Genomic DNA, 57,671 nt, shown 5'->3' on the forward strand with positions numbered 1-57,671 from the left:
CGGACGGACTCGACCTCGACCCGGCCGAACTCCGTACCGCACTGCTGCGCCTGTTGCGCACCTTCACCGACTGACCTCCGCACTGCCGTCCATGGGGCGGAATCTGCCGCAAGACGGCTCCAGAACCTGGCAAGAACCCAATAAAGAAGGCACTTCATGGACCCCGTACTCATCGCCGGAGCAGGCATCGGCGGACTCACCCTCGCCGCCGGACTCGCCGGCCGCGGCATCCCGGCCGTCGTCCTGGAACAGGCCGAACAGCTCGCCCCTGTCGGAGCCGGCCTGACCGTGCAGCCCAACGCGCTCATGGCACTACGCCGTCTGGGCCTGGCCGCGCCCTTCGAAGCCGTCGGCGCGCGGCTGTCCACGGCCGCCGTCTACGACGCTCGCGGCCGCGTGTTGCTGCAGCCGAGCCCCGCTCAGGCCGACGCCCTGCTGGCGGAGATCGGCGCACCCACCCTGGGCCTGCACCGCGCCACCATCCACCAGGTGCTGGTCGGCCAGCTCGGCACCAGCGAGCTGCGGCTCGCCTCGGCCGTCACCGCCGCCGACCCCGATCAGGCCACCGTCACCCTCGCCAATGGGCAAGAAGTACGCGGCTCCGTGCTGGTCGGTGCGGACGGCCTGCGCTCCACCGTCCGAACCGCGCTGCTGGGCGCCCAGGCACCCACCTACAGCGGCTACTACTGCTGGCGCGGCGTCACCGACGCCAACCCCCTGCCCAGCGACTGGATCGGAGAGATATGGGGAGCGGGCCGCCGCTTCGGCGGATGCGTGATCGACGGTGACCGTTTGTACTGGTTCCTGTGCGCCAACGGCCCCGCCGGTGGCAAGGACAGCGATGTCCGTGCCGCGCTCACCCGGGCCACGGCCGAGTTCCCCGACTATGTCCGCCAAGCCGTCAGGGACACCCCCGTCAGCGCCGTCCGACGCGACGACATCCGGGACCGCCCGCCGGTCACGCAGTGGGGCCGGGGCCGCACCACCCTGCTCGGCGACGCCGCCCACCCCATGACCCCCAATCTGGGCCAGGGCGCGTGCCAGGCCATCGAGGACGCTCTCGCCCTCACCGACCTGATCACCGAGCACGGCCCCACCCCCGACGCCCTGCGCCGCTACGAACGCTTCCGCCGGCCCAGGGCCAACGCCGTCGTCAAGGCCGCCCACCAGCTCGGACGCATCGCTCACTGGAGCACCCCCACACGCACCCGGGTACGCAACACCCTCGTCCGCCTGATCCCCGCCTCCGTCCTGGTGCGCCAACTGCGGGCCTCCTGGCGGCTGCCCGAGACCACGAGCTGACTCCCAGAGGCACCCCTCCACCCGCGCCGATTCACCGGAAGCGAGCACAAGATGCACGACCTCGACGCCGACACCGGCCGTGTCCCCCTCTCGGTCCTCGGCCTGGGCCTGATGGGCCAGGCCCTCGCCGCGGCCTTCCTGGGCCGAGGCCACCCCACCACCGTATGGAACCGCACCCGCGCCAAGGCCGAACCCCTTGCCGCGCAGGGCGCGCAGCTCGCCTGGACCGTCCGTGACGCCGTCACGGCCGGCCCGCTCGTGGTCATTTGTGTCTCCGACTACGACACCGTGCGTGACATCCTCGAACCCGTGAGCCGGGACCTGTCCGGCCGCACCCTGGTCAACCTGACCTCGGGCACCTCACAAGAGGCCCGTGAGACGGCCCAGTGGGTGATCCACCAAGGCGCCGTCTACCTCGACGGCGCGATCATGGCCGTACCCCCGGCCATCGGCACCGCGAATGCCACCGTCCTCTACAGCGGTCCGACCACCGCATTCGACCGGCACCAACAGGCACTCAGCAGTCTCGGCAGCCCCGTGTACGTCGGCGCGGACCATGGCCTGCCGTCCCTGTTCGACGCGGCCGCACTCAGTTTGGTGTGGAGTACTCTCAACGGCTTCCTGCACGGCGCTGCCCTGCTCGGCAAGGCGGGAATCCCCGCGACCGCATTCGCCCGCCTCGCCAAGACGGGCATCGAAACCGTAGCCGACTGGGTGCCCGGCTATGCCCAGCAGATCGACGACGGCACCTACCCCGCCACCGAATCCACCGTCAACACGAACCTGACCGGAATGAAACACCTCCTCCACGAAAGCCACGCCGCCGACATCAACACCGAACTACCCGAACTCCTCGCGACCCTGGCCGAACGGGCAGTAGCCAAGGGACACGGCAACAACAGCTACGCAGCGATCACCGAACAGCTCCGTCACCCCTCGCCGTAACTGAACAGCCACCAGCGGCTTCTGACCGGTAGTGATGCGCTGATTGCTTGAGTGCGTCTTCGTTCGCCGGCCGGGTTGTGGACCTCCTCCAAGCATGGCCGAAGCCCGTGCGAGCGCGGCGGGCACGAAGGGCTTTCCCGGCGGCGAGGAAGCCGGGGCATTGTCAGTGGGGCCGTCTACTGTGCCGGCTATGTCTGACCATCTACGGAGCGGTGGCCTGCGGGCTGAACCCACGACTGCGGATGAGCGGTCGTCGGATGCAGGGCCGCCGAAAGCGCAGTTGGAGCCCGGCGGGGGGAGAGGGGCAGCCATGTACGGGGCCACCGGCTGGGAACCTCTGCCGGAGGAGTTCGACCGTCGGTCACGGGCCGGGGAGCCGGAGTTCGCGGACCTGGCACAGGCGGTGCGCTGGAGGACCGCGCGCCGGGCGGCGATCGATCACGTGCTCGCTCTGATCGCCGGATCCTGGTGGAGCGACAGTCTGGTGCTGCGGGGCAGCCTGCCACTGCAGGCATGGGCCGGTGAGCGGGCCCGGGAGCCGGCTGATCTCGACTGGGTGGTCGTTCGCGACATGGTCAACGAGGGCTGGCCGTACGGAAACCTCATCGATCTGACTCGCACCTGGCCCGCCGTGGCGGACGCGATGGAGCCCGCAGACGATGCGCACGGCATTCATGGGACCTGGGATGTGAGGAGTCCTTCGCCGGACCTGGACCGGCTGCTGGAGGCCGCCTCGGCGGACGAGGACGCCGAATCGCCATACATGGACCTGCTCGACCGGATCAGGGAACGGCCCGAGGCACCGGGCGGCGTGATGCTCGACGCCGATCAGGCGTATGCGGAGTCGAGCGACGGGGGATGGTCCTACCACGGGCCGGGGGTGCGGCTGGAAGTGCCCTGGCGGGCATCCGGGTTGCCGTCCGGCCGGATACGCGTGGACTTCGCCACCGACGACATGTTCTCCGACCCGCCGGAGCCGGCGGTGTTGCCGGTCGGCTCCGGCCGGCCGCCTGCGGTCGTCCTGACGGCCGGCCGGGAACTCTCGCTCTCCTGGAAGATCCTCTGGTTGCAGGTCGAGTCCGAGGAGGACGGCGGTGCCCAGGGCAAGGACCTCTACGACGCCGTCCTCCTGGCCGAGGACCGCCGTACCAGCCTGTCCACAGATCTCCTGGAAGACGTGCTGTCCGGCGGCGACGCGCAAGGCTTCCACCCCGACCAGGTACACCAATGGTCAGTGGCATGGGAAAAGTTCCAGGCCGAGTACCCCTGGGTGCAGGGGAGCGTGAAGGAGTGGTTGTCCCGATTGTCCGGGGCACTCACTTCGATGTTCGCGGCGGTGGTCCCCGCCATGGCCGATATCGAGGTCGGCGACTCGGTGACCATCAGCGGTGGCCCCTTCGCCACTCTCCAGGCGACTGTCAACGAGGTCTGTCCCCAGTCGAGAAGGGTCAAGGCTCTGGTCCATTTCTTCGGCCGGGAGACCCTGGTCGACCTCTCCTTCGACCAAGTGCGGAACAACTGAGGAGCAGTTGGGTGAGCGGGGCCGAGCATGCCCGCGCCGGAGCCGCTGAAGCCGCGTGAGGAGGCCGGTACCGTCGCGGCGGCCCGAACCGACTGCGTGTCGATGAGTCCTGCCGTGGGCCCGGCCTCACGGCCTTGGCGTCCATGGATCGTTTCCCGCAGCCGATCGTGGAACTCTGCGATCAGCCCGTGCCCGTGCCCGCGCCAGCGGCGGAAGACACGAACGTCGTGGAGGCCCCCTCGACCAAGTCGCTACAGGGGCGCCGACGTGGCCGCGCAGGCCGTCGCCGAACCCGAATTCGCCGGACAGGCGCGGTCCCCTGATCGATGAGTCGGGGTAATGAATGGATGAGATCATCGATCTTGTTCGGCCCCACAAGGGGGTGGTGATCTGGCCATATGAAAAGTACGGAAGCTCTCACACCCTCCACAGCCGACAGCGGCGTACCTCGCTGGTCACCCGTCATCGCCGTGGCACTCAGCACTTTCACCGTGGTGTCCTCCGAAATGATGCCGGTGGGCCTGCTGACGCCCATGTCCAAGGCGCTTTCCGTCTCCGACGGTGTCACCGGCCTGTCCCTGACGATCACCGGGGTCGTCGCTGCGGCCGTCTCCCCGTTTGTTCCAGCGCTCATCGGGCTTCGCGACCGCAAGGAAGTGCTCGTCACCTTCATGGTTCTGCTGTCAGTGGCGAATGCGCTGACCGCGATCGCGCCCAATTTTCTGGTTCTGGCTTCCAGCCGAATCCTTCTCGGTATTGCGATGGGCGTCGTGTGGGGACTCGCTGCAGGACTTGGCCCGCGACTCGTCGGCGGACCACGAGTCGCGCTTGCCACCACGCTGATCTTCTCGGGCGTCTCCATCGCCTCGGTTCTCGGGGTGCCGCTGGGTACCCTCCTTGCGGCGCTCATCGGCTGGCGTGCCACGTTCTGGGCACTCGCACTCGTCGGTGCGGTGGCCGCGGGCGTCCTGGTCCTCACGCTTCCGGCCCTTCCGGTTCACCGGCGGAGCCGCCTCGACGGAACCATCGGCGTGTTGAGGAACCGCGGTGTCGCGGCCGGGCTGGCCATCACGGCGCTGATCGTGCTCGGTCACTTCACCGGCTATACGTACGTGCGCCCGGTCCTCGAGTCGGACGCGGGCATGAGCGCCGGCTTGATCGCGAGCTGTCTGCTGGTCTACGGCCTGGCCGGCGTCGCCGGCAACTTCACCCTCGGCCCTCTGGCGGGCCGGTACACGAAGGAGGCTGTGACTATCGCTGTGGCGGGCGTCACCATGGCCGTAGCGTTGTTGCCGTTCGCCACCGCGGGCACTGTCACTGTGCTGATCGTGCTCGTCGTCTGGGGCGCCTCGTACGGCGGGGTATCGGTCTCGACGCAGACCTGGGTCCGCACGGCCGACCCCGCGCGTACTGAGGCATCGGCCGCACTGTGGGCCGGCGTGTTCAACGCAAGCATCGCTCTCGGCGCGCTTGCGGGCGGGTTCGTCATCGACCGTGCGGGAAACCGCGCCGTCCTTTTCTCGGCGGCGCTGATCACGGCGGCCGGGCTGGTCATCGCCGCCGTCTCGCGGCCTCGACCGACCGCTCCTCGTACGGGGTGACCGGAGATGGATGCCGCCGGTCATTGATCGGTCCGTCCGCTGCCCTGGGCCGACAGCCACCAATCCGGACGACGTTCGTCCGACGGGCGGATCTGCTCCGCTCACAGCCGGGACAGCAACGTCGTCTCAGCCCACGTTCTCCAGCAAGAGCTCGACGAATCTGTTGGCGAGGCCGTGCTGCTTCCGTTCGCTCTGCAGGACGAGCAGCGTGGTCGGCTCCAGATCGGGAACCGGCAGGTAGCGGATGTCCGGCCGCGGGGCGTACCGGGTGCTCGCTTCGCACAGCAGCAGACCGAGGCGGGTGCTGGCCACGGTCGAGAGCCCCTCCTGAATCGTGCCGGCGGTCGCCGAGTAGGTCAGCTCGATCCCGCTACGTGTCCGCCTCGGCGCATTCACCTGTCGCCAGTAGTCGGGGGCGGCACCGCGTGGCTCGATCAGTGCCATTTCCGACAGTTCGCCGGCAGAGACACTCGACTCACCGGCCAGGCGGTGCGCGGTGGAGACGGCGAGATACATCGGCTGCCGCGAGAACTCCAGCATGGGCTGCAGGCCTTTCTCGCGGCAGGGCGAGAGCACGATGGCCACGTCGATCTCCGCCCCGCTCAGGTCGGAGAACGGGTCCCCCCAGGAAAGTTCGACGAGTTGGGCGGAGCCTTCGGCAAGGCTCGCGATCGCCTTGGCAACCGGCTCGTACACGGCGCACTGGAATCCCACGCGCATGGGCCGGTCCGTTGCCGCGGCCCGGGCGGCGTCGAAGCCCTCGCGAAGCTGGCGGAAGGCAGGCACCACCTGTTCGGCCAGCGCTCGCCCCAGATCGGTCAGCTCGACCCGGCGGCTGGTTCGTACGAACACCGGAGCGCTCAGCCGGTTCTCCAGGCGCTTGATCAGCTGGGAGACGCGTCCCTGGGTGACACCCAGGATTTCGGCCGTGCGGCCGAAATGGAGTTGGTGAACCAGCACGGAGAAACACTCGAGTTCCTGGAGCGGAAGCTCCGGGATTACGGGCCATGGCGGTGTGCGATCCACCTCCGCATTCTATGCCGGTGTCGCGCGGCGCCCGCTCCGGCCAGTGGTGATCCACCCCCACGAGGTGCCGAGGTGAGATCACTGTCGCGGGAAGTCCGGCCCCAGCCGGTCGGGGTGGACGACCTGGTCCAGCTGTCGAGGCAGGTAACGAGCTGGGCGCCGGTGAGCGTGATCCGGACCATGTCGTGCCGTCCCCGCGCTCACCGTCGAGGGGTGGCACTGGTTCGGCGAAGATCGCAGCTCGCGCTGGTATGCCCACGACGAGACCTTCATCCGCGAGCTCGTCGTATCGGCGGTAACGATCCACGCGTGGACCCGGACGCCGCGCCGCAGTGATCAGCCCTCCGGAAAGAACCTTGCGACGGCCGGTCGCAGCCGGGTTGTTTCGAAGTCGTCGATGGGCAGCGCGAGTTGCTCCAGAAGCAGACCATTGATGATGGTCAGCAGATCCGCGGCGTCGGCCTCGGGGTCCGCGGATCCGGCCCCGCGCAGTTCGCCGGCGAAGGCCGCCCGCTGGGCGACTCCCCATGCGTCGAGGCTGGCCTGCAGCTGGTGGCGGCGAGCGACTTCCAGGAAGAACTCGTACCGGGCGATGCCGGAGTCCCGGTCATGGGCCAGGGATCCGGTCACGTACTGCACGATGCGGGTGATCCGCTGCGGGACATCGACGTCCGGCAACCGGTGGAACAGTACGCGCACCTCCTCGATCTGCCGGGTGGCCAGCCGTCGCAGGGCTTCGTCGAGCAATTGGTCGAGGGTGCCGAAGTAGTAGCGGGCGATGCCGTGGGTGGTGCCGGCCTCCGCCGCGATAGCCCGGTGTGTCAGGGCGCGCGCGCCTTCCCGCGCCAGCAATCGGGTCGCGGCGTCCAGGAGAGCTTCGCGGCGGGCGGCCCCTCGGGCCATCTGCGGCTCGCGCATGGGCGTTGTCACGGGGTTCATCGTACTGGCGTGGATGGCGAAAGTTGTTCTCCGTATGGAGAAAAACTGCGCTACGGTATGCCCATCGGACACCGCCGTCAGCCGCGGAGGGAAGCTATGACCAGCACGATCATCACAGGTGGGCGGGTACGCACACTCGATCCGAACGCACCCGAGGCCGAGGCGTTGGTGCTGTCCGGCGGGCGCGTGCTCGCTGTGGGGGACCGGGACGCCATGGCGGAAGCGGCGGGTCCCGATGCCCGCCGGATCGATGTCGAAGGCGGCACAGTGATGCCCGGCCTGATCGACACCCATCCGCATGTCCTGCACTTCGGAACCTTGGCGGGCGGGCTCGTCGACCTCACCGACGCCGTCGATCACGCGGACATCGTGGCGCGCATCCGGGCCGAGGCCGCGAACACGCCACCGGGGGAGTGGATCATGTGCACCCCGGTCGGTGAGCCGCACTACTTCGTGCGCCGTTCGGAGCGGGATCTGCCCGAACGGCGTCTGCCCGATCGATGGACCCTCGACTCGGCGACCGACGCCCATCCGGTGCTGATCCAGGCGTGGGCGCCCCGCATGCCGAACGTGGTCGCGTTCAACAGCGCGGGCCTGCGCGCGGTCGGACTCACCTCCTTCATCCCCGGCCGGGTCTGCGACGTCGAGATCGACAAGAACGAAGCCGGTGACCTGACCGGAATCCTGCGCGGACCTGTCACCAACTACTACACCTACGACCCCTTCTGGGGGCAGATCCTGACCAAGCTGCCGAAACCGAGCATGGAGAACGCCGTCGCCGGTACGACCGCGGAGTTGGCGCGCTACGCGGCGCAGGGCGTGACCACCGTGTACGAGGGGCACGCGATGGAACCGGAACACATCGCGCTCTACCGACAGCTGCGCGCGACCGATTCCCTGCCCCTTCGCGTGATGGCGACGCTGGACGCCGAGTCGGTCATCTTCTATCCGTTCGACCCGCTCCCGCACGGCGAATTCGCCGCTCGCCTCGAGCAGCTCGCCGACCAGATCTCGGACGACGGCGACGACATGCTGCGGGTCGGCGGGCTCACATTCAGCCCGGGCGGCCCTTGCTTCTCGGGATACTTCGCGACCTACGAGCCCTACGCGGACCCCTTCGGCAAACCCACCCGTGGCGTGCGATTCCTGTCCCTGGACAAGGAGGAGACCTTCATCAGGTTCTGTGCCGCCAACGGCATCCGTGCGAACCTGTGCCTCGGTGCGTATCGCGAGCACGACGAGTTCCTCGACATCGCGGAACGCGTTGTGCGGGAACACGATTTCCGTGACCGGCGCTGGATTCTCCAGCATGCCATGACGATCACGCCGAAGCAGGCCCGCCGATACGCGGAACTCGGTTTCCAGGTCACCACCAGCGCGGGATTCGCCTGGGGCAAAGGTGCGATGTACGGCGAGCGCATGGGGACTCACCTCTGGCGCGACCTCGAGCCGCTGCACCGTCTCAGCGATATCGGGCTTGATCTGGCGGGCGGTTCGGACTGGGGGCCGAAGAATCCGTGGGAGCAGATCGAACTGGCGCAGACCCACCGCTTCGCGGGCAGCGATCACCGCAATGACGGGCCTGACCAGAAGCTTTCGCGCATAGAGGCGCTGCGCATGTGGACGACGGGGGCGGCGAAGGTGCTCGGCCGGCCCGAGATCGGCTCGCTCGCGCAGGGAAGCCACGCGGACCTGGTGATCGTGGATCGTGATCCGGTGACCTGCCCGGTGGAGGACCTTCGAGGTACCAGGGTGCTGCGGACGCTGCTGGGCGGGAGGACCGTCCATGACAGCGGCGAGCTCTCCTGCCCGGCCGAGGAGACGCAGGCGGTGGCGTCATGACCGCCGACCGGTCGAACCGGGTGCTCGCCCGCATCGACAGCATGCGCGAGGAGATGGTGGCCACGCTGGCCGAGGCCGTCTCCATCCGAAGCGTGAACCCGACCTGTCCGGATCAGGACTATGACGATCTGGTCGGTGGTGAAACGGAGGTCTCCCGGCTGCTGGCGACACTGTACCGGCAGGCCGGCGCGGAGACCGAGCTGTTCGGCGAGGTGCCGGGCCGGGACAACGTGGTCGGCGTGGTGCACGGTAGTGGCGGCGGGCGCTCGCTGATCTTCAACGGCCATGTCGACGTCGTACCGGCGGACGACTCCGTGCAGTGGACCCACGACCCCTTCACGGCGTTCATCGACGAGACCCATGTCTGGGGCCGGGGATCGGCGGACATGAAGAGCGGACTCGTTGCGCAGGCCTTCGCCGCCAGAGCACTGACCGAGACCGGGACACGGCTGCGAGGCGACCTGATCCTGCAGGGCTGGTCGGCGAGGAGAACCTCGAACACCACCTGGGGACCTCCGCCGTCCTGGGTCGCGGCTTCACCGCCGACGGGGCGATCATCGCCGAGCCCACCGGCGCCGACCGGCCGTTGACCGTCATGCCGGCCACTCCCGGCGTGCTGGTCATGCGCATCGCGGTGACAGGGCGCAGCGCGCACGCGTCGATGCGCTCGCGCATGCGCGCCCAGGCGGGGGTTGACGAATACGCCGCCGACCCCGTCGCCGCCAGCGCGATCGACGCCGCTGTGCTGATCCACGACGGGCTGCGCCGGCTCGAGGCCGAATGGGTCGAGAGCCGGACGGACCCACTGTTCGAAAAAGGCCAGTTCACCATCGGTCTGAACGTGGTCGATGGCGCCGCGCACGGCAGCCGCAACGTCGCGTTCATTCCCGACAGTACGACCCTCGAATACGCGATCTTCTACCCGCCCGCGACGGACGTGTACGAGATCCGGTCGGAGATCGCGCGCACGGTGCTGGACATCGTGCGGCAAGACCCCTGGCTGCGCGTCAACCCTCCGCGCATCGACTGGCCGATGCACTATCCGGGCGGTCGGACCGACCGGGATCATCCGCTCTGCCGGACAGTGCGCGCCGCTCGCGAGCAAGCGGCCCTCGGTACCCCGTACGCCGGCCCGGGCGATGTGCTGCCGTTCCCCTCGGCCACCGATCTCACCTGGTTCACCGCCGTCGGCATCCCCGCCGTCGGGCTGGGGCCGGGCGCCCAGGTCATGGCACACGCTGTCGATGAGCGGTGTGCGATTGACGAGATGGTCGATGCCGCGAAGGCATACGCGGTGGCGGCGATCGAATGGTGCGGTGCAGCATGAACAACGACACCGCCGAACTCTCGGCGATCGCACCGTACACGGCGATCGGATTGTCGATCGCACTTCCCCGGGAAACGGCGACCCGGACATCGTCGCGGCCCTTGGGCAGCAGCCGAGCTCTCACCGTCTTCGTCCATGAGCGTGGTCGAAAGGAGGCGCGATGACTTCTGCGCACGGCAAGCCCTGCCCGGCCGCCGGCATTTCGGGGTCGAGCGCGTCGTAGCTCGGTATCGTGACGCTCCGGGCGGCGGCCGAAGCAGGGGCTGTGGAGATTCACTTGGTCATCTCGCACGGCGCTCGACGGTGCATACAGCTGGAGACCGATCTGAGCGTCGCACCACCACGAAGCCACAGGCATGCACGGCGTCACCGGCAGGACCTGGCCGCACCCGGCCAGGTCCTGCCGGCGACGCCGACTCGGTTGTACGGGACTCTGAGGGCGGCGGCAGCGCTGGATCCATCGGACGCGGCCATGGTGAACGGGCGCTGTCTGTCTGTCGGTCCGGGCCGCCACACGGACGGCCGGAGTGATTCCGGGCCCTGGGATTGACCTGCCTGACGGGGTGGCGACCGCGTACCCCGTATCGCGGATTCAGCAGATCGTGTTGTTCGTCGGCATCTTGGCCGTTTTACCGATCTCGTCCGCTCACTATCGGGGGACGCCCGGTTTCCGTTCTGGAGGAACGTGCCCGTGATCTCCGGCATGCCTGGCCGCATGTACTGCCCGACCAAGAGAAATGGCTCATCGTGCATTTGACTCCGCATGAGCAAGAGCGTCTGCTGATCCATGTCGCAGCCGACGTTGCGCAGAAGCGCCGCGACCGCGGGCTGCTCCTCAACCACCCGGAAGTCGTGGCCCTGTTGACGGTGCACGTCTTCGAAGCGGCGCGCGACGGCAAGACGGTCAGCGACATCATGGACTCGGGTCGGCGCCTGATCAGCCGGGCGGAGGTGATGCACGGCGTCCCGGAGATGATCAAGAGCGTCCAGGTGGAGGCCACCTTCCCGGACGGGACCAAGCTGGTCACCATTCACGATCCCATTCCGGAGGCCGCAGAGGAGCTCGAGATCCATCCGGGCAAGGTCGAGCATCCCCAGCCGCCCCGCACGCCGGGCTCGCCGGTCGACTGCGACGACAGCGGCAACTCATCCGTGGGCTGCGACGAGTACGACGACACAGCCTCCCGGTACGACGCGATCTACTTCAACGTGCACCTCGACGGGGACACGCAAGGCGACAGCCTGCAGAAGAACGCCACCACCTTGCCGGGCCCGGGCAAGACGAAGATCAAGGTGAAGAACGAATCGGACCGTCCCATTCAGGTCGGTTCCCACTATCACTTCGCCGAGGTCAATCCAGGACTCAAAGTCGTCGGCATCGAGATCCCTGCCGGTCAGACAGTCCCGAGCGACGGCAGTCTCTGGGACTGCGATGCGGCGAAAGGCCGACGGCTCAACATCGCCGCAGGCACGGCCGTGCGCTTCGAACCAGGTGACGAGTGCTGCGTGGAGCTGGTGCAGATCCAGGGGGATGTCACGGCCGACAGCGGCAACACCAGCGACCTCACCAAGATCCAGGGACTGCGCGAAGGAATCGTCCGATGAGCAACCCACGGGGACAGGGCCACAGCCAGGCGTCGAAGCCCGTGAAGGGCCGGCCGAAGCCGAGCAACGAGCTGACACGACCGGACTACACCGCGCTGTACGGACCGACCACCCGGGACCGGGTCCGGCTCGCCGACACCGACCTCACGCTGGAGATCGAGGCCGACTGGAGCGGCGGCCCTTCGTACAGCGGCAACGAGATGATCTTCGGCGGCGGCAAGGTGATCCGCGAGTCGATGGGAATGTCGCACCTCGCCAGGGACGGGAGGAACAGCGAGGGCCATGCCACGGACCACAGGCCCGTGGACACCGTCATCACGGGCGCGCTGATCCTCGACTGGTGGGGCGTGGTCAAGGCCGACATCGGCATCCGCGACGGCGAGATCGCGGCCATGGGCAAGGCGTACAACCCCGAGACGATGAACCCCGTCCCGAGCGACAGGTTCGAGATGCCGAACCGCGCGACGAAAGGCAATACGGAGCCGGTTCCGGTGACGCCGGTGAGCTTTGCGGTCGGGCCGAGCACCGAGGTCATCTCCGGCAACGGGCGGATCCTCACCGCGGGTGGCGTGGACACCCATGTCCACTTCATCTGCCCCGGGGAGATCCACGAGGCCCTGGCCTCGGGTGTGACCACGCTGATCGGCGGCGGCACAGGACCGGCCGAGGGCAGTACGGCCACCACCGTGACCCCGGGCGCCTGGCACATCACGCGGCTCTTCGAGGCACTGGACGAGTTCCCGGTCAACATCGGCCTGCTCGGCAAGGGCAGCACGATGAACGAGCACGAGCTCAACGCGCAGGTGGACGCCGGCGTCTGTGGCTTCAAGATTCACGAGGACTGGGGCGCCACACCCGCGGTGATCGACCGGGCGCTGGACGTCTGTGAAGAGCGCGGTGTCCAGCTCGCTCTGCACGCCGACTCGCTGAACGAGTCGGGGTTCCTGGAGAGCACACGAGAGGCCTTCACGGGCGACGGAAAGGACACAGCGGGAAAGCGCACGAAGGAGAAGGCACGCCCCATCCATATCTTCCACGTCGAGGGTGCCGGTGGCGGTCACGCACCGGACATGATCGAGCTGGTCAAGGAACCGAACGTTCTACCGGCCTCGACCAACCCGACGCGTCCCCTGACGGTCAACACCGTCAAGGAGCACGTCGACATGATGATCGTGTGCCATCACCTCAACCCCGAGATTCCGGCGGACATGGCCTTCGCCGACTCCCGGATCCGGCCATCCACCATGGCCGCGGAGGACCTCCTCCACGACATGGGCGCCATTTCCATGATGTCCTCCGACGCCCAGGCGATGGGCCGCATCGGAGAGATGATCATGCGTACCTGGCAGACCGCGCATGTCATGAAGTGCCGCTACGGAGCGCTGGCGGAAGACCGCGAAGCCGCACACATCCGCGGAACCACCGAGGACACGACACACTCCTTCAACGAACAGCAGCGGCTGCCGAACGACAACTTCCGGGCGCGCCGCTACGTCGCCAAGTACACCATCAACCCGGCGATCACGCACGGCATCGACAGCCACGTCGGCTCCGTGCAGACCGGGAAACTCGCCGACCTGGTGCTGTGGGAGCCGCAGTTCTTCGGCGTCCGGCCTCACATGCTCCTCAAGAGGGGCCAGCTCGCGTACGCGCAGGTCGGTGACGCCAACGCGTCGATCACAACGCCCCAGCCCTATCTGCCGCGCCCGGTATGGGGCTCCACCGGCCGCTCACCGGGACGCAACTCGATGAACTTCGTGGCTCCGGGCGTGGCCGGCAAACTGAACGGAGACGGCACCAGCGACAATCCGGGCCTCGGTCTCGACAAGGAATTCGTCGACATCACGAGTACCCGGCACATCACGAAGGCCGACATGAAACTGAACGACGGCACCGCGCTGACGAGCCTCGAAGTCGACCACAACAGCTTCGAAGTCACCATCGGCGGTGCGACCACGACCGACGTCCGCACCGAACTCAACGGTGCGACCGTGCCGCGCTCCTACGTCAACGAAGTACCTCTGGCACAGCGGTACTTCCTCTTCTGAACCGCCACCTGCCCGGCCGTCGGAGCAACAGCATCGCGGCCGGGCCCCCGGGGCCGGTACACCATGACCCGCCCGCGCCCGGCACGACTTCCGACCCTGCGAAAGGCAGCCGCTCAACCATGAGCCGTGCAGCCCTGCTCCTCCTGGCCGACGGCCGCTTCCCCGCCGGAGGGCATGCCCACTCGGGTGGCGTCGAAGCCGCCGTCGCCCACGGAGCCGTTCACGACACCGAAAGCCTGGAGGCATTCTGCCTCGGCCGTCTGCACACCACCGGCCTGACCATGGCCGGTCTGGCCGCCGCGGCCGCCGCCGGGCATGACCCGCTGCTGCTGGACGACGCCGCCGACGCACGCACCCCCGTCCCCGCGCTCCGCGCCGTCGCCCGTCGGCTCGGCCGTCAGATGATGCGCGCGGCCCGAGCGACCTTCCCGTCCGAAGACCTGGAACTGCTGGCCGCCGAGCGCCCCCGGGGCGCCCACCAGCCGCTCGTGCTGGGCCTCGCCGCCCGGGCCGCCGGACTCACCGCTCTGGACGCCGCCTACGCCACCGCGTACGAGAACGTCAGCGGCCCGGCCACCGCGGCAGTGCGCCTGCTGAGCCTCGACCCTCTCGACGCCTCGGGGCTACTGGCCCGCCTCAGCCCCGATATGGACGCCGTCGCCACAGCTGCCGCCCGGGCCGCGGATCGGGTCACGACCGAGGGGGTCGACGCCCTCCCGTCCGCGTCCTCTCCGTTGCTGGACATCATCGGCGAGCAGCACGCCGCCTGGACCGTCCGGCTCTTCGCCTCCTGAAACCCTCCCTTCCCACCTGGAGTTCTCCGTGCACCTCGACCCCCCTGCGACCATGCCGCAGCGCCACACCCACAGCGCCGGACCGCTTCGCGCCGACGGCAGCCGCCGGGCGCTCCGTGTCGGCCTGGGCGGGCCCGTCGGCTCCGGCAAAACAGCAAGCGTCGCCGCGCTCTGCCGCACCCTGCGCGACCGCTGGTCCATCGCCGTCGTCACCAACGACATCTACACCCGCGAGGACGCCGAGTACCTGCTGCGCGAGGCCGTGCTGCCGCCCGAGCGCATCACCGCGGTGGAGACCGGCGCGTGCCCACACACCGCGATCCGCGACGACATCTCGGCCAACCTGGAGGCCGTCGAACACCTGGAGGAGACCCTCCACCCCCTCGACCTCGTGCTCATCGAGTCCGGTGGCGACAACCTCACCGCCACCTTCTCCAAGGGCCTCGTCGACGTGCAGATCTTTGTCATCGACGTCTCCAGCGGCGACGACATCCCCCGCAAGGGCGGCCCCGGCATCACCACCGCCGACCTCCTCGTCGTCAACAAGACCGACCTCGCCCCGCACGTAGGCGCCGACCTCGCCGCCATGGCCGTCGACGCCGAACGGCAACGCGGTGACCTTCCCGTCGTCTTCACCAGCCTCACTTCCGACGACGGCATCCGCGAGGTCGCCGACTGGGTCACCGCCCACCTCTCCGAGTGGCGTGTCAAGGCGGCCGTATGAGCCACGCCGCACAAATCGTCGATGACCGAGCGGCGTCGACCGGATCCCTCTCCGGCGCCGAGGAGCCCGCCGGGCACCCGCACGGAGTACGGGCCACGGCCCGCATCCGCGCCACGTACAACGGACGTGCCACCACGCTTCCACAGCTACGCAGTGACGGCCCGTTCCACCTCCGACGCATGCGCACCGACGGGAACTCCGCCAAGGTGGGGATCATCGGTGCCATGAGCGCCCCACTCGGCGGCGACCGACTCACCATCGACGTCACCGTGGAGGACCGGGCCCTGTTGGAGGTCACGACAGCCGCCGCCACACTCGCCCTGCGCGGCCCCACCGCCGCGCCGGCCACGTACGACGTACGGCTCACCGCCGGGGAGCACGCCGGCCTGCGCTGGCTGCCCCGGCCGCTGATCAGCGCTGCCGACAGCAACCTCAGGCAGACTTGCCATGTCGAACTTGCCTCCACCGCCCGGTTGTTACTGAGGGAGGAGCAAATCCTGGGCCGGGCCAACGAGGACCCGGGCCACCTCGTGAGCAGACTCCTGGTCCACCGTGCCGGGAGACCGCTGCTCGACCAGCAGACGGCATACGGGAATCCGGAGCCTGGCTGGGACGGTCCGGCCAGGCTGCACGGACACCGCGCCGTCGGCCAACTCCTGCTCGTGGACCCGAAGATGGGCACTCGTCACGACCCTGTCCTTCTCCGCACGGGATCCCGGGACGGGTGCGCTGTTCTCACACCGCTGGCCGACGGCCGGGCACTGCTCGCGACCGCCGTCGCACCGACCTCCTCAGTTCTGCGGGAACTGCTCGACGAGGCCCTCGCACACGCGCTGCGAGGGTAGCGCGGGCCACCTGCAGGCCCCGGCCGTCACAGGCCGGACGGACCTCGGTGCGACGAAGGGGGAGAACCGCTCGGCGGGGGTTCCGCATGGCGGATCCGTGCCGGGGTCAGGATGTGGGAACGGGCCAGGGGATGTCGGTGGCCACCGCGGCGGTGTAGTCGACGCCCGGCACGGAGAATCCGTACAGGCGTTGGACCTCGGCGTGGAACCAGTCGAGGTCGGCGAGACCGGCGATGGTATCGGTCGTGGCGGCCGCCCAGCGTTCGGTGACGGCCGTCTGGACGTCTTCAGCGAGTTCCCAGGTGTCCAGGCGGATCCGGCCTTCGTCATCCAGGGCGAGCGGGGCGGCACCGGTGAGTTGGTCCCACAGGGCGGCAAGTTGATGTACTGGCGGGACCAGGTCCTCTCCAAGGACGCCGCGCAGCAGGCCGGTGTACAGGGCGATGCCGGGGATGGCGGTGGAGGACTGGGTGACGGCGGCGCCGTTGACAGAGGTCACGGCCCGCCCGCCCACCGTTTTGTCGAGCCGCTCGCTCAGGGTGCGGGCGGTGGCCTCCAGGTGGGCCTTGGCCGCGCCGATGGTGCCCTGCCGGTAGATCGCCGCTGTCAGCGGCGATCCGATGTACGACAGCGCGACGGTAGCGAAGCCCTCGGCGAGCAGTCCCCGACCGGCCAGGTGCTCGATCCAGCGTTCCCAGTCCGCACCGCCCATCACGGCCACGGTTTGCTCGACATCATCGCCCTCAGCCGGCCCGGTCTCGACCTCGCGCACCTCGGGAACGCCCTGGTCGTCGAAAACAAGGGTCTTGGTGCGGTTCGCCCGGCCGATCGGCTTGAGGACGGAGGCGTACGTGGTGCCGGTGGCCGGGTCGGTGCGTCGTGGCGCGGCCACCGAGTAGATCAGGTAGTCCAGCCTGCCGCCGAAACGCTGTTCGATGAGATCGGCGACCTGATTCTTCATCGTGTCGGAGAACGCGTCGCCGTTGAGGAAGACCAGATCCCGCCCGGCGGTACGGGCGATGTCGGCGGTGGCGGCGGTGCGGTACCAGCCGGCCGTAGCGGTACGCCGTTCGGTGGGGGCCTTCTCGAAGGAGACCATGATGCCGCGGATACCGGCGCGCTTGAGTCCGGCGACAGTGGCCGCCAGGCCATATCCGGCCGAGGAGCCGATGATCAGAGCCACCGGTCCGGCACCCTCCGGCACGTCGGCAGAGTCGGGGCATGCCTGCCACATGTCGGCCACCAGCCGCTCGCAGCCCGCCGGGTGGGAGTCGAGGAAGAGGAAGCCCCGGTTGCGGGGGATGAGAACGCGCTCGCTCACGATTGCAGTCCTTGGGTCGACTGAGCCAAAAACGCGGCAACCAGCCGGGCCGCCACGTTCTGCAAGTCTGCGACAGGACGAACACTGACAGTGGACCCACCAGGGACAAGGATCAGGAGCCGATCTTGGAGTGTTCCCCCACTTCCAGCAGGGCAAGAAGCAGCTGCGACCAGGCTCAGCACCGTCCGGCACTTCGCCCGCCCCCTGATCCGCTGCCGGCCGGACGAACCGCCCGGGCCGCCCTCAGCGCCGGGCGTCCCCGGACAGGCCCGAGCGGGCCTGTCCGGGCGACAGCTTGCCCCGATCGGGAAACAGCGGACGCGGGGCACCCGATCGCGGGATCGGGCCGATGCTGCGCGCGGAGGATCCGCTATGGCCGTACCGCGACCGCGTCCACCTCGAACAGCATCCCCGGCAGCGCGAGCGAGGCCACGCCGCTCAGTGTCTGGGCCGGCAGCCTGTCTCCAAAACGGGCGTGCAGCGCCTTGCCGAGGATCTCCAGCTTGTCGAGGTCGTGGTCGACGATGAAGGTGCCGAGTCGGACCACGTGCTCGTAGCCAAGGCCGACCCCCTCCAGCGCCGACCGCAGCCGGTCGAACGCCAGGTCCACCTGGGTCGCGAAATCACCGGGGAGAGGAGCACCGGTGGCGTCGGAGGCGTACTGGCCGCCGATGAAGACGGGTACGCCGGGCGCCGAGACGGCATGGCTGTAGCCGAATGGTGCCGGGTCATGGAGGGCGGCTGGGTTGGTGATCGTGCGCTGATCGGTCGTCATGCCTGATTCAACATTGCGCACCGACCTGGCATTCCAACGGCAGCCGTCACGGCCACCCCGCCCACGACCTTCCGCGACGACGCGCGCCCACACACCGAACCTTGCGTCGCCACCGCCGCGCGCTCACCGTCTCCCACCCCGCGTCCCATGAGCCACCGCCGAACCTCGTACTGGGCGGCCTCCGGTTCAGTCCAGGCGGTCGTATGCGCCCGGCTCCCGCACGGCGACCAACGTCAGCTCTTCCGCGTCCCGGTACGCTCCGGCGCCGCAGAGGTGGCCGGCCACCCGTTCTCCACCTGATGCGCGTCAGCCACGGCTGCGCGGGCACCAGCTGCTCCCATCCGTGCCGCTGCGCGGATGATCCAGCGTCCGAGATCTTCGCGCCCAGAACGCCCCGCAGGTCCCGGCTGAGTCAGCCGTGAACGAGGGCGGCTTCCTTCTCCACCACCGGCTGGTGGCAAACGCGGGCCACTCTCGATGGGGTCCGGGCGAACCGCTACCTTACGGGGCCAAGGAGTTTGATCGTTCTACCTAGTGTGGGGTGTCTATGGTGGTCATCGGTGATGGCGAGCCGGCGGCCGACGCGGTGCGGGCAGCCGCGGGCCGGCTGCGCGGCGGCGACATCGGTCCACGGCGGGACGCCGTGGCCGAACTGGCCCGGCTCGGCGACGAGCATCCGGACCTGCGGCCGAACGTCGCGGAGGCGGTCTGCGCGTTCGTCCGAGAGCATCTGGCCCGGGACGAACACCCGGCGGACGGCGGCAACGATCCGGCCGGGCCGGAGGTACGGCGGGCGGCGCTCGGCATGCTCGCCGACCGGCTGCGTCCCGTACCGGACACGGCCGGGCCGGACACCGCCCGCTGGGACGGCATCAAGGTGGACCTGACCGGCGCGGTCGTGGACAGCATCGACTTCACCGGCTGCCGGTTCGCCCGGGCGACCTTCGCCGACTGCCTGTTCCGTGGCGATACCACATTCGAGGGAACGCGTTGGGAGCGCGAAGCGGTGTTCGCGCGCGCGGTGTTCGCCTGCGACGCCCGGTTCGCCGGTGCCCGGTTCGGCATGGAGGCCGTCTTCGGCCGGGCCCGGTTCCACGGCCGGGCCCGGTTCGACGATGCCCAATTCGACGGGCTCGCCTGGTTCGGATTCGGCGAGGAGGGTGTCTGGGAGGAGGAGAGCTGGGAGGATCTCGACGACGACGCCTTCACGGAGATGCTCGGGCCGGCGACCGCGATCCCCTGGTGCGAACCGAACGAGACCGACCCCCACTGGCCCGATGCGTACCTGATGGGTGAGTACCAGACCTGGGAGGAGGGCGGGGACGGGGCGCTGTTCCGCGATGCCGCGTCGTTCCGCGGCGCGCACTTCCGGGACGCCGCGTGGTTCTGGAAGGTGCGGTTCGGCGCGGCGGCGATGTTCCGCGGTGCGCGCTTCGACTCGCAGGTGTACCTGGACCAACCCGCCGCCGACCTCACCGAAGCCCGCGCTGCGGCCACCGACCTCGAACAGCGGTGGCCGTTCGGCTGGGCGACGGTACCCGCGGACGACGGCCCGGCACGCCTGGCAACCGACGCCGCCGTCGCCCCGTACGCACACCAGTTGGCCGCGGCCGAGGCGTCAGGGCGGCTGGCCGGGCTGCGGATTCTGGATGCGCTCGGCGACGTCCGACCCGAGTTGCGCGCCGAGATCGTCACCGCGGCCTGTGCGTACCTGCGGATGCCGCTGCCGTTCCCGGTCGGCGCCGCGGACCTCGACGACGAGCAGCGGGCCGAACTGGCCGTGCGGCAGGCGGCGCAGAACCTGCTCACAACGCACCTGCGACCGGCGGAGGCCGACCGGTTCTGGCCGGACGCGGAGCTGCCGCTGTCCGGTGCCACGCTGGTCGACCTCGACCTGAGCGGCTGCCGGCTGGCGTACGCGGACTTCACGGGCACCCAGTTCCACGGCGTCACGCGGCTCGACGGCGGTCTGTTCACCCGCGCCGCGCTGTTCCGCCTGCCCGACGGCAGCGGCTTCGCGACATTCCACGGGCCGGTGAGCCATGACGGAGCCGACCTCGGCGAGGAGCACCTCGCCCTGTCCGGACTGCCCCGTCAGCACACCGCCCGCGCCACGCTCGAATCACTGCTCGCGGCCAGCCCCGCGCCGTGACCACGCTGCCGGTCCGGCGTCGTACCAGCGGACCGACGCCCTGCCCGCACGGCGTGGCGGTCCCAGGGCCGCTTGTACGGGCCCGGGCTCTCAGCCGGCGTCATGCTTGCCAGGCTGATGCCGCCCGGGCACTGCACGATCCGACCGTTGGCGACCTCCTCGAAGCGCTGCCCGGACCGACCGGGCAGCGCTCCGCACACATCGAAGTGTGCTTCGCAGTCTGCTCCGGTGACCGGGCCGAGGGGTCAGGCGTGATCCACGAGCTGGGACTCGGACAGGCCCTTCGCACGTGCGCAGTGTGCGCAGCAGAAGAACTGTCCGTCGGCTTGCATGCCGTGACCGAGGATGCGGCACTGGCAGTTGACACAGATCGGGGCGATCTTCTGGGCGGCGCACTCGATGCTGTCGAAGACGTGGACCGCCCCGTCCGCGACACGTACCTCGAACGCCAGCTCGTATTCGTTGTGGCAGACCTCGCACACGGCCATGGACGATCATTCCTTGCTGCCGGAATCGATGAGCTGGGGCACCTGCACGTTCACTCGCCGGTGAAAGCGCGGTGCCCTGGACACTAGCGGAAGGGCGCACCGATCCTCCGGCAGCGCGTGCACTGCTGCCCGACCGTGCTGGCGGAATCACTCACACAGCGTCCTCGCGCCCAGCGCGGCAATCACGGAACCGTCCACCGGGTGGTGGTGGCACACCATGACCCGCGACTCAGGTCCGCAAACGGAGAAGACTGCCCCCACTCGCCCCCTCCCGGCACCCCCGGCCAAAACTGCTCGTCCCCTGCGCGCAGGACTGGACGCCCGAGCCCGCGGCCTCCTCACTGGCCGGGGCGGCAACAGCGCAAGCCGGTCACCCTCCCCTTGTGCGGCATACGGCACGGCATACGTCGAACGCCGACATCCTCAAGGACCGACCGCCAGGCCCGGCCGGGAAATGCCCGAGGTCATCAAGGGCGCGTTGTTCCTGCTGCGGTGAAGTACGAGGCGCTTGAAAGACGTTGTTGCGGCTCCCACCGGCTGCCCGGCTGTGTGTCAGGTTGTCGTGCTGACTTCGTTGCTGGTTCCTTGCTCCGCGGTGAAGCCGTGGAGGTGGAGGTCGCGAAGGACGCCGATTTCGGCGCCGTGGTGAGCGGCTTCGTCCAGGGCGTGGAGAGCCAGGAGCAGGTAGCTCTCGTGACCGTAGGAGCCGGCGCGGGGGCCCATGGGCTGGAGAAGACGGTCATCGCCAAGGAGTTCGACGCGGGTTCGGAATCGGGACCAGTCGGTGACCAGCATCTGGACGCCTTCGGCCGCCGTGCCCGGCCACAGGTGCTGGTCACCGCTCGGGGTTTCGTCGTCAAAGAAGCGGCCGTAGCCGCGCAGACAGTCTGCCCCGATGTGCCAGATACGCCACGCGATCGTCGTGAACGGTGCCGGACGGACATCGCCGGCGGGCCGTGGATCGGCACGGAACACACCGTTCTCATCCGCCCGGAGCGTCATGCACGAGGCGACGGGCTCCCAGAGGTACTCGGCGTCGGTGAGGCCGTCAAGGCGGGCGAGGGTTCTGGAACGTACGTCGTCAAAGGTCTCGAGCAGATCTCGGGTGACAGGGCCGGGCGAGGTCATTGGCTGCTCCGGGTTCGCCGACAGGTGAGGCCACCGTTGATCACCGGTGTGCGAAGACGGAAGATCACGCAGTGGCTGCGGGGCAAGCGTAATCTGCAATCCGCAGAGGACTTCGGTTTGCGCACGGTTGGGGACCGACTGCCGAGGGGGGCGTGTGCCGCGTCGCGCGCGGTGGGGGATTTGTCATGGGCCGGGCTCATCGTCTGGCTGATCGCCTGCTACTGACCCTGCTGCGCCCATCGGGCCCGTCACCGGAAGAGTGACGGGCCCGACTCAGTGTCTCGCGGCCTCTGGGTGCTGCGGAGGAGGCTCATCCCGTACGAGGCTCAGCTGCGATGATCTTCGCGTCGCGGTCGCACCATACCGTTGAAGTGCTGCCAGAGGCAGCCCAGTTGCCGTAGTGCCAGTACCTGTACTTCCTGGCATCCAGCGTCTCGCACCTGATGGCGAGGAAGAACGATCCGCCGGTGCAGGAGATCCTCGCCCCCTTGTGACCGCCGCTGCCGTCGATGATCTGCGGATAGCTCGGACAGATGAGCCCTGTGGCCCCGGCCGAGGCCGGCGACGCGAGGCCGAGCATGCCTGCGCCGGCCAGTGCGATGGATGTAGCGACGGCTGCGACCCGAGAACGAATGGACATGCTGTCCTTTCCTGGTGGTCCTTCGGCGTACGGAGGGAAGGAGGCTAGCGGCCCCGGTCACGATTCGGTAGGGTCCGCGCGGGGTGGAGGGGTCACTGACCGCTGAGGGCGCACGGCACGCGCGACGCCTGGCCGGTCGGGAAGCACCCGGCCACAGCCGACTCCATCACCGTGGCGAACACTCGCCGGGCCTACGACACGGCGCTCGGCAAGGTCGTCCCGAGCTCGGCGAGGGCCGGTACCTGTCGGCTGTCGCCAACGACGAGAACCAGGTTCTCGAACAGCTCTGGGGCACCGCCGTCAGTGCCTGGACGCCCGTCCCTGATCCGGCCGGCCCGGTTACGGAAAGCGCGACGTGCCGGCTTGGCCCGGGTGAACAGCGAGCGCAGGGCGACAAGTTGGTCGTGACGTCGGTCGCCGTGCAGTGCCTTGCCGGGGCTCAGCGCGAGCGCTCGACGCGTCGACGGAGCGCGAGGGGTTCCGGGCGGCGGCGGGCAGAGGGCGGAAGGTGGAGTCAGGGCGGGCGGTTCACCCTTGTCGACAGCGCTCGGGGTGGGCGGTTCACACCGTCGGCAGCACGATCGTGAACGTCGTCCCCGTCCCCACCGTGCTCTCCACGTCGATCGTCCCCTTGTGGTCCGAGACGATCTGCCGGGCGATCGACAGGCCCAGCCCACTGCCGCCCGTCTCCCGTCCCCGGGCCGCGTCGGCGCGCCAGAAGCGGTCGAAGACGTGCGGAAGGTCATCCGCAGGGATGCCCGTGCCCGTGTCGCGGACCTGGACGATCGCCCGGTCGCCGTGGTGCACCAGGCACAGCGTCACGGTGCCGCCCGCCCAGCCGGCCGACGAGTTCCGCGGACCGTGCCCTGTATCGCGCCACCGATGCCATCTTGATCTCCTCGTAGCCGCGCACGGTGTCGGGCAGTGAGGCGATCTCGACGGCCAAGCCGTGGCAGCCCTCGTCGAGATTCCGGCAGACCTCGCTGATCGTGGCCTCGTACTCGACGACCAGGGCCCGTTCCGTGCGCCGCACGCGTGCCGCTCCGAAGGGGTCCAGGCGGGTGCCACGGAGCCTGCGCATCGCGGCGAGTGCCTGGAAGGCGGGCTTGAACCAGGGGCCGAGTTCGATCTTGCGAGTCATTCCGAGTGCCCGCAGTACGGGCGGATGGAGACGGTAGGAGATCCGCGCGCCGTCCCCGAAGCGGGCCTTCACCTCCCGCTCGACCTCGGGGTCGAGGGAGAGCCGGGCCACCTCGTACTCGTCCTTGTACGCCATCAGCTTGTGCAGGTTCCTGGCAACGGCCTCGGTGAGTGCGGTCGAGCCGGGGACGCTCTCGCCCTCTGCTCGACGTACCTGTTCGACGAAGCGTGCGTACCTCGCTGCGTAGGCGGCGTTCTGGTACGCGATGAGGTCCGGTACCCGGACCGCCAGGAGCCGGGCGAGCTCCGACTCGGGGGCGGCACCGACCAGTTCGAGGGTACGCCGGGCCTCGTCGGACAGACCGCGCTCCGGCTTGGGTGAGGCGGCCCGCCCCTCCAGGAGATCGGCGAAGGCCTCGGGGTCGGCGACGGCCTGGCGGCCGAGACGGAACGCCTTGAGGTTGGCCTCGACTTTCACACCGTTGAGGGTGATCGCCTCCTCGATGGCACGGGCCGGCAGCGGCAGCCCGCCGGTCTGGTAGGCCGCGCCCGTGAGCAGGAGATTGGCGAACTGGTCCTCGCCCAGCAGGTCGTTGGCGAGCCGGCGCGCGTCGAGGAAGACCGCGTCCCTGGACTCTGTCCGGATCCGTTCCTTGAGAGGTCCGACGGGCGGGAACGACACCTCCGGGTCGATCACCATCTGTCCGGTCGGGACCTCTGCCGTGGAGACGACCGCCACTGTGCGTGCCGGGGTGGCCGTCGTCAGCTGTCCGGGATCGGCTGCGACGAGCAGATCACAGCCGAGGTAGAGATCGCACTCGTCCAGGGCCGCTTTACCGGCCTGATCCGTCGTCTCCTTGGTGATCTTGATGTCGGAGACCACCGCGCCGCCCTTCTGGGCCAGGCCGGTCTGGTCCAGGGCCCGGACGTGCCGGCCCGCGAGTGAAGCCGCGGTGCTGAGGATCTGGGCGAGCGTGACCACGCCGGAGCCCCCGACACCGGTGATCCGGGTGGTGTGGGATGCCGGTACGAAAGGCTCCGGATCGGGCAGAGCAGCGTCGTCCGGCATCGGGACGGGGACGAAGGCGGGCTTTTTGCCGACGGGGACGACGGTGAGGAACGAGGGACAGTCCCCCGCCAGGCAGGCGTAGTCCTTGTTGCAGGAGGACTGGTCGATCCGGGTCTTGCGGCCGAACTCGGTGTCGACGGGCTGCACGGAGAGGCAGTTGGACTGCTGTCCGCAGTCGCCGCATCCTTCGCACACCCGCTCGTTGATCACCACGCGCTCGGTGGGTTCGGGCACGAGGCCGCGCTTGCGCTTGCGTCGGAGTTCCGTCGCGCATTCCTGATCGTGGAGGAGCAGGGTGACGCCGGGGGTCCGGGCGAGCACCTCCTGGGCCTCGGCCAGGCGGTCGCGGTGCCAGACGACGACGCCCTTCGGAAGCGTGATCCTCCGGTAGCGCTTGACGTCCTCGGTCGTGACGATGATGCGCTTGACGCCCTCCGCCAGGAGGCCCTGGACTATCGCGGGCACGGGCATGACGCCGACGGGTTGCTGGCCGCCGGTCATCGCCACCGCCGAGTTGTGGAGCAGCTTGTAGGTGACGTTCACTCCCGCCGAGACCGCAGCGCGGATGGCGAGGCTGCCGGAGTGGTGGAAGGTGCCGTCACCGAGGTTCTGGATCAGGTGGTCGCGTTCGAGGAACGGCTGCATGCCGATCCACTGGGCGCCCTCGCCTCCCATCTGGGTCATGCCGATCACGTCCCCGGCCTGGGAGGGGGCCATGAGCGTGACCATGGCGTGGCAGCCGATCCCGGCCCCGACGGCGGCTCCCTCGGGTGCCTTGGTCGAGAGGTTGTGAGGACAGCCGGAACAGAAGTAGGGGGTGCGGGTGAGCAAGGGCAGAAGCGGCAGGCTCTTGCGCCGGGTTGTTGCCCGAATATTCTCCAACCAGCTTTGCACGGTGAGGAATTCACCCAGTTCGTTCAGGCGGGGTGCGAGCCGTGCGGCGACGGTGTCGGGATCGAGTTCTCCGTCGAGGGGAAACAGGGCCGAGCCGTCGGGTGTGCGCTTGCCGGAGACGGACGGCTGGTCACCCTGGCCGTAGAGCAGGTCCTTGAGAGCGGTCTCGACGAGTGGGCGCTTCTCCTCCACGACAACGATGTGGCGCAGTCCGCTCGCAAACCGTTCGACGACCGTGGGTTCCAGAGGGTGGATCATGCCGAGGTGCAGCAGCCGTACACCGCGGCGCCCCAGTTCCGCGTCGTCGAGTCCGAGGATGCGAAGGGCCTGGCGGAGGTCGAGGAAGGTCTTGCCCGCCGCGACGATGCCGATGCGGTCGTCGGGACCCGTTCTGGTGATCCGGTTGAGGTTGTTGGCGGCGGCGTAGCGACGGGCGATCTCCAGACGGGCGCCGTCCCGGCTGCGTTCCAGATCGCCGAGGGCCGGTTGCACCATCCGGCTGCCTACGGTGTGGCGGTACGACACCCCGTCGACCGCGAGGTCCGGAACGACCGGTGACACCCGTCCGGCGCTCACGTCGACGGTGCCGGAGCCGTCGGCGACGGCCGTCACGATCTTCAGCGCCACCCACAGTCCGGACGCCCGGGACATCGCCACACCGTGCAGCCCGAAGTCGAGGGCTTCCTGCGGGTCGGACGGGTAGAGCGTGGGCAGACCCAGATCTGCGAGGAGCAGTTCGGAGGCGCCGGGGACGGTCGACGACTTGGCGGCGGGATCGTCGCCGACCAGGGCCAGTGCGCCGCCGTCCGGGTGGGTGCCCATCAGGTTGTTGTGCCGGATGGCGTCCGAAGCGCGGTCGAGGCCCGGGGACTTGCCGTACCAGATGGCCGTGACACCGTCGACGCGCTTGTCCGGCTGCGCCGAGGCGAGTTGGGTGCCCTGGCCGGCCGTCGCCGCGAGTTCCTCGTTGACGCCCGGGCGGAAGACGATGTCGTACTCGTCGAGAAGGGAGCCGCAGCGCGTGAGTTCCATGTCGTATCCCGCGAGCGGCGAACCCTCGTATCCGGAGACGAATCCCGCGGTGCCGCGGCCCTCGCGACGGTCGGCGCGACGGATGTCGAGCGGCAGGCGGGCGAGGGCCTGGATGCCGGTGAGGTGAACGATGCCTTCTTCGCGTACGTATCGATCCTGAAGCGTGGGGCGGGAGCCGGTTGCTTTCTGGGGGGTCACCACTGCGTTCCTCCGGGTGGGGCATCTGTGGCCGTCGGGGCGGACGAGGAGTCGGGCCGGTACGGCAAGGGCGGGCGCCCGAAACAGCCGTGCCTGCGAGGCGCGGCCATGGTGCGCGTGTCGGTACTGGGGGCTCTGGTCGCCGGACGGGCCGTGCCACCGAACGGGACAAGAGGCCGGGAGTGAGGGCCGGGAGAGTGCCGGGCACGCGGCCCGGCGCCCCACAGACGCTCCATGCCGGGCCAGGCCCTGTCCGTCGGACTGCTGTCTGCCGCGCGGTGTCCGGCATGCACGCTCGCGGCGTTGCCGAAGTGGCCCAGTAGCTCTGCTACGAGGCCGTTCCGGCGCTTGGCGGTCGCACGCACCGGGACGCCGCGCGGCCGCTCTCCGGGGCGGCGACGGCAGTTCGACGACAGGACCTAGGCGGGCTGCTCAGTGGCGTTGAGCAGGGCGGCGAGCGCGGATGCAGGGGATGATCCCTCGGCGCTGTGCCACGCGATGTGACCGTCCGGCCGGACGAGAAGGGCTCCGTTCTCACGGATCCCGAGCAACTCGGGGCAGTAGCCGTCCGGGCTGGTGACGTCCCGGCCGATCACGACAGTTCGCTTCGCCACGCCCTCCCCGGTCTCCGCGAAGGCATCGGCCCAGTCGGCTCCCTCGGGCCCCGTGATGAGGGTGAAGCCCGGTATGAGGAGGTCGTGCGTGGACACCCGTTCCCCGGCACGTTCGATCCAGGCGTGCGGAAGTCGTGCTCCGGGGGCGGCGATCGGTGTGTAGTCGGTGGCCGAGAACGGGGCACCGTCGTCGTGCCGGGCCGCTCCGTAGACGTATCCGATCTCTTGGTTGAGCGCGTCGAAGTGCGGGCGCTGGGGAGGAATGGCGTCCGCGATCCGTCGGCGTTCCGCCGCGGCGACTGCCGGGTCGGGGCTTTCGAGGCGGGCGGCGATCCTGGTCGTTTCGGGCCCGATCCCGACCTCTGCCATCTTGATGGCGTTGAGCATGCTGTGGCGGGCGTTGTCGACGGCCACGGGACGGCGTTCGCGCTCGTACCCGTCGAGCAGGGCGTCGGAAGCACCACCCCTCAGAACGGCGGCGAGTTTCCAGCCGAGGTTGTCCGCGTCGGCGAGGCCGCTGTTCATCCCCAGGCCGCCTGTCGGCGGGAACTGGTGAGCCGCGTCGCCCACGAGGAACACACGGCCGCTGCGGTACGTCTCGGCGGTCCGGGCCGCCATGATCCACGGCCCGACGGAGCGGATGTCCACGTCGAGTTCGGTGGTTCCGACGGCCTCCTGGATGATTCGGGCACACCGCTCGGGCGGGTAGTCCTGCGGTGATTCGACAGCCGGGTCGAAGCTCCGCTGGAAGGTCCACCGGCGAACGCCGTCCATCCCGATGAGGAGTCCCGGGGAGGCGCTGTTGATCAGCCAGACCAGCAGAGCGGGGTCCTCTCCCATCCAGGGGGAGAGATCGGCGTGGAAATAGATGTTCAACTGGTGGCCGAGAACCGGGGAGTCGTCCATCTTGATGCCGAGCGTGTCGCGCAGGCTCCCGGTCGCCCCGTCCGCCGCCACGGCGTAACGGGTGCGCAGGATCTGCCGCCCGCCCACGCCTTCCACGGTGACATCGACGCAATCGCCGAGGTCCGTCACCTCCACGACGGTGGTGCTGTAGTGCACGGTGGCCATGCCCTGGGCGAGGACCGCGTCGAGGAGATGTCGCTGTACACGGTCCTGGGCGCAGGAGGTGAGCTGCTCGGCCGAGGCGTGGATCCGGTGCAGGAGCTGGTCCTCCGGGCCTTCGACGAGGTCGATGCGGCCCAGTGGTTCCCCGGCGAGGGTCTGCTTCCACAGGATGGTGCCGGCCCAGGCCGGGTCGGCGGCGTCCGCTCGGACGGCATCCGCGATGCCCCAGGTGCGGAACAGTTCCATGGACCTGGTGTTGACGACATGGGCCCGGGGGTGCGGATTGATCCCGTCGTACTGTTCGAAGACCACGCTGCGGACGCCGTGCCGGCCCAGGACGAGCGCGGTGGCGAGCCCGACGGGGCCGGCTCCGACGATGACGACCGGGGCGTCGATGTCGGTCATGCGCGCCTGACCAGTTCGGCGAAGGGCTCACCCGCGTCGAAGCGGCGCACCAGATCGTCCGGGTCGAAGGCGACCCCGATCGGATTGGCTTCGAAGGCTCCGGACCGGAACCACTCGTCGAGGGCTTCTTCGGTGGCGAAGTTGTCGATCTGGAGCTCGATGTGATTGCCGTCGGGGTCCTCGAAGTACATCGAGGTGGTCGGACCGTGGTTGATGCACCAGAAGGGCAGGATGCCGTCCTTCTTCAGCCGCTGGTACGTGCCGAGCAGATCTCCGAGCGTGGTGTAGGTGAATGCTGCGTGGTGCAGACCGGTGTGCGCGTCCGTCGGACGCTCGGAAGCCCCGGTGGCGACCAGCGCGACACGGTGGTGCTCGTCGTCGTAGGTCAGGAAGGCGAGGGCCTCGTTGGCGAAGGTGACGCGGCCTTCGAGGACGCGTACGTACCAGTCGGTCATGGGCGACAGACGGCCGGTGCGCAGGACGATGTGGGCGAGTTTGCCTGGAGAAGCCATGGAGTGGCGACCTCCTTATCGAGGGCATGACAGCCCTCTTGGCTGCCATGCAAGAGAACCTTAGGTGGGCTCTTGTATGGCAGTCAAGAGATCGGTGTCAGCGTGCCGCCGCGACGGCCGTCAGCGCCTCCATGAGGAGGTCGATGAACTCCCCGGTCGGTCGGTCCAGCCCCCGGGCGCTGACCAGAAGCCCCTCGAAGAGCACATGTGCCATGTCCGCCACGGGTGCGACGTCGACCCCCTCGGGCAGCCGGTTCGCGACGGCCGCGAGCAGGCGTCCCTCCAGCCATTCCCGCATGTGGGAGTAGACCTCGGTGAGGGCGGGCGACTCGTCCATACGGTCATACGCCTCCCGGTGCAGCCCGCGATACGCCTCCAGGTCGGCGAGGAACGTCACCAGTTGCCGCTGCGGATCCCCTCCGATCGCGGGATCCGTCTCCACGCGCTCCCGCTCGCGCTGGAAGAGGCGGTCCAGTGCGGCGGCGAACAGGTCGTCCTTGGTCGGGAAGTACCAGCGCACGGCGTTGGCCGCGACGCCGGCCGCCTTTCCGACCTCGGTCAGGCTGGTCCCCTTGTATCCCTTGACGGCGAAGAGCTCCCAGGCGCTGTCGACCAGGACGGCCTCGCGCTCGGCTTTGGGGATCTGTTGGCGGTTCCTTGGCATAGCAACCCAGCCTAGGCGGCACATCCCCGCCCTCATCGGCTGCACCCGGGAGCGGTGACTCGGTGGCCGATGAACTCTTGACTCGGAAACAAGAAATCTCTTGACTTAGATGCAAGAGAACATGTCCCCAACACGCGGGAGTCCGTGATGCGCCTGTACAGCACAGCCCTGGGCATCGCCAGGGAGGAGAGCCCCGGCGAGCTCTCCGTACTCGACCTCCCCTTCGCAGACCTGGGCGCCCTCCTGCGCGGACCGGGTGTCGACGCCGCGCGCGCCGCGGCGGTCGTCCGGCGGGTCGCCCTCGGCGAGGTCCGGGTGCACGCTCCCGTTCCCCGGCCCGGGAAGATCCTGATCGTCGGCCTCAACTACCGCAGCCATGCGGAGGAGGCCCTGGAGATGTTCGCCGCGATGGGGCGGTCCGACGTCATCCTGCCCGCTGAGCCGAATTTCCAGCTGGTCGCCGGATCCGCGGTCACCGCACCGGGCGACGACATCCGCCTCCCGGCCGTCGCGGCCGACCGGGTCGACTACGAGGGTGAGGTGGCCGTCGTGATCGGCCGGTCCGCGAGCGCGGTCTCCGCCGCCGAGGCTGCGAGCCACATCGCCGGCCTGACCATCGCCAACGACGTCTCCGCGCGCGATATCCAGCAGCGTGCGATGTCGGGCGATCCGACCGTGTCCCTCGGTGTGGCCAAGAGCTTCGACACCTTCAAACCGCTCGGCCCCTGCTTGGTCACCCCGGACGAGTTCACCGCGCCGCTCGACCTGCGGCTGCGCACCCTGGTCAACGGTGACATACGCCAGGACGACCGCACCAGCAGCTTCATCCACGGCGTGACCGAGCTGATCTCCTACCTCTCCCGTTATCAGACCCTCGAACCCGGAGACGTGATCCTCACCGGAACACCGCGCGGCGCCGGCGTGTTCTCCGGTCGTCATCTGCGGCCCGGCGACGTCGTCGAGGTCGAGGTCGAGCACATCGGCACGCTCCGGAACCGCGTGAGGGCCGCCCCCGGGGGCGCGAGCGCGGGTGCATGACAGCCGGGACGCACCGGACGTCGGGCGGCGGCGATGTACGGGACCTGCGGCATGCCGGGAAATGCCCCCAGGCGCCACAGGGCCACGGTGACGGCGCGGGCCGGGTGTCCGCGAAGAGCCGGTACGCATTCGCACCGGCACCGCGAGCACCCGCGGTCCTCCCGCGAGCACCCACGGTCCTCCCGTGAGCACCCGCGCCGCCGACGCCCACGCGCCATCGGCGACAGGGCGAACGGTCCCTGACGTGGCACTGAATGGCTGCTTTCGAGGGGCCGGTGAGCACAGCAAGGCGCGGCGACCCGCCTGTCCCAGCCTGACCGGCCGATTCCATGGGATCGGCCACGTACATGGGGCGCTGACCTGGATGTGTGATGTTGTGGCGCCATTTCAGGCCCTTCGCGGCTTCGCCCCACAGCTCGGCGAGCTCAGACGGCTCGGCTGCCATTTGGTGCAGAGCGTCACGGCCAACGTTTGGAAGTCTGCGGGCGAGACCCGTGAGGGAGTTCACCCCCTCGCGCACGGCGGCGTCGAGTGTGACCGTCAGAAACGGTTCAGCCGAGGCTGAATCAGCGAACCGAGCGCCAGGACCACGACCGGGTCCGCAGGCCTCATCCCGCGCAGGTCTTGCCCGAGCCGGGTTCCGACCCGATCGACACCCTGCGCGCCTTGGAGGATTTCGTCGGCCGGCCGGGGCACGGCCGACGAATCACGTCGTCGACAACCTCTCAGGGGATGGGGGACAGGGGCAGGGGGCAGGGACAGGCGGCGTGGCTAACTCGCGTAGCGGGCGTGCCCGATGTGCCACACGTAGGAGGCGGCGACGGCTTCCATCGCGTGAGCGTGATGCGCGAGTGCTTTCTTGTTGCCGGCGGCGAGTTCGGTGATTCGAAGGCGTGCGGTGGAGGCTTGGTCTTCACACATGCGGGAGGCCAGGCGGAACGCCTCTTCGAGGTCGCACTCACGGTGTCGGACCAGCAGGGTTGGCAGGCTCAGAGGAGTCGGGCCACCGCGATCTGTCTCCTTCGCGTACGAGGCAAGGTCGTTGATCCACCCGGCAAGGTCGGCGACGGCCTTCTCCAGTTCCCGCACCGCTGCCGAGGATCGCTGGTCCTCGGTCAGTTCGTATCCGAGCGCGACTTCCGCGGTCGCCATGACGGTCCGGACGAAGACTGTGTGGGGGCGCATCGCGCAGTAGTCGCTCAGGGTGACCTGGTCGGGCCTGTCGAGGTGATGGGCCTCCCAGAGGATGCCGAAGAGGTTGTCCCGCAGGTGCGCGGTGAGCCGTAGGTACTGCGTGGGCGTGGCCCGTTCCCGGAACCGCTGCAGCAGGTCCCGCAGGGCGGCGGTGCAGGCGTCGTCATCGGCCGCTGGCTCGTCGTGGCCGGCCAGCAGATGGACACAGTGACTGATGCGGCGGACCAGACGGGCGGTGTCACGGCCTCCTTCGGCCTCGCCGTGTACATCGTCGAACGCGGTGAGCCACAGAAAGAGATCGGCGCAGAGGAACACGCCGTCCCGGTCCGCTGTGGGCAGGACACGAGCCACCCCATGAGCCGTGATGTTGCAGAGGGCCTTCGCCTCGCCGGGTGAACCGATCAAGGGGAAGGTCCGGAGCCACTGGGCGGTCTGTTCCTCGATGGCGTCGGCATACGGGCTGGTGGCGAAGGGGCCGGGGAAAGAGCCTCGGAGGTCGGGCATCGGCAGGGTACGCGCGTCCGAGGTGCGGGTGTGGCTCATACGGCTGTCCCCGCGACGGTCCGCTGCCTGGTTTCGGCGACCATACGGGGGTCCGACGGATGCACGGTGAGCAGCCCGACAGGCTCCACGGCGGCGCCGGGAACGGGCCGCAGCCGCCAGCGGGAGGCGATGAACGCCGTGATGACGATCGCCTCCGTCCAGGCGAACGCGTCGCCGATGCACATGCGTTTTCCCGACCCGAAGGGGATGAAGGCTCCCCTCGGCGGCTGGGGGCGCTCCGGCAGCCAGCGGTCGGGGTCGAAGCGCAGCGGGTCTGGGTACAGAGCCGGGTCGCGGTGCAGTGCGTAGGGACTCCACAACACCTGCTCACCCGCCGGCAATTCGGCCTGCCCGAGGCGCACGGGCTTGGTGGCCTGCCGGGTCACCAGCCAGCCGGCGTGGTGCAGGCGCAGGGTCTCACTGACCAGTCTGCGGGTGAAGGCGAGTTGGGGGACGTGCTCGGCGGTGATCGGACCCTCTCCGACCACGGAGTCGACCTCCTCGTGCAGCCTGCGCTCCAGCTCGGGGTCGCGGCCCAGCTCGTGGAACAGCCAGGCCAGCATGACTCCGGTCGTCTCGGAACCTGCGGCCAGCAGCCCGATGATCTCCGACAGGATCTCGTTGTCCGGCAGTGGCGCACCGGATTCGTCCCGGGCCTCCAGGAGCAGCGTCACGAGGTCGTCGTGGACGTCGGGCTCGGTCCGGCGCTCCGCGATGATGTCCGCCACTTCGCTGCGCAGCAGGCTGCGAGCGGCCTTGAGCCGCCGGTTGCTGCGGGTGGGCAGCCGTTCCAGCGAGGACACGGGCACCATGGTGCGCCAGATGGCGGCCGTGAAGACCGTGTCGACGGCGTCGAGGATCGCGCGCGCCCGCTCCTGCTCCGCGCGGAAGGAGCACAGCACCGACATGGCCACGTCCTGGGCCATCAGCCCCATTTCGGTCTTCAGGTCGAGCAGTTCCCCCTCGTGCCAGCCCGTGATGGACGGCTCCACCGTTTCCCGCATCGTGTTGACGTACCTGCTGACCTGCTCGCGGTGGAAGGCGGGCTGGAGCAGTCGGCGCCGACGCAGGTGGGGCGCGCCCTCCGCGACCGGCAGGGCCGACTGACCGAAAAGCTTGAGCTTCTCGCCCAGCAATCCCTTGGAGAAGGAGCCGGACCTGCTGGTGAGCATCTCGTGGATCAATTCATGCGAGTTGACCACGGTCACCTTCTTGGGGCCGACCGATATGCGGACGATCGGCCCGTATGTGCGCAGGTGTTCGACGAACTTCAGGCGGTCTTTGACCAGGGGCACAACGTGTCCGATGAGCGGCAGCCGCCCCGGAGCGGTCGGCGGAACGTCCATGCCGGCAGTCACATCTATGTCGGTAGTCACGCGTCCGTCCTTTCCATATCCGCTTCTGTACATGCGGCTGCGCGACGTGCCCGCAGCAACTCGCGCGCAGCGAGCACCTCTGCTTCGATCACTGCGGTGGGCGCATAAAGGGTTTTGTCGTGCCACAGGGCGGGGTGCCGGCGGCTGGCGTGCGAGGCGGCGCGCAGGTATGTCTCGGCGAGGTCCAGAGCCCGGGTGTGCTGTGGCTGCGGCGCGGGGGTGGCGGCGCTCAGCAGGATCTTGACGGCGTATGCGGTTTCTTCGACGGTGCCGCCCCACACGCCCCAGGAGCCGTCGGCGCGCTGAGTGTCAGTTGTCCACGCGGCGGCGCTCTGGACGGCCCTGGACGCCTGGTGGCCGCCGTACTGTGCGAGCGCGGTGACGCTTCGCGCGGTGGCGTAGTACGGGGAAGCATGCCATTTGTCGGTCCAGTGTCCTTCGGGTTGCTGCTGGCCGGTCAGCCAGTCGCACAACTTTGCTGCTCGGGGGCCGTACATGCCGTCTGCGGTCGGGCAGCGCCGCAGGTAGCTCACGAGGGCCTGGAGGGCGTGGGCGTTCGCGGTGACCGATCCGGTGTCCTCGCCGATGTAGCAGTCGTAGTGGCTGCCGTTGTGGAACAGGTCCAGCGGTGCCGGGTCGTACGGCAGGTCGACGAGCGAGGCAACCAGCACCGACATGGCGGTGTCGTCGGCATCGGTCATGAGGCCGGGCGCACCGCGCACCCCTTGGGAGTCGTAGATCTCCTCGGCCCACCTGCGGACAGTGGGAAGAGCGGCGGCGGGCAGGTGGGCGCGCGCCAGCGCGGCGGCGACCCATAGCCGTTCGACCACGCGGAGGGGCGCGGCCTCGGGGAAGAGACCGTCGTAGCGCTGCGCCACTGCTGTGAGGTCGGCGACGGCCTGAGGGGTGGTGGCGGGTGACCGTGCTGCCCGTGCCGCGGTGGCGGCCGGCGAGCTGCCCAGCAGGCCTTCGACGTCGGGGACGAGAGCCGGCGGTATGTAGCCGGCTATGCCTTCGAACGTGTGGTGAAACTTGACGGGCAGGCTGCCCGTCGGCTCATATCGCCTGGCCACGTAAGCAGGTGCCGATTCGTGGAAGCCGCCCGGAACCGGCAGCAGGGGGCCACCGATACCTGGCATGTCCTCGCCGGTGGTCAGGGACCCCAGCTTCTCGTTGATCTCGGCCACCAGGCTGGGTACGAGTATTTCCGCTGCAGCGGTGTCCGGCCACGGGCACACCGGCGGCAGTGATCGCAGTACGTCGAGGCCCCGGTTCACCGCGGCCGTGAGCCGGGCGGTGACCTCTGCGGACGTGGTGCCCCTTTGCAGGACGGCCAGGGCGGCCTCCACCCCGCTGAGTGTCGGCAGGAGCCGGTAGGGCAGCGGTCCCTCCCCCCAACTGCCGTCGGGGGCCTGCTGTTCCAGCAGGTACGTGATCCGCCGTGGCTCCCCGGGCAGCCACGGCGCCGCAGAGAGGACGCGGGTTGTCTCGTACAGGGACGGACCGACGCTTCCCCATCCGTCCTGGTCGGCCCTGGTCACCAGGCTGGTGGCTCGTTCGGCGTAGGACGTGCCGATGGGCGTGCTGATGCTCACGGGGCGACTTCCTCCTCGGAGTTCTGATGACGGTGCGCGGCGATGCTCATGTCTGTCTGGCCGTTGCGTCCAGGGCGAGCCGGCGCAGGGAGGCTGTCGCACTTCCAGGGAAAGGAGCGTTGTCCAGGGCGGCGAGGGCGGTGGCCCGTCGTGCGGTGATCATTTCCTCCACGGTCTTCCGGGCGCCGGTGGAGTTCAGGATCGTGCGGACCGCGGCGGCGTGTTCCTCGTTGAGGTCGCTCCGCCCGACGAGCTCGCGCAGTGTTTTCAGTTCGGCCGTGGAGGCTCGCTGGACCGCGAGCGCCATCAGGACGGTGGCCTTGCCTTCGCGCAGGTCGTCCAGTATTGACTTGCCTGTCTTGGCAGGGTCACCGAAGACCCCGAGCAGGTCGTCCCGCAGCTGAAACGCTTCTCCTAGCGGTATGCCGAAGGCGGTGCAGGCATCGAGTACGGGTGGGGCGGCTCCGGCCGCTGCCGCCCCTATGTGCAGGGGCCGTTCTATGGTGTATTTAGCCGTCTTGTATCGAATGACATGCAGTGCTGTATCCACGTCGCCGGCAAGGCGGCCGGTGGTCTGCAAGTCAAGGAGCTGGCCGTACATGACCTCGCTCCGCATTTCGGCCACCAGGGGCAGCACCTGTGCCAGCCGTCCCGGGCTGAGGTCCGCTGTGCGCAGGAGTTCATCGGACCACACCAGGGACAGGTCCCCGAGAAGGACGGCCGCGCCCAGACCGTGCGCTTCGGCCCTGCTGCCCGGGCCGCCGCTGTCGGTATACGCGGTGGCGAGCGCACGGTGGGCGGACGGCCGGCCGCGGCGGACGTCGCTGTCATCCATCACGTCGTCGTGTACGAGGGCGAACACCTGGAAGAGTTCGAGGCTGGCGGCAGCGCGAACGGCAGCAGTCATGTCGCCTGTTGCTCCAGCGGCCTGCCATCCGTACAGGCACAGCAAGGATCGCAGTCGTTTTCCGCCGGTCAGGAGTCCGCGCAGGGCGGTGGTCAGGTAGAGCAGCTCTTTTCCTGGCGCAGCACGTTCCTTGGCGTCCAGGAATTCCGTCAGAGCCGCGCCCACCTTCTGTCGTAGGGAAGCGAGCTCGGGCAGTCCAGTAGGAAGGGTTTGTGTCACCGGCGGTTGATCCTCTTTCGTTCGAGAACCGTCGTTGCGGTTCCGTTCTTGCAGAGGACGGGCCAACTGACCCGCGTCTCCTTTCCTGGGGCTGTCGCGGTGGTGCCGGCCGGCTCCCGGTCGGCACCACCGCGACGCGACGATCGACGGCAGGTGATACGGCTTCTACGCCTCGGTCCTGCCTGACGTCGGGGCCAACGGGGTGTCCCGCTCGGGGCGGGAGGGGCTCCGGCTCCAAGGGGTGGCCCCGTCGGCGTCGGGGGTGAGCGGTGTGAACCGGGCCGGGAGCGCGGTGAGCGTCCGGTGGACAGCCCCGGGGCGGTAGGTCAGCTTGCCGGCGGGAACGGCCAGTTCGATGTCCGGCAAGTAGGTCAGCAGCCTCTCGATGGCGGCGGTGGCGATCAGTGTGGCGACGTCACGGGCGGGACACGTATGGGGCCCTGCGGCGAAGGCCAGGTGCGCCTTGTTCCCGGAGCGGTAGCCGTCCGTCGGAATGCCCGAATGGGGGCAGGTGTTGGCGGCGGCGTACGACACCATGACGGGCGAGCCTGCGAGGATGCGAGCGCCGTGGAAGGTCACGTCCTTCTTGGGGAGATGGACGCTGTAGTTGGCCAGCGGCGCGTCGTGCCACAGCGCATCATCGATGGCGTGCTGGATGGGCAGGCTCCCGGTGGTCAGGGTGCCGAAATACCGGTCGTCGCTGAGCATGCGGACGAGCGTGTTGGCAATGAGGTTGCACAGTGGCTCGTTCCCGGCCCCGAGGGTGATGAGGATCTGGTTGACGGCCTCTTCCTGGCTCAGCCCATTGGGGTGATCGATGAACCAGGAAGTCAAATCGTGACCGCGCTGTGTCGCTTTGGTCCCGTAGAGGTCTTCGAGGTAGGCGCTGAACGCCTGCCCGCCCGCTGCCTGTTTCTCCGGATCGCTGTCCATCATTGCCTCGAGCGCCCACACGAGCCGCGGGCCCTCCTCGTCCGGCATGCCGAACAGAGCATTGAAGACCATCAGGGGCAACTGCTGCGCGTACTGGCGGACGAGGTCGACCGTCCCGGTATCAGCGAATTCCTGCAGCAGCGTGTCGGCGAAGCGGAATGTCAGGGTGCGCACGTCATTGGGATCCAGGAGACCGAAGCTGTCCGTGATCACACGTCGCAGGTGCGCGTGTGCCTCGCCGTCGGCGAAGAACAGACTCGGCCGCCACTCCACCAGGGGCCGGATCGGGCTGTCCTCCGGCACCTGCGGCAGCCAGTTCCGGGTGTCCTTGGTCCACGTATCGGCGTCCTGGAGGAGGTCGAGGGCGGCCCGGTAGTCGGTGACCAGGTGGACCACGACACCGGGGGCCACCTCGGCTACGCCGACCGGTCCCTGCCTGCGCAGCAGTTCATAGCTGCGCTGCGGGTTCGCGGCGTGTTCGGCCCCGTGCAGGGACACGGGGGCTTCGGCTGGTGTGAGCGTCACGAGGCTTTGACTCCGGCAACGGATATGGAATGGGCGGTCAGTTGGGCGAGGGCGTGCAGGCCGCTGTTCTTCTCTCGTGCGTCACAGGTGACCAGTGGAGTCTCCGGGGCGAGGTCGAGCTTGGAACGGATGAGCGCCAAGTCGTACTTGGGTGAGTCAGGGAAGACATTGACAGCGACGGCGTACGGCAAACCGCGCTCCTCGATGAGTTCCATCACCTCCCAGGAGTCCTTGAGCCGCCGGGTGTCGACCAGGACGAGGGCGCCGAGTGCTCCGAACGCGATGCCTTCCCACAGCGGAAGGAAGCGGCGCTGCCCCGGAGTTCCGTACAGATACAGAACGATCTTGTCGCCCGGCAGCGTCAGACGGCCGAAGTCGATGGCGACCGTGGTGGTGGTTTTGTCGCGCAGGACATCGTGGCTGAGGTCATCGGTGGCGACCGCCGCGTTTGTCATGACCTCGTCGGTGTGCAATGTCGGAATCTGCGACAGCGACTTGACTACGGTCGTCTTGCCGATACCGAGCGGGCCTGCAACGAGGATCTTGATCCTTCGGTGTTCTCCCTCAGGCAGGTAGACGGGAGACGGGCTAGGCGGCAAGGAGAGCGTGGAGTCCACTCAGAACCTCTTCCAGGACTTCTTTCGACGGTCGGCCATCGTTCGACGCGCGGAGGGCGTCCGGAATCGGGACGGTGGCTTTTAACTGTCCGTCAGTGACAAGTTGTTCGGCGAGCACCAGAGTCACGCTGACCGGCAGACCGAGATAGCCGGCCAGTTCGACGACGCTGAGAGATCCGTCGGTGAGCAGCTCGATCACACGCTGGTGCACCGCCGTGTGGTACCTGGCCAGGGGCATGCCGCTGGCACGCAGAGCGGCCAGCGAATCGAGCGTGCCCGAGAGACCGACGCCGGGGCTGGTTCCGGTCGCGAGGTAGGCCGGCAGCAGCCGTCGCTGTTCCTGGCCGCGGCTCATGACGCCCCGTTACTGGTACGGGCGGGAACGGACATGATCTGTTCCCCGAGTTTCATTGCCTGGCGGGCCATGGTGGCCGCGACCACTCCCATGGGCATGTCCTCATCGCCCGCTGCCGCTATCAGGGTGTTGGTTCCTTCGCCGACCGGCATGACCATGTAGATGCCTCGGTCGTTGTGGGAGGTGACGGTCTTGAGCGGAGTGCTTCGAGGGGCCCCCAGAACGGCGTTGGTGGCGGCGCGGGAGGCGGAGTGCAGCGCGGCAGTCATCGCACCGATGCCGTCTGCCTCGTCCTTGGTGAGATCCTCGGAGATGGCCTGGACCATCCCGTCGAGAGTCATGGTCAGGGCATGCCGGACACCGCGGATTTCGGTGATGGGCTTCAGGACCCAGGCGTACGAGCCGGTCTGTTCGTGGGTTTCAGGCATGGTCACAGTGTTGACTCCGAATCGGTGACGGACCGGTCGCCGGTGAGGCCACTTTGGAAATCGCTCCACATGGCCCCGGTGTCTTCCGGGTTCAAGGGGCGGGGCGCTGCGGCGGACTCATCGTTGGTGGCTGTCGCTGAGAAGCGGCGGCGGCGCTGCGGCAGCGCCGCCGCGCCGCTCGGCTCGGGTGAGGGCGCGGGCGAGTCGGCAGCGGTGGGTCGCCTGTGGGCCTGTGGCGCCACGGCAGGTTGGGGAGCCATGACCGAAGGGGGCGTGGCGATTTCGTCGATCGAGGTCAGCAAGTTCTCGGGAATGGACACCACAGCGCGCACCCCGCCATAGGGAGAGGAAGTGTCGATGGAGACATGGAGGCCGTAGTCGGCGACGAGACGGCCGATGGCGGCGAAGCCCATCGACGGCGGATCGCCGAGTTCGAGGAGCATCACTTCCTGCTGTTCACCCGATATCAGACTTCGGCCGCGGGCGAGCGCTTCGGCGGTCATGCCCTTGCCGGCGTCGTCGATCGTGATGCACACACTGCCGTTGCCGGTCTGGATCAGGCCGACCTCCACCATGAGGTCGTCACGGGAGTGCTCCAGCGCGTTGGCCATCAGCTCGGCGCAGACCACAGCAACCGGCTCGGCCGCGCGGCCGACCACGCCGATGTTGGACAGGCCCAGCCGAGACACGATGTTGATGCGGTCGAAGCCGCGCAGTCGGGAGGAGGCGCCACTGACGACCTCGCTCACGTAGGTGTCCTTGCGGACGTGACCCGGCCAGCCTCCGCACACGATGGCGGATTTCTGCGTGAGGCGCAGGTTCTGCTCATTGAGGTGGTCGGACTCGAGCAGGCTCTGCGTCAGACGCGGCGGAGCGCTGAACTCGTGCTGCAGACCCACGATATTTGTCTGCAACCGGTAGGAGAGGGCCTGGGACTCCTGAGTTGCGCCACGCAGGGCCGCCCGAGCCGCGGCGTCGATGCGGCGCCTTTCCTTGAGGACGATGCCGGAAACCGTTTCGGGCACGGCGTCGAGGAGCCGGGCGGCCTCGGACCCTGCGAGGTTCTTGTGCAGGAGTCCGGGAACGGGGTGATGAGAGCTGATCAGGTGCAGTGCGAGAGCGGGAAGCCGATCGGAGACAAGGTGACGCACCTCGTCGAGAATCTCGGCTTCGCGGGTAGTGACTTCCTGCGCGCGGGACTCCGCGGTCTGCCTGTTCTGCACCTCGGTTCGGGCCCGGCCCTCGGCAGCATGCGCGCGGGAATTGGCGGCCTGCGCCTCCGCGGACAAGTCTTTGCCCCGGCGTATGTGGGTGCGGCGCGAGCGTGCCAGGAGCAGCGCCCAGACTGCTAGGAGGAGGGACAAGACGCCGAGGGCAAGGGCGATTTTTGAGGACAAGGTCACGGAGGGGGGTCCTAGGGGGTCGGTCGAGCCTTCGAAGAACGGCGCAGCGGTTCACTCCCCCGCAGGGGTGGTGAGTGCGGCCTCCGGAGAGCTGGCGTACAGGAGAACATGTGGCAATTCGTGAATAGCGCGTGGATCTACAGGGCGAAGAGGTGCCACCGCAGACACACGACTGCGACGCCGAGACAGGGGCCGGCGAATTGCCCGAGCCGGCCAAGGCTCCAGCGGCGCCATCCCATGGGCAGCATCGGCCGTCCGGCCGGCCCTCGCGCAACTCACGGCCCCGGAATCGGATGCAGGGCGGAGCCCGCTGAACACAAATGAACAGGTTCATCAGAGCTCCGTCGAGGACTGCGAACGTCGGCTACGTCGAGTGCTTCCCGCCATCGCACGCAGTCGACTCGCGGCCTTGCCACTTCCTAAAACGCGGTCAGCTTACTGGAGTTGATCTGTGCACGTGGCCCTGGTGGGCCCGCACCGTCACGAACCGGACGATCTTGACTCGCCGGGTTCTCCCAGATCGCACGGCGTGGACAATGGCGCGCTCCGCCAGCTCGCCGTATCGCCCCGTATGGGGTGATCGTCCGCGGCGGTGTCGAGGAGAGCGACACCGGCCGGGAGGCCGCGCTCCTGCGTGAGGTCCGTGAGGAGACCGCGGGTGATACGGACATCGTGTGCGTGCTTCACGGGATGGAGCACGCACACGGGGGAGAGGAGTGCTTCTGAGCGGCCAGGGGCGAGAAACGGGACTTCGGGAGTCGCCGCGGCGGTCTGGCCCCGCACGGGCCGGACCGGGCCCGGCCGCCCGTCGGCCCCAGGCACTTCGGCAGCGCCCGAGCTTCGGTATCTGCTGGAACAGCGAAGGCTTCCAGGGACGGCCCGCCGTACACCCCACCCACCCGGTCGTCGGAGAGCACCAGGGCCCCACCCCCTCGCCTTTCGGGGGTGAGGCCCTTCTCGTGTTCAGCGGGCGAATCGTCGCTGGTCGGTTCAGCCGGTGTTGTCCTGACGCCTGCGGCGCATCCACCACACCAGGGCCGCGCCGGCGGCGACGACCGCCGCGGCGATGCCGGAGATCAGCCCGACCGGGGTGTCGGAGCCGGTGTCAGCGAGGCCGCCGTGCGGGTCCGGCTCATTCGTCGGCGGATGGGCGTTCCCGCCGGTCCGGGTCGGGTCCGGGGTCGGGGTCGACGGTTCGTCACCCGGCTCGGACGGGTGGGAACCAGGCTTCGTGGGGGTGGGGGTGGGCTTGGGATCCTCGCCTTCCCCGGCCGCCGTCCTGCCGCCGCCGAGGTAGAGGGTGTCGGTGTCCCGGTAGGAGACGTCATCGGACTGGAGGGACGTCCTGGTAGTGGTGTCCAGGGTGCGGTGTTCTACGTTGAACCGGGTGCGGGAGATGTTCTGCTTGGGCTGCTTGGAGAAATCCACGCCGCCGACGCCCTGGTTGTAGATTTTGCCACCGTACTCCAGCTCGAACCACTCGATGCCCTTCTTGAGGGAGTCCATGTAACGCTTGTGGACGCTCTCGCGAGTCCAGTTCTCATTGGGGGCGCGCAGTGGCCACGCGGAGACGTCGTTGGAGTCGATGGTCTTGTGGAAGTCGGTCGGGGTCTTCGCGTCCTGCTGGCGGATGTACTCGGCGGCGACGCGGGCGGTGTAGACGGCGCGCAGGTCGGCGTAGTCGGGGTCGGTGTTGACCCGGTCCTCCACCAGAGGCATCACGTTCGTGCGGACGTTGGCCTCAATGGCGTGCTTCTGCTCGTCGGTCAGGCCCTTGCACTCGGTGGAGCCGGGTGCCTGCCACTCGACGTCCAGCCACTGGGTGGACACCTTCAGGGGTGCGTCAAGGATGTAGATTCCGCCGTCCTGCTCGCGCACCTGGGCGGGCTTGGGCTCGATCCACATGCGCACGCCGGGGAAGCAGGGCATGCCGTTCTGGCGGGGCGCGGTGTCCCAGTACCGCTTGGCGCCGGCGTGCTTGTTGGGATTGAGGGCTTCGGAGAAGTCGTGCTTCATCTCAAGGTCGGCTTCGAGCAGGACCCGGCCCGCGTCGGTCTTGCCGAACTCGGCGTCCATGACCCGGTCGGGCTCGTCCGGGTTGAGGTTGACCCAGAACTTCTCCGGAGTGAGCGCGAGCCAGGTGAACAGGGCGTCGGAGGAGAGCTGCATGCGCGCCTCGCCGCCGAAGCCGGGGTTCTCGTCCGGGTTGGGCATCTGGTCGGCACGCATGGAGTACTGCATGCCCTTGCCCTTGCCCAGGCCGCCGACGTAGCGCAGTTCCAGGGTGGTGAAGTCGACGCCGCCCGGTCCACCGCGCGGGAGGGTGCCCCGGGTGTCGAGCCGGCGGGCCTCGGCCTGGATTTTCTTGGCCTGTTCCAGGTTCTTTCCGGAGCCGTTGATCCGGTCGTTCAGCGGGCCGCGGGTGCCGCAGGTGGAGGCGGCGGTGAGCTGCATCCTGCCCTGGCCGCCCTGGCCGCCCTGGCCGCCCTGGCAGCCCGGTGCGAACCACCGCTGGTAGTCGGAGTAGCCCTTGATCGGCTTGGTCCGCGGGACGGGGTTGTAGATCCGCTGATTGCCGCGGACCTGGTTCGTCTGGCCGGGCCGCAGCCGGTTGACGTACCGGTTCAGGTTGTCGATCTTATTGCGCTGGCCTGTGGTGAACGCCTTTGCGCCGGTGAAACGGAACTTGTGATCCGGCATGAACCGGGCGATCTTCCGGTCCTTGGCGAGCTGCTTGTTCGTCAGCTCCGAGTTCGATTTGAACTCGTTGAACTCCTTGGTGCGCTGGTTGTAGGCGTCGTAGCGGCGCGTGTCGACGACATTGCCCTGTGCGTCGATGAGTTCGACGGTGACCTCGCACAGCCAGTCCGGTCCGACCAGGCGGAAGTCACGGACGAGCTGGCGTTCGAACGCCGATCCCTTGTGGTTGTTGGTCTGGTTGCGGATGAACCTGTGCTCGAACCAGTGCTCGAAACTCAGGCCCTCTTTGTTGTGGAAGTACCGGGCGTAGATCTCGAACTTGCGGTCCTCCGGGTCACCGGACTTGTCCGCGATCTTCTGCCACGCCTTGTAGTTCTTCTCCGTGTCGTTCGGGACCTTCGACAGGGCCTGCGCCCTGTCGGCGGACGTCGGCGGCCTCACCCCGTCGTACGCCTTGCCGGGCAGGTCGTAGTTGAAGTTCTTCGGGTTGCCCTTCCAGGCGGAGAAGTTCGAGCCGGTGGGGTCGTTGGGGAACCCCGAGTTCTTCGGAGTGCTCTGGTACTTGTTTCCCAGGTTCTTCACATCGCAGCGCTTCGCGCCGGGCTTGATCCTGGCCGCGACGGCGCGCGGCGCGGCGGTCGCGGTGTCGGTCTCGATGCCGGGCAGGCCGGTCACGGTGATCGCCGAGGCGATCCCGAAAGCGGCCAGAACGCGGCCTGCCAGACGCCACCGTTCGGGTATGCGCAGTGCTCTGTTCAAGTGTGATCTTCCCTCATGAGTGGGGCCTTGAGGGGATAGGGGCGGCGCGCATGGGCCCCCGTGACGTGTACACGCCGCTCTTTGATCCTAGGCCGGTCCACTGCCGCGCAAGAAGCGAATGAGTGCGTGTCGGCGTGGCAACCTGAATGAATTTGTGGTGAGTTGATGAATACTCAGCCAGTGAAGTAAAGGCTTTCCATGCGGCTGGTCGCGTGCTCGCTGTGCCGCACCCGCAGTGAGGAGGCGTCCAGATCGGCCCTTCCCCGCGGGTCCGCGTCCCCGAGGCAGGCCGTGGCGAGGGCACCCCAGTCGTTCTGGTTCGGCTCGTCGTCCAGGTCGAAGTACACCTCGAGGTCTTCGAGGGCTTCCGTGGTGATCCCGAGGATGGACATCACCGCCTGCGGGTCGCCGGTCACGACGAACGGTTCGTCGCCGGGCCAGCCGCAGGCATGGAACATGGTGCCGTCCGGCAGCCAGACGAGGTCTTCGGTGTGCTCGGCGCCGCAGTGCACCTCCACCCGGCCCACGATCCGCGCGTCGGGGAAGCGCTCGCGCAGCCGGGTGGCCTCCGCGAGCAGCGGCCTGTCGTTTCCGTCGTCCGCAAACGCCGGATCGGAGACCGACATGACGTTCCCCCACGCCCCCACCTGGACGATGTCCAGATCGGACCTCGTGGCGACCGTGACCGAGTCGCTCTGCCTACGTTGACCGAGGTCTTCGATCACGTCGTCGACCGTTTCCAGGGAGCGGGCGAACTCCTCCGCCCGGTAAGGAGCGTTGGGCGGTAGATCGCCGGCGTCCACGGTGAACGGCGGGTGGAGGACAGTCAGTTCGTGGCGGCTGCCGCTGCCCTGGGTCATGCGGTCGGCAGGCAAGGTCCAGAAGTCGGTGTCAGACATGCCTGTCACCGTAGCCGGGGCCTGGTCCGGACGTGTCCGAGCGTTACGGTCCGTGGGCCACGCTCCGCACCTGACCGGTGGGCGGCGGACGGCACATTCGAGTGGATGCTCCGGGGCCCCGGACGAAAGCGGACGCAGTGGGCGACATCGAGTGGCTGGTGTCGGTCTTCCCAGAACATGATTCCACCTCAGGAGTGCGGCGACTGAATCGCGTCGCCGGGCCGGGTTGTCCGTGTTCGCACTCGACCGGATGCTGTCAGGTGTAGGTATACGGAACCGGGGACGTGGCCGAGGCGCCGGTGGAGGTCGTCACGACCACGGCCACGGGGCCGGCTGTGGCCCTCGCCGGGGTGACCGACTGGACCTTGACGGCGGACATGACCTTGAACGAGAGCGCCGGGATGCCGCCGAAGATGACGCTGTTGACCTGGGACAGAAAGGTGCCGTTGATGTTCACGACGCGGCTTCCGGTACGCGGTCCTGAAGTTGGGCTGATGCTGGTGATCGTGGGGGCGCCCACGTAGGTGTAGGAGAGGCTGGTGGAGACGCCTCCTGGGTTGACCGCGTAGACAGGGACGCTGCGGGCGAGGGGCGATGGCGGGACGGTGACGGTGAGCTGGGTGTCCGACAGGACGGTGGCGACAGCCATGACGGTCCCGAACCACACATACTTGACACCGATGAAACGGGATCCGGTGAGGGTGAGGACGTTTCCCCCGTTCATCGATCCGAGCGATGACGAGATCTGGTTCACGACGGGCTGCCGTCGGTAGAAGTAGTGGCCGATGATCGCTGTTCCGCCGCGAGCGGTCACTGTGATCGGTACGGCTGATCTGATCGCGGAAGGGGTGATGGCGGTCAGCGTGGTGTCGCTCACCACGGCGAAGCTCTTGGCCTGCCGAATCCCGAAGAGGACGGCGGTGGTCCCGAGGAAGCCCCGGCCTTTGATGGTCACAGCCGTTCCGCCGCCACGGGTGCCGCGGTTGGGCGAGATGCTGGCCGGCCTTCTCTGGATGCTCACCGTGTTGTCGCCGTGGTCGACGACATAGACGTAGCCGCCGTCCGGTGTGGTCGCCACCTCGTGGGGCTCGACGAATCCCGGGCGCGTTTCGGTGACGTTGTTGGAACTCGGGTTGATCACCGTCACCGAGCCCGCCGCGGGCATGGTCGCGTAGACGAGCGTCCCGTCGGGGGAGACGGTCAGATGGACGGGGCTGGTCGCGACGGTGATGGTGTCGGTGACGGTGTTGGTGGCCGTGCTGATGACGCTCACCGTGTGGGCACCGGAGTTCGCCACGTACACGTGGGCCCCGTCGGGGGTGACGGCCACGCCCTGGGGCACGTTGAAGCCGGTCACGGTGGCAGCGACGGTGTTGCTGAGCGTGTTGATCACGCTCACCGTGCCGTCGGCGGAGTTGGTGACATAGGCGCGCAGTCCATCGGGACGGATCGCGATGCTCTCGGGGCTGTTCCCCACGGTGATGGTGCCGGTGACAGTGTTGGTGGCCGTGCTGATGACGCTCACCTTGTTGGTGCCGGAGTTCGCGACATACAGGCGGGCCCCGTCGGGCGTGACGGCCAGCCCGCGCGGCGCGGTGAGGCCGCCGACAGTACCGATGAGTGTGTCGGTGGCGGTGCTGACGATGCGGACGGTCCCGGAGCCGGGCTCCGTCACGTAGACGAAATGGCCGTCGGGGGTGATCGTCACGTCCCACGGGCCGGCCCCGACACCGATGGTGGTGGCGGCACCGGCGGCGGTGTCGATCACGCTCAACGTATCGGCACCCGAGTTGGTCACATAAGCGCGCAGCCCGTCGGGCCGTATGGCGATGGAGCGGGGTCCTGGCCCTACCGGGATCGTGTCCACGGCGGCCATGGCGCCGGACGGTGGACTCCCGAACTGCTGGACAGCCGACGGGCCTTTCAAGGCGGACATGCTGGCTCCTCTTGGCCGGACTCCCGGATTCGGTGAGTATCAGAGCGAGTTGAGGATTCCATGCCCTGAGATTCAATCATCTGCAGCTCATGATTCAGGAGTCGATTCCAGATGCTCCCTGGATCGTCCCATCCAGCACGGCTCGCCATAAGAAGGCATCCGGGGCACTCGGGCGCACATTTCGCCATCAGGGATTAATTCATGAAATAGTATTCACTACTGGGTCCATGATATGAGCCCTACTTCATTCGCAAACTGCCTGGTTCAATTTTCGTACAAGGGATGCCTTGCGCGAGAATCCGCCTTCACTGGTATGGCGCCGACGCCCATAGGCCCAGTTGTACTCCCGCATGCGGGGCCGCCTTTCCCGGAGAAGAAAGCACGCGGACCGAAGGAGAAGCGTCGTGGTCACACTGAACCCGAACCAGGGACCCACCTCAGGTGGTAACCAAGTCGTCATCACCGGAACGAACTTCACGGGCGCCACCAGCGTGAAGTTCGGGACCAAGTCGGCCAGTTTCGTGGTCGACAGCGCCACCCAGATCACCGCTGTCGCACCCTCGAACAATGCCTCGGTCCAGGTCACCGTCACCACGCCGGGCGGCACGACATCCCCGGTCTGGTACTACTACATTCTGTTCCCGTCCAAATCGAGCCTCAGCCAGACCGCGGGGCCGCTCGCCGGCATCCCCGTCACCCTCACCGGCTCAAATCTGACGACCGCCACATCGATGTCCTTCGGCGCCAACACCGCGGTTCCCACGGTGGTGAACGACACCACACTGAACGTCACTGTGCCGGCCGTGGCCACCCCCCAGACCGTCGGGGTCAGCGTCACGACCGTTGGCGGCACCACCAACGGGCTCACCTTCACCTACGTGGGCGCTCCGACGGTGACCGGCATGGACCCCGTCTCGGGACCGGACTACGGCGGCACCGCCTCCACCATCACCGGCACCAACCTGAGCGATGTCGTCGATGTGTCGTACGGCCCCGACTCAACCGCCTACAACATCATCGACGACTCCACCATCGTCGCCTACTCCCCGGGCGGCACGGGCACGGTGCCCGTCACCGTCACCAGCGTGGGCGGCAGCGACTCCTCCCGGTCCTTCACGTACACCGTCACCCCCGGCTGAGCCTGCCCTCTGCCCTCGCCCGGTCGGTGCTCTTCGCTCATGTGCTCGCCGGGCAGAACCGGATGCGGCAGTGCTCCACTCCGAATCCGGTGCCGTCGTCCTCCGGCAGGGCAGCTGCCTCTGCCCGGCCGGCACAGCTGACCCGGAACCGCCGGGAGCCGCCGGAGCCTGCCGGCGCGATGACGTCGTCCAGCCGGCCCGTGTGCATGGACCAGACCGCCAGTTGTCCGCTGGTGGGCCTGAGATCGATGTGGCCCTGGCCGTCCCTTGGACCTCGCGGGGCCAGGGCTGTTCGCCGGGCTTGACCTCGATCACGGTTGAGGTTGTTGGGTGGGGATGGCGGCGATCGCAGCCGTCACCTGAGCAATTCGGCACGGAGAAGGGCACGTTCATGACGAGCGACATTCTTGTGGTGGGGACGATTTCGCCGGAGACCCAGGCCGCGGTGACCGGTGTGGTGAAGGGCCTGGAGAAGGCTTTCAACGCGAAAGACCCGGTTGCGCTGGGCGAGCAGTACACCCAGCACGCCTCCTGGACCAACGCCAGGGGCACGCGTCTTGACGGCAGGGAAGCGATTGCCGAGTTCAGCGCTCCGGCGATGAAGAGCTTCCTGCGTGACTCCTTTGCCCGGTACGACGTGGTCAAGATGTTGGAGATAGCCCCCGATGTGATCGCTGTGAACGTGGTGCAGACGCCCACCGACAGCACGGGCACCCCTGTCGACGGCCCGCGGGGAGCGACGCTCTATGTGATCGCCGAGCAGGCGGACGGTTGGCACATCGCGGCCGGCCAGAACATGGCCGTCGCCCCACAGGCCGTGTGATGCCTGGCTCAGCGCTCGTTCCGTTACCTCACTCGCCGAGGCCGCGGCGGATGGCCGCGAACAACCGCGCCTCGGCCCCGGGTTCCCCCGATGTCCGGTACACAGGCACGGTCTCGGAGGTTGCCCACAACTGGTCGAGATGGTCGGCTCCTGGAAAGCAGGCGATCACCAGGGCCTCGACGACGCATGGACCACCGCCGACGTCCTGCCAGGCCTCGGCTCCCAGCGGGGCCGTACGTCACCAACCTCGGCTTCGCCGCCTGAACAACAACCCCCTGCCGCCCCGGGCTTTCGAGGCCCGGGGCGGCTAAGGATCCAGGACACTAGGAGCGGGTGGCGGTCACGCAGCTGTTGCCCGTTCCCGTCGTGCCGTTGCTCGTGTCGATCCGCTTGCTGCGGTCGTACGGATCGACGTGATGGGCCTCGTCGGCGGGCTCGTCGGCCGTGCCGAAGGGGGGCACGAAGTAGCCAGTCGGGGCGGAGCAGCCGCCGTTGGTCATGTCGAGCGCGTACGAAACGAGGGACATCGTGCCCGGTTCGGTGATGACCTCGGCCGGGTCGTCCCAGCTCATCACCACCTCGCGCCGCACGATCGTACGGACGACCTCGGCGTCCCGCCCGTCGTCGCCCGCCGGGGTGACCGGGTACACAAAGGTGACGTCCGCCGCAACCTCGACCGCCCCGTGTTTCCCCTCCCGGTACGTGAGCCGACCGCGCGTCTTGACCACGTCACCGACCGGCCGGGACTGCTCCGGTTGGAAACGGCTGAACAAAAGCAGCGGGTCGGTCTTGTCCGTGGGCGCCGTCGACGACAGGGCGGCACGGAGATACTCCTGGACGTCCTTCTGGTGCGGGTTCAGCAGTGCGATCGCCTTCGTGGGCCGCTCGCCGCGCAGCACACGGGAGTTGAGTCCCGCGTCCACCAGGAAGTCCCGGCTCTGCCGCAGTGCCCGCTCGACCTGGGCGGCGTCCATCCAGCCGGTCGCCTCGGCCGGTGGCACCGTGATCCCTGCCGCTCCGTCGGCCCAGCGGGCGGCAGGCGAACCCCGGAAGGGTTCGGCGAGGGTAGGGCGCAGATCCGGCTCGGCGCCGGGTGCCTCCCGCGGGCTTTCCGACTCGGCGGCCAACGGCGCCTCGTCCTGCCTGTCGTCGTTGCCACCGAACCAGCCGACGACCTGGTGCGGGAAGAGTGCCACGACGAGGAGGGCCACGACCGCCACCAGCCCGGCCACGTACCAGCCTGTCCTGCGCCGGGGCCGGGCCGGTGAGTACGTACGCCAGCCTTCCGGCTGCCCGGAGCTCTCCCGCAGCCGTCGTTCCACCTCACGGGCGCGTGCCGACGGCTCCACGGGGGCCCCGGCCGCACCCGCCACCGATTCACGGAGGAACCGCTCCCACTCTTCCTCGGACACGGACGACCCGTCGGACGCCCCGTCCTGCCCCCCAGCCGCGCTCACATCGCACTCCCGTTCCCGCTCGATTGCTCGATGCCAGATGGCTCGATCGCTCGACCGTCTGATCAGTTGACTGTGCACCGGTCCGTCGAGAGCCGCCCGTATGATCGCATGAGCAAGCCGCCAACCTGCCGGGACGGTGGGTGAAGTGTCAGGTCGCCGCTCTGTCCGCCGGTATGGGCGTGGACGCGATATTCGACGACAGGGCCCAGTGCCGCATCAGGCGACGTTCGCCCTGGCCCGCGGCGGCCGCTCGCGTGCCCGTCGGCTCAGGCAAGCCGAACCGCTTCCCGGATCTGCCTGAGTGCCGCGGTGAGTACGTCGATGTCTGGTGTGGCCAGTGCAAGCCGTATCGCGTTGGGTGCGTGCCGTGTTGCTGCGAAGACTTCGGCTGTGGAGACGAGGATCCCGTTTTCGGCGAGACGGTGGGCGACGATGTCGCTCCTGAGCTCGTCGGGCAGGGGCAGCCAGCCCCAGTAGGAGCCGGGGTGGCTCATGAGACCGAGGTCCGCGAGCTCTCGGCGAGCGATGGCCTGGCGCCGGCGGGCGTCCTCACGTCGCGTTCTCTCCATGCGGGCGACGGTTCCGTCGCCCAGCCATCGCGTCGTGAGGGCGGTGACGATGCCGGGCACTCCCCAGCTGGATGCCCGAAGCGCCCGGGTGACAGTGGACAGGTGCTGTCGCGGTGCGACGATGTGTCCGGCGCGCAGTCCGGTGGAGAGGTTCTTCGACAGGCTGCCGATGTAGAAGGTGCGCTCCGGGGCCAGGGCATGGAGAGGCGGTGGCGCGTCCGGGACGAGGAAGCTGTAGGTGCCGTCCTCGACGAGGACACAGTCGTACCGACGGGCGATTTCGACGATCCGGTTCCGGGCCGCGGTATCGAGTGTGAAACCGAGGGGGTTGTGCAGGTCCGGCATCACATAGATCGCCGAGACCGGGCGCTCTCGGCAGAGCGCCTCAAGTCCGTCGGGGTCGCTGCCGACGGGACCGCAGGGGAGCGGGGCGAGCTCGATACGGCGGATTCCGGCGAGGAGCTTCACGCCGGGATACGTCAATGCGTCGACGGCCACGACTTCGCCGGGCGAGGCAATGCTGCTCAGGACAGTGTCGAGGGCGTGCTGGGCCCCGCCCGTCAGGAGCACCTGCGCAGGGGGGACGTCGATTCCACGGTCCAGCAGGTACGTGGCCACGGCCGCCCGGTCGGCACCGCGTCCGCCCGGTGGCTGCTGGGAGAGAAGCGCGCCCAGGTCGCCCTCAGTCGCGAGCTCACGCAGGGCGTGACGGAGCTGATCGCTCTGGTCCGGTGCGAGTGGCTGGTTGAACGAGAGGTCGGCCAGCCGGGCCCCGGCGGGCAGGCGGCGGGGGTCGGTGCCGCCGAAGCCACTGATGTCACGGACGTAGGTACCTCTGCCCGCCTCGCCCACCACGAGGCCGGCAGCCGCCAGCTCCCGGTAGACCTTCGTGGCCGTCGCCAGTGCGATGCCGCGCTCCCGTGCGAGATCCCGATGAGTGGGCAGCCGAGTGCCCGCCGGGACGGTCCCGGCGCGGATGGCGGTGGCGATCTCGTCCGCGATGGACCGGAAACGTTCGACCCGCACCGTCACCATCCCTGTAGCTAGGACAATTCCTTGATTGCATCACTCTACGGTCCGTACCGTCCGGAACATCCGTCGAGAGCCAACGAGAATCGAGGAGTTGCGCCCGTGCCCGGATCCGACGCCGCACTGCCGGTGCTGGCATACCTGCGCCGTAAACTCACGGGGACGCTGCGGCCGGAAGACCGGACCCACATGCGGTACCCGACACCCATCTCCGAGCTGCTCGGCTTCCACATCGTCGATGTCGGCGAGGGGACTGCGTCGGTTCGTGTCGAGGTGGACGCGGTCTTGCACGGCAACCAACAGGGCACGGTGCACGGCGGATTCCTGGTCGAGCTCGCCGACGCGGCGATCGGGACGGCCCACTCGACCCTCATGAGGATCGGTGAGTCGTTCACCAGCATCGACATCCGCGCCGCGTTCCTGCGCCCGGTGTGGTCGGGCGGCCTTGTCGCGACTGCCCGGCCCGCACACTCCGGACGGACGATCACACACTACGTTTGCGACATCGTTCGAGCCGATGGCAAGCCCGTCGCGACGGTGACCAGCACGGTCATGACGCTGCGTGGCGAAAGCGCGGCGGGACGCTGATCAGCGGCCCGCCCTGTCGCTGCCCGAGGCTGAAGATCAAGCTAATTCCTCCCCCTCAGTCCGTCCAGCACCAGGTCCGTCAAGCGCTCCGGCAGGTCCGGCTCGATCGGGTGGTGGCCGAGCAGAGAGCGGGTCTGTAGCGGGGAGCAGAGCAGTTCCAGCGCCAGGGCCGCGTCCGTGTCCGCCGGGAGCTCCCCGCGTTCGACGGCACGGCTGACGATGGCGCCGGCCTGATCGAGGCGGGACTGCCAGAAGGTCTGCCAAGCCTCGGCGAGGTCCGGGTCGTCGGAGCTGAGCGAGGCTGCCCGGGCAACTGAGCGGCCGGTCGGGGTGGCCAGGTACTCGGCCAGCGCGTGGGCGAACGCGGCCAGGTCGGTGCGGACGGCTCCGGTGTCGGGGACGGGGATGCCCTCGTCACTGCCGGCCAGCATGGCGTCCAGCACGAGCTTCTCCCGACTGCCCCAACGCCGGTACACCGTTGTCTCGTTGACCCCGGCACGGGCCGCGACCCCGGCGATGCTGAGCCGCGCGATGCCTTCCTCGGTCAGCACCTCCATGGTGGCCGCCAGAACGGCCTGGCGGACGCGCGCGGCGCGGCCACCAGGGCGGCGGCGGATCGGCTCCGGTTCTTCCTCGGTCATGTGTCGATCACCTCGATCACCACCTTAACGCAGGAGTACTTGCAATAAGTGCCGCCCGGGCGCATAGTCGCTAATGCAAGAGTTCCGGCTTTAAGTGCAGCAGGAGGCATCGCCATGTCCTTCACCTGGCCCCTGGACCCGCAGGACCTGTTCGTCGAGCGCTACCCGCAGATGACCCTCGGCCTCCCCGCCGATGAGGTGGACGCGGTCCGCGCCGCCATCACCGAGATGTGGCCCGACCGGCCCGGCAGCTGGGTGTACGAGTGGTCCGCCCTCGCCGCCCGGTACGCCGAGGCCGGGCGCCACCGCCTGGCCGCGCAGGCGTACGGCTGGGCCAAGTTCCCCTCGCTGGCCGACGACCCGAAGCGCACCGCGCTCGCCCGCCAGGTCGAGCAGTACGCCCTCGCCGCCCCCGGCTTCCCGGTGGAGTTCGAGCGCCGCATGCTCACCGTCCCGTACCGCGGCGGCGAGGCCACCCTGCCGATCCACCTGATAGCCGCCCCCGGCCTGCCCGCAGACGCGCCGATCGTGCTGGCCAGCGGCGGGGTGGATTCCTGGAAGACCGACCTGCACGGCATGTGGGAGCAGCTCGCGCTCGCGCTGCCGGCACGGTTGCTGCTGTTCGACATCGTCGGCACCGGCGAGACCGCCCACCTGCCGATGACCCCGGACGGCGGGGCCGAGGTGATCGCGGGACTGGTCGCCTTCGCCCGCACGATCGGCAACGGGAAGGTCGGTCACTTCGGCATCTCGATGGGCGGTTACTACTCTGCCCGGACCGGACTGACCGGGGCGGTGGACGCCTCTGTGGTGCTCGGCGGCCCGGTGGAGCGCTCCTTCGCTCCGGGCCGCGGCTTCGCCTTCGGCATGGACGGCATCGTCGGCAACGCCCTGGGCTTCGACGCCATGCCGAGCACGGCCGAGCGCGAGGAGGCCTTCGCGGCCTTCGACCTGCGCCCGCTGCTGGATCAGAATGCCAACGGGCCGATGCTGGTGGTCAACGGCACCGACGACGTCCACGTCCCACTGGACGACACCCTGGTGTTCGAGGGCCGCCGGGACACCCGGGTCGAACTGATCCCGGACACCGGCCACTGCGCCATCTCACGCTTCGGCGAGGCGATGGCCGTGATCGCCCCTTGGCTGAAGGACACCCTGATCGGCTGATCCGACAGTCCTGTCGCGACACGAAGCCGAACTCCACGTCTACCCAGGGGGAATCCACGCCGGCGAGCTACTCGCCCCCGACGCCGAACTCAGCGCCCGCATCACCAACTACCGCATGACCGCACTCAACCGGGCCCTGCATTCCTCCCGCTCACCGGGCGGACCTCGATAGCCCGACCAACACGGGCTGCACCGCGCCCCGTGCGGGAGCCGACGGCACGCTGCGCGGTGCGATCGCCGGCAGCGAGGCACGGCCTCCACCGCATGGCCCAGGCCACCACCCCGATGCACAACCTCGCTCTGGCCGAATGAGCCCACAGGCCCCCCGCCCGCAGCTCGCACCCCGTCCCGGGCTGCCCGGATCACGGCCTTCTGCGACACTCCGCCGGCAACTCGACCCGCACGAGGAGGCCGCCGGCCTCCCGAGCTCGCACCGTCACGGTGCCGTGGTGGCCGCGTGCGACGGACCGGACGATCGCCAGACCCAGACCGTGGCCGCTGCGGTCGCTGGCCACGCGGGGGCGGGCCCGGTAGAAGGGCTCGAAAAGGCGGTCCACCACCTCGGGGTCGACCGTCGGGCCAGTGTTGACGATCTCCACGACGATCGCGTCGTCCACGCGGTCGACGCGTACATCGACCGTCCCGCCCGGCACGTTGTGCGTACAGCCGTTGTTCAGGAGGTTCACCACAAGCTGCCGCAAGAGCGTCTCGCTGCCCATGACACCGCAGGGTTCGAGGGTGTCGATCGCGACGGTCATCGTCACGTCGTCAGCCCCGGCCCGCTGCTCGGCGACGGCCTGTTCCGTCAGTTCGGCCATGTCCACCGGCTCGGTGTCGTGGGTCTCTTGCGCCGCCGCGAGCCGCAGCAACTCCTGAACGACCCGGATGTTGCGCTCGTTGGTCTCGCGCAGCATCGGGAGCAGCTCGGCGAACTCCTCCTTCGACGTGTCGCCGTCGGCCATCTGCAGAATCGCGCGGGTCGTCGCGAGCGGTGTCAGGAGCTCATGCGAGGCGTTCGCGGCGAACCGCTGATGTGCCGCGAACGACTCCTCCAGGCGCCCCAGCGTCGTGTCGAAGGTGTCGGCGAGCTGCTTCAGTTCGTCCTTGGGCCCTTGGGCGTTGATCCGATATGCCAGGTCGCCCTCGCCGGCCTTGGCCGCCGCCTGACTGATGGTGTGCAGCGGCGCGAGCAGCCGTCGGGACAGGAGCCAGCCTGCGCTCAGGCCGATGCCGAGGACCACGACCACGCCGCCGATGGCCAGGGCGAGGACCGTCGCCCACACATCCTCCTTGTCGCGGATCAGGCCGGAGGCATCGATCGTGTCGCCCCGCTTCGGTGGCGGATCCTGGATGTGCGGCTCGTGTTCCGGCGCGACGTGGGTCGGGCCGGCCTCCTCCTGCGGTACGACGATCGGCGTTGTGAAGTCGTATGTCGGCAGATAGCGGATCCCGGTGTAGATGATGGCCACCATCATCGCCGAGCAGGCCGCGAGCGCGGCGCCGAAGCCGAGGAAGAGCCGGGTGTGGATGCTCAGCGTGCGCGGCCTGTACACGCGGCCCCGACGCCGCCTCACTTCGCGCCCAGGTAGTAGCCCGCGCTGATCGCGGTGTGCACGAGCTGCGGTTCGCCGAGCTTCTTGCGCAGCGTATGCACCACGAGCCGGACGGCGTTCGTGAGCGGATCGGCGTGCGCGTCCCATGCCTTGTCGAGCAGGTACTCCGCGCTCAGGACCCCGCCGTCGGCGCGCATCAGCAGCTCCAGGACGGCCCTTTCCTTCGGCGTGAGTCTGATTTCCGCACCGCCGCGTACCACCCGGCGTCGGTGCGTGTCGAAGGTCAGGTCGGCGAACGTCAGGACCGGGGAATGCGCCATGGGACTGCGCCGATACAAGGCCCGCAGTCGTGCGACCAGTTCGGGGAAGTCGAAGGGCTTGGCGAGGTAGTCGTCCGCGCCGAGGCCCAGGCCTTCCACTTTGTCACCGAGCCGCCCGGCAGCCGTGAGCATCAGCACGCGGCAGCCCATGCCCATCTCGACGATGCGCCGGCACACCTCGTCGCCATGCACACCCGGCAGGTCACGATCCAGGACCACGGCGTCGTAGTCGTACACCGTGACCCGCTCCAAGGCCGTCGTCCCGTCGTGGACGACGTCGACGGCGATGGCCTCGCGGCGCAGCCCGAGCTCCAGGACGCGCGCCATGTACTGCTCGT

At 68.6% G+C, this 57,671-nt stretch carries 48 protein-coding genes and 2 pseudogenes (1 of these 50 running past the window's edge); 21 read left to right on the plus strand and 29 right to left on the minus strand.

Going from position 1 to position 57,671, the window contains the following annotated elements; genetic code table 11:
* Window positions 1-156 precede the first annotated feature (156 nt).
* From IE107_RS29725 to IE107_RS29740, 4 genes are all read left to right on the plus strand, one after another.
* Window positions 157-1,302, plus strand: coding sequence for an FAD-dependent monooxygenase (locus IE107_RS29725; RefSeq protein ID WP_189547455.1), 1,146 nt, complete (start codon window positions 157-159; stop codon window positions 1,300-1,302).
* A gap of 51 nt (window positions 1,303-1,353) precedes the next feature.
* Window positions 1,354-2,247 (plus strand): NAD(P)-dependent oxidoreductase, encoded by an 894-nt coding sequence (locus IE107_RS29730; protein WP_189547456.1) that lies wholly within the window; start codon window positions 1,354-1,356, stop codon window positions 2,245-2,247.
* Between the two features lie 310 nt (window positions 2,248-2,557).
* Window positions 2,558-3,769 carry a nucleotidyl transferase AbiEii/AbiGii toxin family protein gene (locus IE107_RS29735; protein WP_189547457.1) on the plus strand — a complete coding sequence of 404 codons (1,212 nt, stop codon included), beginning with the start codon at window positions 2,558-2,560 and terminating at the stop codon, window positions 3,767-3,769.
* 470 nt (window positions 3,770-4,239) lie between these two features.
* Window positions 4,240-5,370: an MFS transporter gene (locus tag IE107_RS29740; protein WP_189547458.1), complete on the plus strand. Its 1,131-nt coding sequence runs from the start codon at window positions 4,240-4,242 to the stop codon at window positions 5,368-5,370.
* Between the two features lie 126 nt (window positions 5,371-5,496).
* Here the strand turns inward: IE107_RS29740 and IE107_RS29745 are convergent, their stop codons facing one another.
* Together IE107_RS29745 and IE107_RS29750 are read right to left on the minus strand one after the other, a co-directional pair.
* Window positions 5,497-6,396, minus strand: a complete 900-nt coding sequence (locus IE107_RS29745; protein ID WP_189547459.1) for a LysR family transcriptional regulator — start codon at window positions 6,394-6,396, stop codon at window positions 5,497-5,499.
* Between the two features lie 336 nt (window positions 6,397-6,732).
* Window positions 6,733-7,326, minus strand: a complete 594-nt coding sequence (locus IE107_RS29750; RefSeq protein WP_189547460.1) for a TetR/AcrR family transcriptional regulator — start codon at window positions 7,324-7,326, stop codon at window positions 6,733-6,735.
* Window positions 7,327-7,431: 105 nt separating this feature from the next.
* Between IE107_RS29750 and IE107_RS29755 the strand changes: the two genes are divergently transcribed.
* The 10 genes and pseudogenes from IE107_RS29755 (at window position 7,432) to IE107_RS29795 (ending at window position 16,520) form a co-directional block, all read left to right on the plus strand.
* Entirely contained in the window at window positions 7,432-9,177 is a 1,746-nt protein-coding gene (locus tag IE107_RS29755; RefSeq protein WP_189547461.1) for an amidohydrolase, read from the plus strand.
* Window positions 9,174-9,767 carry a M20 family metallopeptidase gene (locus IE107_RS35820; RefSeq protein WP_189547462.1) on the plus strand — a complete coding sequence of 198 codons (594 nt, stop codon included), beginning with the start codon at window positions 9,174-9,176 and terminating at the stop codon, window positions 9,765-9,767. The genes IE107_RS29755 and IE107_RS35820 overlap by 4 nt, the downstream gene beginning before the upstream one ends.
* Window positions 9,701-10,504, plus strand: coding sequence for a M20/M25/M40 family metallo-hydrolase (locus IE107_RS35825; RefSeq protein WP_268246625.1), 804 nt, complete (start codon window positions 9,701-9,703; stop codon window positions 10,502-10,504). The genes IE107_RS35820 and IE107_RS35825 overlap by 67 nt, the downstream gene beginning before the upstream one ends.
* A complete protein-coding gene (locus IE107_RS29770) occupies window positions 10,501-10,668 on the plus strand; it encodes a hypothetical protein (protein ID WP_189547463.1) in 168 nt (55 codons plus the stop codon). Before IE107_RS35825 ends, IE107_RS29770 begins: the two co-directional genes overlap by 4 nt.
* A gap of 583 nt (window positions 10,669-11,251) precedes the next feature.
* Window positions 11,252-11,548, plus strand: a pseudogene (locus IE107_RS35960) (urease subunit gamma); the annotation flags it as partial.
* A 165-nt stretch (window positions 11,549-11,713) separates the two neighbouring features.
* Window positions 11,714-12,109, plus strand: coding sequence for an urease subunit beta (locus tag IE107_RS35965; RefSeq protein ID WP_308434265.1), 396 nt, complete (start codon window positions 11,714-11,716; stop codon window positions 12,107-12,109).
* Window positions 12,106-14,157, plus strand: a complete 2,052-nt coding sequence (locus tag IE107_RS29780; RefSeq protein WP_189547464.1) for an urease subunit alpha — start codon at window positions 12,106-12,108, stop codon at window positions 14,155-14,157. The genes IE107_RS35965 and IE107_RS29780 overlap by 4 nt, the downstream gene beginning before the upstream one ends.
* A 119-nt stretch (window positions 14,158-14,276) precedes the next feature.
* Window positions 14,277-14,951, plus strand: a complete 675-nt coding sequence (locus IE107_RS29785) for an urease accessory protein UreF (protein WP_189547465.1) — start codon at window positions 14,277-14,279, stop codon at window positions 14,949-14,951.
* Between the two features lie 28 nt (window positions 14,952-14,979).
* Window positions 14,980-15,675: an urease accessory protein UreG gene (gene ureG, locus IE107_RS29790; protein WP_229867346.1), complete on the plus strand. Its 696-nt coding sequence runs from the start codon at window positions 14,980-14,982 to the stop codon at window positions 15,673-15,675.
* The gene (locus IE107_RS29795; RefSeq protein ID WP_189547466.1) at window positions 15,672-16,520 is read left to right on the plus strand and encodes an urease accessory protein UreD; all 849 of its coding nucleotides are present in this window, start codon (window positions 15,672-15,674) and stop codon (window positions 16,518-16,520) included. The genes ureG and IE107_RS29795 overlap by 4 nt, the downstream gene beginning before the upstream one ends.
* 106 nt (window positions 16,521-16,626) lie before the next feature.
* Here IE107_RS29795 and fabV read toward each other — a convergent pair whose 3' ends face one another.
* On the minus strand, window positions 16,627-17,841 hold the full coding sequence (gene fabV, locus IE107_RS29800; RefSeq protein ID WP_189547467.1) for an enoyl-[acyl-carrier-protein] reductase FabV: 1,215 nt from the start codon (window positions 17,839-17,841) through the stop codon (window positions 16,627-16,629).
* 370 nt (window positions 17,842-18,211) lie between these two features.
* A complete protein-coding gene (locus IE107_RS29805; RefSeq protein WP_189547468.1) occupies window positions 18,212-18,616 on the minus strand; it encodes a RidA family protein in 405 nt (134 codons plus the stop codon).
* Window positions 18,617-18,763: 147 nt separating this feature from the next.
* Between IE107_RS29805 and IE107_RS29810 the strand changes: the two genes are divergently transcribed.
* Both IE107_RS29810 and IE107_RS29815 read left to right on the plus strand, forming a co-directional pair.
* Window positions 18,764-18,916, plus strand: coding sequence for a hypothetical protein (locus IE107_RS29810; RefSeq protein ID WP_189547469.1), 153 nt, complete (start codon window positions 18,764-18,766; stop codon window positions 18,914-18,916).
* A gap of 247 nt (window positions 18,917-19,163) precedes the next feature.
* Entirely contained in the window at window positions 19,164-20,768 is a 1,605-nt protein-coding gene (locus tag IE107_RS29815; RefSeq protein ID WP_229867358.1) for a pentapeptide repeat-containing protein, read from the plus strand.
* A 245-nt stretch (window positions 20,769-21,013) separates the two neighbouring features.
* On the opposite strand, the gene IE107_RS29820 is transcribed toward IE107_RS29815, so the two are convergent.
* The 8 genes and pseudogenes from IE107_RS29820 to IE107_RS29855 form a co-directional block, all read right to left on the minus strand.
* A complete protein-coding gene (locus tag IE107_RS29820; RefSeq protein WP_189547471.1) occupies window positions 21,014-21,256 on the minus strand; it encodes a metallothionein in 243 nt (80 codons plus the stop codon).
* Window positions 21,257-21,808: 552 nt separating this feature from the next.
* Complete coding sequence (locus IE107_RS29825; protein WP_189547472.1) at window positions 21,809-22,384, minus strand: DinB family protein; 576 nt, start codon at window positions 22,382-22,384, stop codon at window positions 21,809-21,811.
* Between the two features lie 310 nt (window positions 22,385-22,694).
* Window positions 22,695-23,024: a hypothetical protein gene (locus tag IE107_RS29830; RefSeq protein WP_189547473.1), complete on the minus strand. Its 330-nt coding sequence runs from the start codon at window positions 23,022-23,024 to the stop codon at window positions 22,695-22,697.
* Between the two features lie 561 nt (window positions 23,025-23,585).
* Window positions 23,586-23,855, minus strand: a pseudogene (locus IE107_RS29835) (sensor histidine kinase); the annotation flags it as partial.
* Window positions 23,767-27,357 (minus strand): indolepyruvate ferredoxin oxidoreductase family protein, encoded by a 3,591-nt coding sequence (locus tag IE107_RS29840; protein WP_189547474.1) that lies wholly within the window; start codon window positions 27,355-27,357, stop codon window positions 23,767-23,769. The pseudogene IE107_RS29835 and the gene IE107_RS29840, both read right to left, overlap by 89 nt.
* A 419-nt stretch (window positions 27,358-27,776) precedes the next feature.
* Window positions 27,777-29,444 carry an FAD-dependent monooxygenase gene (locus IE107_RS29845; protein WP_189547475.1) on the minus strand — a complete coding sequence of 556 codons (1,668 nt, stop codon included), beginning with the start codon at window positions 29,442-29,444 and terminating at the stop codon, window positions 27,777-27,779.
* The gene (locus tag IE107_RS29850; RefSeq protein ID WP_189547476.1) at window positions 29,441-29,956 is read right to left on the minus strand and encodes a VOC family protein; all 516 of its coding nucleotides are present in this window, start codon (window positions 29,954-29,956) and stop codon (window positions 29,441-29,443) included. The genes IE107_RS29845 and IE107_RS29850 overlap by 4 nt, the downstream gene beginning before the upstream one ends.
* A 97-nt stretch (window positions 29,957-30,053) precedes the next feature.
* Window positions 30,054-30,620, minus strand: coding sequence for a TetR/AcrR family transcriptional regulator (locus tag IE107_RS29855; RefSeq protein WP_189547477.1), 567 nt, complete (start codon window positions 30,618-30,620; stop codon window positions 30,054-30,056).
* Between the two features lie 147 nt (window positions 30,621-30,767).
* Between IE107_RS29855 and IE107_RS29860 the strand changes: the two genes are divergently transcribed.
* On the plus strand, window positions 30,768-31,658 hold the full coding sequence (locus IE107_RS29860) for a fumarylacetoacetate hydrolase family protein (RefSeq protein WP_189547478.1): 891 nt from the start codon (window positions 30,768-30,770) through the stop codon (window positions 31,656-31,658).
* A gap of 771 nt (window positions 31,659-32,429) precedes the next feature.
* On the opposite strand, the gene IE107_RS29865 is transcribed toward IE107_RS29860, so the two are convergent.
* The 12 genes from IE107_RS29865 to IE107_RS29925 form a co-directional block, all read right to left on the minus strand.
* Complete coding sequence (locus IE107_RS29865) at window positions 32,430-33,395, minus strand: terpene synthase family protein (RefSeq protein WP_189547479.1); 966 nt, start codon at window positions 33,393-33,395, stop codon at window positions 32,430-32,432.
* The gene (locus IE107_RS29870; protein ID WP_189547480.1) at window positions 33,392-34,771 is read right to left on the minus strand and encodes a cytochrome P450; all 1,380 of its coding nucleotides are present in this window, start codon (window positions 34,769-34,771) and stop codon (window positions 33,392-33,394) included. Before IE107_RS29870 ends, IE107_RS29865 begins: the two co-directional genes overlap by 4 nt.
* The gene (locus IE107_RS29875; RefSeq protein ID WP_189547481.1) at window positions 34,768-36,366 is read right to left on the minus strand and encodes a prenyltransferase/squalene oxidase repeat-containing protein; all 1,599 of its coding nucleotides are present in this window, start codon (window positions 36,364-36,366) and stop codon (window positions 34,768-34,770) included. The genes IE107_RS29870 and IE107_RS29875 overlap by 4 nt, the downstream gene beginning before the upstream one ends.
* Window positions 36,367-36,412: 46 nt before the next feature.
* Window positions 36,413-37,558, minus strand: coding sequence for a polyprenyl synthetase family protein (locus tag IE107_RS29880; protein WP_229867347.1), 1,146 nt, complete (start codon window positions 37,556-37,558; stop codon window positions 36,413-36,415).
* A gap of 99 nt (window positions 37,559-37,657) precedes the next feature.
* On the minus strand, window positions 37,658-38,950 hold the full coding sequence (locus IE107_RS29885; protein ID WP_189547482.1) for a cytochrome P450 family protein: 1,293 nt from the start codon (window positions 38,948-38,950) through the stop codon (window positions 37,658-37,660).
* The gene (locus IE107_RS29890) at window positions 38,947-39,567 is read right to left on the minus strand and encodes a GTP-binding protein (protein WP_373302527.1); all 621 of its coding nucleotides are present in this window, start codon (window positions 39,565-39,567) and stop codon (window positions 38,947-38,949) included. Before IE107_RS29890 ends, IE107_RS29885 begins: the two co-directional genes overlap by 4 nt.
* Window positions 39,539-39,922 carry a DUF742 domain-containing protein gene (locus tag IE107_RS29895; RefSeq protein ID WP_189547483.1) on the minus strand — a complete coding sequence of 128 codons (384 nt, stop codon included), beginning with the start codon at window positions 39,920-39,922 and terminating at the stop codon, window positions 39,539-39,541. Before IE107_RS29895 ends, IE107_RS29890 begins: the two co-directional genes overlap by 29 nt.
* Window positions 39,919-40,350 carry a roadblock/LC7 domain-containing protein gene (locus IE107_RS29900; protein ID WP_189547484.1) on the minus strand — a complete coding sequence of 144 codons (432 nt, stop codon included), beginning with the start codon at window positions 40,348-40,350 and terminating at the stop codon, window positions 39,919-39,921. The genes IE107_RS29895 and IE107_RS29900 overlap by 4 nt, the downstream gene beginning before the upstream one ends.
* Before the next feature lie 2 nt (window positions 40,351-40,352).
* Window positions 40,353-41,753: an ATP-binding protein gene (locus IE107_RS29905; RefSeq protein ID WP_189547485.1), complete on the minus strand. Its 1,401-nt coding sequence runs from the start codon at window positions 41,751-41,753 to the stop codon at window positions 40,353-40,355.
* A 990-nt stretch (window positions 41,754-42,743) separates the two neighbouring features.
* Entirely contained in the window at window positions 42,744-45,212 is a 2,469-nt protein-coding gene (locus IE107_RS29915; protein ID WP_189547486.1) for a hypothetical protein, read from the minus strand.
* A gap of 173 nt (window positions 45,213-45,385) precedes the next feature.
* Window positions 45,386-46,111 (minus strand): DUF6333 family protein, encoded by a 726-nt coding sequence (locus tag IE107_RS29920; RefSeq protein ID WP_189547487.1) that lies wholly within the window; start codon window positions 46,109-46,111, stop codon window positions 45,386-45,388.
* A 256-nt stretch (window positions 46,112-46,367) separates the two neighbouring features.
* Complete coding sequence (locus tag IE107_RS29925; protein ID WP_189547488.1) at window positions 46,368-48,047, minus strand: IPT/TIG domain-containing protein; 1,680 nt, start codon at window positions 48,045-48,047, stop codon at window positions 46,368-46,370.
* Between the two features lie 404 nt (window positions 48,048-48,451).
* Between IE107_RS29925 and IE107_RS29930 the strand changes: the two genes are divergently transcribed.
* Both IE107_RS29930 and IE107_RS29935 read left to right on the plus strand, forming a co-directional pair.
* Window positions 48,452-49,186 (plus strand): IPT/TIG domain-containing protein, encoded by a 735-nt coding sequence (locus IE107_RS29930; RefSeq protein WP_229867349.1) that lies wholly within the window; start codon window positions 48,452-48,454, stop codon window positions 49,184-49,186.
* 391 nt (window positions 49,187-49,577) lie between these two features.
* Window positions 49,578-50,009 carry an SgcJ/EcaC family oxidoreductase gene (locus IE107_RS29935; RefSeq protein WP_189547490.1) on the plus strand — a complete coding sequence of 144 codons (432 nt, stop codon included), beginning with the start codon at window positions 49,578-49,580 and terminating at the stop codon, window positions 50,007-50,009.
* Between the two features lie 323 nt (window positions 50,010-50,332).
* Here the strand turns inward: IE107_RS29935 and IE107_RS29940 are convergent, their stop codons facing one another.
* Both IE107_RS29940 and IE107_RS29945 read right to left on the minus strand, forming a co-directional pair.
* Window positions 50,333-51,421, minus strand: a complete 1,089-nt coding sequence (locus IE107_RS29940) for a hypothetical protein (RefSeq protein WP_189547491.1) — start codon at window positions 51,419-51,421, stop codon at window positions 50,333-50,335.
* Window positions 51,422-51,732: 311 nt separating this feature from the next.
* Entirely contained in the window at window positions 51,733-53,061 is a 1,329-nt protein-coding gene (locus IE107_RS29945) for an aminotransferase-like domain-containing protein (RefSeq protein WP_189547492.1), read from the minus strand.
* A 105-nt stretch (window positions 53,062-53,166) separates the two neighbouring features.
* Between IE107_RS29945 and IE107_RS29950 the strand changes: the two genes are divergently transcribed.
* Window positions 53,167-53,652: a PaaI family thioesterase gene (locus IE107_RS29950; RefSeq protein ID WP_229867350.1), complete on the plus strand. Its 486-nt coding sequence runs from the start codon at window positions 53,167-53,169 to the stop codon at window positions 53,650-53,652.
* A gap of 41 nt (window positions 53,653-53,693) precedes the next feature.
* On the opposite strand, the gene IE107_RS29955 is transcribed toward IE107_RS29950, so the two are convergent.
* Window positions 53,694-54,293 carry a TetR/AcrR family transcriptional regulator gene (locus tag IE107_RS29955; protein WP_189547493.1) on the minus strand — a complete coding sequence of 200 codons (600 nt, stop codon included), beginning with the start codon at window positions 54,291-54,293 and terminating at the stop codon, window positions 53,694-53,696.
* A gap of 114 nt (window positions 54,294-54,407) precedes the next feature.
* Between IE107_RS29955 and IE107_RS29960 the strand changes: the two genes are divergently transcribed.
* Complete coding sequence (locus tag IE107_RS29960; RefSeq protein ID WP_189547494.1) at window positions 54,408-55,460, plus strand: alpha/beta hydrolase; 1,053 nt, start codon at window positions 54,408-54,410, stop codon at window positions 55,458-55,460.
* A 362-nt stretch (window positions 55,461-55,822) separates the two neighbouring features.
* Here IE107_RS29960 and IE107_RS29965 read toward each other — a convergent pair whose 3' ends face one another.
* Window positions 55,823-57,013 carry a sensor histidine kinase gene (locus IE107_RS29965; RefSeq protein ID WP_229867351.1) on the minus strand — a complete coding sequence of 397 codons (1,191 nt, stop codon included), beginning with the start codon at window positions 57,011-57,013 and terminating at the stop codon, window positions 55,823-55,825.
* Between the two features lie 17 nt (window positions 57,014-57,030).
* On the minus strand, window positions 57,031-57,671 hold the 3' portion of the coding sequence (locus IE107_RS29970) for a response regulator transcription factor (RefSeq protein ID WP_189547496.1). The gene runs 22 nt beyond the window's last position; only the last 641 of its 663 coding nucleotides appear in the window; its start codon lies beyond the right edge, outside the window; it ends in the stop codon at window positions 57,031-57,033.

The sequence above is a fragment of the Streptomyces gelaticus genome, from assembly GCF_014649535.1.
Taxonomy (GTDB): Bacteria; Actinomycetota; Actinomycetes; order Streptomycetales; family Streptomycetaceae; genus Streptomyces; species Streptomyces gelaticus.

Bases quoted from the DNA above. Each gene is read 5' to 3' on its own strand.
- IE107_RS29725 (WP_189547455.1), top strand. From the start codon at position 157: ATGGACCCCGTACTCATCGCCGGAGCAGGCATCGGCGGACTCACCCTC.
- IE107_RS29730 (WP_189547456.1), top strand. From the start codon at position 1,354: ATGCACGACCTCGACGCCGACACCGGCCGTGTCCCCCTCTCGGTCCTC.
- IE107_RS29735 (WP_189547457.1), top strand. From the start codon at position 2,558: ATGTACGGGGCCACCGGCTGGGAACCTCTGCCGGAGGAGTTCGACCGT.
- IE107_RS29755 (WP_189547461.1), top strand. From the start codon at position 7,432: ATGACCAGCACGATCATCACAGGTGGGCGGGTACGCACACTCGATCCG.
- IE107_RS35820 (WP_189547462.1), top strand. From the start codon at position 9,174: ATGACCGCCGACCGGTCGAACCGGGTGCTCGCCCGCATCGACAGCATG.
- IE107_RS29770 (WP_189547463.1), top strand. From the start codon at position 10,501: ATGAACAACGACACCGCCGAACTCTCGGCGATCGCACCGTACACGGCG.
- IE107_RS29780 (WP_189547464.1), top strand. From the start codon at position 12,106: ATGAGCAACCCACGGGGACAGGGCCACAGCCAGGCGTCGAAGCCCGTG.
- IE107_RS29785 (WP_189547465.1), top strand. From the start codon at position 14,277: ATGAGCCGTGCAGCCCTGCTCCTCCTGGCCGACGGCCGCTTCCCCGCC.
- IE107_RS29795 (WP_189547466.1), top strand. From the start codon at position 15,672: ATGAGCCACGCCGCACAAATCGTCGATGACCGAGCGGCGTCGACCGGA.
- IE107_RS29805 (WP_189547468.1), bottom strand. From the start codon at position 18,616: ATGACGACCGATCAGCGCACGATCACCAACCCAGCCGCCCTCCATGAC.
- IE107_RS29810 (WP_189547469.1), top strand. From the start codon at position 18,764: ATGAGCCACCGCCGAACCTCGTACTGGGCGGCCTCCGGTTCAGTCCAG.
- IE107_RS29815 (WP_229867358.1), top strand. From the start codon at position 19,164: ATGGTGGTCATCGGTGATGGCGAGCCGGCGGCCGACGCGGTGCGGGCA.
- IE107_RS29820 (WP_189547471.1), bottom strand. From the start codon at position 21,256: ATGGCCGTGTGCGAGGTCTGCCACAACGAATACGAGCTGGCGTTCGAG.
- IE107_RS29825 (WP_189547472.1), bottom strand. From the start codon at position 22,384: ATGACCTCGCCCGGCCCTGTCACCCGAGATCTGCTCGAGACCTTTGAC.
- IE107_RS29830 (WP_189547473.1), bottom strand. From the start codon at position 23,024: ATGTCCATTCGTTCTCGGGTCGCAGCCGTCGCTACATCCATCGCACTG.
- IE107_RS29845 (WP_189547475.1), bottom strand. From the start codon at position 29,444: ATGACCGACATCGACGCCCCGGTCGTCATCGTCGGAGCCGGCCCCGTC.
- IE107_RS29850 (WP_189547476.1), bottom strand. From the start codon at position 29,956: ATGGCTTCTCCAGGCAAACTCGCCCACATCGTCCTGCGCACCGGCCGT.
- IE107_RS29855 (WP_189547477.1), bottom strand. From the start codon at position 30,620: ATGCCAAGGAACCGCCAACAGATCCCCAAAGCCGAGCGCGAGGCCGTC.
- IE107_RS29860 (WP_189547478.1), top strand. From the start codon at position 30,768: ATGCGCCTGTACAGCACAGCCCTGGGCATCGCCAGGGAGGAGAGCCCC.
- IE107_RS29865 (WP_189547479.1), bottom strand. From the start codon at position 33,395: ATGAGCCACACCCGCACCTCGGACGCGCGTACCCTGCCGATGCCCGAC.
- IE107_RS29895 (WP_189547483.1), bottom strand. From the start codon at position 39,922: ATGAGCCGCGGCCAGGAACAGCGACGGCTGCTGCCGGCCTACCTCGCG.
- IE107_RS29900 (WP_189547484.1), bottom strand. From the start codon at position 40,350: ATGCCTGAAACCCACGAACAGACCGGCTCGTACGCCTGGGTCCTGAAG.
- IE107_RS29920 (WP_189547487.1), bottom strand. From the start codon at position 46,111: ATGTCTGACACCGACTTCTGGACCTTGCCTGCCGACCGCATGACCCAG.
- IE107_RS29925 (WP_189547488.1), bottom strand. From the start codon at position 48,047: ATGTCCGCCTTGAAAGGCCCGTCGGCTGTCCAGCAGTTCGGGAGTCCA.
- IE107_RS29935 (WP_189547490.1), top strand. From the start codon at position 49,578: ATGACGAGCGACATTCTTGTGGTGGGGACGATTTCGCCGGAGACCCAG.
- IE107_RS29955 (WP_189547493.1), bottom strand. From the start codon at position 54,293: ATGACCGAGGAAGAACCGGAGCCGATCCGCCGCCGCCCTGGTGGCCGC.
- IE107_RS29960 (WP_189547494.1), top strand. From the start codon at position 54,408: ATGTCCTTCACCTGGCCCCTGGACCCGCAGGACCTGTTCGTCGAGCGC.